Origin of the sequence: Larsenimonas rhizosphaerae, assembly GCF_023700005.1 — a bacterium.
GTDB classification, from domain to species: domain Bacteria; phylum Pseudomonadota; class Gammaproteobacteria; order Pseudomonadales; family Halomonadaceae; genus Larsenimonas; species Larsenimonas rhizosphaerae.
On sequence record NZ_JAMLJK010000005.1, the window covers coordinates 57672 to 115342 of the forward strand.

The 57671-nt window shown below is 56.9% G+C and carries 53 protein-coding genes and 6 tRNA genes (1 of these 59 only partly in view); 27 read left to right on the forward strand and 32 right to left on the reverse strand.

Going from position 1 to position 57671, the window contains the following annotated elements:
- Positions 1 to 109 precede the first annotated feature (109 nt).
- The 6 genes from NAT21_RS14305 to NAT21_RS14330 all read right to left on the reverse strand — a co-directional run bounded on the left by NAT21_RS14305 (position 110) and on the right by NAT21_RS14330 (position 637).
- Positions 110 to 184 (reverse strand) — tRNA-Gly (locus tag NAT21_RS14305).
- A gap of 20 nt (positions 185 to 204) precedes the next feature.
- Positions 205 to 280, reverse strand: a tRNA-Glu gene (locus tag NAT21_RS14310).
- 5 nt (positions 281 to 285) lie between these two features.
- Positions 286 to 360: transfer RNA gene (locus tag NAT21_RS14315), tRNA-Gly, on the reverse strand.
- Between the two features lie 21 nt (positions 361 to 381).
- Positions 382 to 457 (reverse strand) — tRNA-Glu (locus NAT21_RS14320).
- Between the two features lie 5 nt (positions 458 to 462).
- Positions 463 to 537, reverse strand: a tRNA-Gly gene (locus NAT21_RS14325).
- A 24-nt stretch (positions 538 to 561) separates the two neighbouring features.
- A tRNA-Glu gene (locus NAT21_RS14330) sits at positions 562 to 637 on the reverse strand.
- Positions 638 to 811: 174 nt separating this feature from the next.
- Here NAT21_RS14330 and msrB point away from each other — a divergent pair.
- The 4 genes from msrB (at position 812) to htpX (ending at position 4573) form a co-directional block, all read left to right on the forward strand.
- Positions 812 to 1210, forward strand: coding sequence for a peptide-methionine (R)-S-oxide reductase MsrB (gene msrB, locus NAT21_RS14335; protein WP_250939466.1), 399 nt, complete (start codon positions 812 to 814; stop codon positions 1208 to 1210).
- Positions 1211 to 1323: 113 nt separating this feature from the next.
- Positions 1324 to 2235: a ribosome biogenesis GTPase YlqF gene (gene ylqF / locus NAT21_RS14340; RefSeq protein ID WP_250939468.1), complete on the forward strand. Its 912-nt coding sequence runs from the start codon at positions 1324 to 1326 to the stop codon at positions 2233 to 2235.
- A gap of 85 nt (positions 2236 to 2320) precedes the next feature.
- Positions 2321 to 3535: a pyridoxal phosphate-dependent aminotransferase gene (locus NAT21_RS14345; protein ID WP_250939470.1), complete on the forward strand. Its 1215-nt coding sequence runs from the start codon at positions 2321 to 2323 to the stop codon at positions 3533 to 3535.
- A 135-nt stretch (positions 3536 to 3670) separates the two neighbouring features.
- Positions 3671 to 4573, forward strand: coding sequence for a protease HtpX (gene htpX, locus NAT21_RS14350; RefSeq protein ID WP_250939472.1), 903 nt, complete (start codon positions 3671 to 3673; stop codon positions 4571 to 4573).
- Positions 4574 to 4635: 62 nt separating this feature from the next.
- Here the strand turns inward: htpX and pdxB are convergent, their stop codons facing one another.
- Positions 4636 to 5781, reverse strand: a complete 1146-nt coding sequence (gene pdxB / locus NAT21_RS14355; protein WP_250939474.1) for a 4-phosphoerythronate dehydrogenase PdxB — start codon at positions 5779 to 5781, stop codon at positions 4636 to 4638.
- Positions 5782 to 5930: 149 nt separating this feature from the next.
- On the opposite strand from pdxB, the gene NAT21_RS14360 reads away from it, so the two are divergent.
- Entirely contained in the window at positions 5931 to 6209 is a 279-nt protein-coding gene (locus NAT21_RS14360) for a hypothetical protein (protein WP_250939477.1), read from the forward strand.
- Here NAT21_RS14360 and rlmKL read toward each other — a convergent pair.
- Complete coding sequence (gene rlmKL, locus NAT21_RS14365) at positions 6203 to 8398, reverse strand: bifunctional 23S rRNA (guanine(2069)-N(7))-methyltransferase RlmK/23S rRNA (guanine(2445)-N(2))-methyltransferase RlmL (RefSeq protein ID WP_250939479.1); 2196 nt, start codon at positions 8396 to 8398, stop codon at positions 6203 to 6205. The two genes, NAT21_RS14360 and rlmKL, sit on opposite strands and share 7 nt — an antisense overlap.
- Before the next feature lie 214 nt (positions 8399 to 8612).
- Here rlmKL and rmf point away from each other — a divergent pair, with 214 nt between their 5' ends.
- The gene (rmf, locus tag NAT21_RS14370) at positions 8613 to 8819 is read left to right on the forward strand and encodes a ribosome modulation factor (protein WP_250939481.1); all 207 of its coding nucleotides are present in this window, start codon (positions 8613 to 8615) and stop codon (positions 8817 to 8819) included.
- Between the two features lie 87 nt (positions 8820 to 8906).
- Here rmf and NAT21_RS14375 read toward each other — a convergent pair whose 3' ends face one another.
- From NAT21_RS14375 to murI, 6 genes are all read right to left on the reverse strand, one after another.
- Positions 8907 to 9926: a quinone-dependent dihydroorotate dehydrogenase gene (locus NAT21_RS14375; protein WP_250939598.1), complete on the reverse strand. Its 1020-nt coding sequence runs from the start codon at positions 9924 to 9926 to the stop codon at positions 8907 to 8909.
- A 93-nt stretch (positions 9927 to 10019) separates the two neighbouring features.
- The gene (locus NAT21_RS14380) at positions 10020 to 11039 is read right to left on the reverse strand and encodes a hypothetical protein (protein WP_250939483.1); all 1020 of its coding nucleotides are present in this window, start codon (positions 11037 to 11039) and stop codon (positions 10020 to 10022) included.
- A gap of 108 nt (positions 11040 to 11147) precedes the next feature.
- Complete coding sequence (locus NAT21_RS14385) at positions 11148 to 11987, reverse strand: MOSC domain-containing protein (RefSeq protein WP_250939485.1); 840 nt, start codon at positions 11985 to 11987, stop codon at positions 11148 to 11150.
- Positions 11988 to 12166: 179 nt separating this feature from the next.
- Positions 12167 to 17008: an NAD-glutamate dehydrogenase gene (locus tag NAT21_RS14390; RefSeq protein ID WP_250939488.1), complete on the reverse strand. Its 4842-nt coding sequence runs from the start codon at positions 17006 to 17008 to the stop codon at positions 12167 to 12169.
- A 132-nt stretch (positions 17009 to 17140) separates the two neighbouring features.
- Entirely contained in the window at positions 17141 to 18268 is a 1128-nt protein-coding gene (trmA, locus tag NAT21_RS14395) for a tRNA (uridine(54)-C5)-methyltransferase TrmA (protein ID WP_250939489.1), read from the reverse strand.
- Positions 18269 to 18299: 31 nt separating this feature from the next.
- Positions 18300 to 19100 carry a glutamate racemase gene (gene murI, locus NAT21_RS14400; protein ID WP_250939490.1) on the reverse strand — a complete coding sequence of 267 codons (801 nt, stop codon included), beginning with the start codon at positions 19098 to 19100 and terminating at the stop codon, positions 18300 to 18302.
- Positions 19101 to 19334: 234 nt separating this feature from the next.
- Here murI and NAT21_RS14405 point away from each other — a divergent pair, with 234 nt between their 5' ends.
- Positions 19335 to 19919, forward strand: a complete 585-nt coding sequence (locus NAT21_RS14405) for a DsrE family protein (RefSeq protein ID WP_250939491.1) — start codon at positions 19335 to 19337, stop codon at positions 19917 to 19919.
- Between the two features lie 87 nt (positions 19920 to 20006).
- Here the strand turns inward: NAT21_RS14405 and NAT21_RS14410 are convergent, their stop codons facing one another.
- The 4 genes from NAT21_RS14410 to NAT21_RS14425 form a co-directional block, all read right to left on the reverse strand.
- Positions 20007 to 20552, reverse strand: coding sequence for a hemerythrin domain-containing protein (locus NAT21_RS14410; RefSeq protein ID WP_250939492.1), 546 nt, complete (start codon positions 20550 to 20552; stop codon positions 20007 to 20009).
- Between the two features lie 103 nt (positions 20553 to 20655).
- The gene (locus tag NAT21_RS14415; protein WP_250939493.1) at positions 20656 to 21990 is read right to left on the reverse strand and encodes a replication-associated recombination protein A; all 1335 of its coding nucleotides are present in this window, start codon (positions 21988 to 21990) and stop codon (positions 20656 to 20658) included.
- The gene (gene lolA / locus NAT21_RS14420) at positions 21987 to 22619 is read right to left on the reverse strand and encodes an outer membrane lipoprotein periplasmic chaperone LolA (protein WP_250939494.1); all 633 of its coding nucleotides are present in this window, start codon (positions 22617 to 22619) and stop codon (positions 21987 to 21989) included. The genes NAT21_RS14415 and lolA overlap by 4 nt, the downstream gene beginning before the upstream one ends.
- A gap of 18 nt (positions 22620 to 22637) precedes the next feature.
- Entirely contained in the window at positions 22638 to 26114 is a 3477-nt protein-coding gene (locus NAT21_RS14425; RefSeq protein WP_284732823.1) for a DNA translocase FtsK, read from the reverse strand.
- A 231-nt stretch (positions 26115 to 26345) separates the two neighbouring features.
- Between NAT21_RS14425 and aat the strand changes: the two genes are divergently transcribed.
- The 3 genes from aat (at position 26346) to infA (ending at position 28152) form a co-directional block, all read left to right on the forward strand.
- Positions 26346 to 27044: a leucyl/phenylalanyl-tRNA--protein transferase gene (gene aat / locus NAT21_RS14435; RefSeq protein WP_250939495.1), complete on the forward strand. Its 699-nt coding sequence runs from the start codon at positions 26346 to 26348 to the stop codon at positions 27042 to 27044.
- Between the two features lie 38 nt (positions 27045 to 27082).
- Complete coding sequence (locus tag NAT21_RS14440) at positions 27083 to 27820, forward strand: arginyltransferase (protein WP_250939496.1); 738 nt, start codon at positions 27083 to 27085, stop codon at positions 27818 to 27820.
- 113 nt (positions 27821 to 27933) lie between these two features.
- The gene (infA, locus tag NAT21_RS14445) at positions 27934 to 28152 is read left to right on the forward strand and encodes a translation initiation factor IF-1 (RefSeq protein ID WP_250939497.1); all 219 of its coding nucleotides are present in this window, start codon (positions 27934 to 27936) and stop codon (positions 28150 to 28152) included.
- 148 nt (positions 28153 to 28300) lie between these two features.
- On the opposite strand, the gene clpA is transcribed toward infA, so the two are convergent.
- Together clpA and clpS are read right to left on the reverse strand one after the other, a co-directional pair.
- Entirely contained in the window at positions 28301 to 30568 is a 2268-nt protein-coding gene (gene clpA, locus NAT21_RS14450) for an ATP-dependent Clp protease ATP-binding subunit ClpA (protein WP_250939498.1), read from the reverse strand.
- A 30-nt stretch (positions 30569 to 30598) separates the two neighbouring features.
- On the reverse strand, positions 30599 to 30988 hold the full coding sequence (gene clpS / locus NAT21_RS14455) for an ATP-dependent Clp protease adapter ClpS (protein ID WP_434084403.1): 390 nt from the start codon (positions 30986 to 30988) through the stop codon (positions 30599 to 30601).
- 267 nt (positions 30989 to 31255) lie between these two features.
- Here clpS and NAT21_RS14460 point away from each other — a divergent pair, with 267 nt between their 5' ends.
- The 13 genes from NAT21_RS14460 (at position 31256) to brnQ (ending at position 42783) form a co-directional block, all read left to right on the forward strand.
- Complete coding sequence (locus tag NAT21_RS14460) at positions 31256 to 31858, forward strand: pseudouridine synthase (protein ID WP_250939499.1); 603 nt, start codon at positions 31256 to 31258, stop codon at positions 31856 to 31858.
- Positions 31855 to 32304, forward strand: a complete 450-nt coding sequence (locus NAT21_RS14465; protein WP_250939500.1) for an NUDIX domain-containing protein — start codon at positions 31855 to 31857, stop codon at positions 32302 to 32304. The genes NAT21_RS14460 and NAT21_RS14465 overlap by 4 nt, the downstream gene beginning before the upstream one ends.
- Before the next feature lie 84 nt (positions 32305 to 32388).
- Positions 32389 to 33522: a tRNA 2-thiouridine(34) synthase MnmA gene (mnmA, locus tag NAT21_RS14470; RefSeq protein WP_250939501.1), complete on the forward strand. Its 1134-nt coding sequence runs from the start codon at positions 32389 to 32391 to the stop codon at positions 33520 to 33522.
- Positions 33519 to 34133 (forward strand): high frequency lysogenization protein HflD, encoded by a 615-nt coding sequence (gene hflD, locus NAT21_RS14475; RefSeq protein WP_250939502.1) that lies wholly within the window; start codon positions 33519 to 33521, stop codon positions 34131 to 34133. Before mnmA ends, hflD begins: the two co-directional genes overlap by 4 nt.
- A gap of 59 nt (positions 34134 to 34192) precedes the next feature.
- Positions 34193 to 35560 carry an adenylosuccinate lyase gene (gene purB / locus NAT21_RS14480; protein ID WP_250939503.1) on the forward strand — a complete coding sequence of 456 codons (1368 nt, stop codon included), beginning with the start codon at positions 34193 to 34195 and terminating at the stop codon, positions 35558 to 35560.
- A gap of 55 nt (positions 35561 to 35615) precedes the next feature.
- Positions 35616 to 36806: a cupin domain-containing protein gene (locus NAT21_RS14485; protein ID WP_250939504.1), complete on the forward strand. Its 1191-nt coding sequence runs from the start codon at positions 35616 to 35618 to the stop codon at positions 36804 to 36806.
- On the forward strand, positions 36799 to 37230 hold the full coding sequence (locus tag NAT21_RS14490; protein WP_250939505.1) for a GNAT family N-acetyltransferase: 432 nt from the start codon (positions 36799 to 36801) through the stop codon (positions 37228 to 37230). Before NAT21_RS14485 ends, NAT21_RS14490 begins: the two co-directional genes overlap by 8 nt.
- Before the next feature lie 109 nt (positions 37231 to 37339).
- A complete protein-coding gene (locus NAT21_RS14495) occupies positions 37340 to 37816 on the forward strand; it encodes an outer membrane lipoprotein (protein WP_250939506.1) in 477 nt (158 codons plus the stop codon).
- Positions 37817 to 37925: 109 nt separating this feature from the next.
- The gene (locus NAT21_RS14500; protein ID WP_250939507.1) at positions 37926 to 38897 is read left to right on the forward strand and encodes a lipid A deacylase LpxR family protein; all 972 of its coding nucleotides are present in this window, start codon (positions 37926 to 37928) and stop codon (positions 38895 to 38897) included.
- A gap of 117 nt (positions 38898 to 39014) precedes the next feature.
- Complete coding sequence (locus tag NAT21_RS14505) at positions 39015 to 39758, forward strand: lipopolysaccharide kinase InaA family protein (protein WP_250939508.1); 744 nt, start codon at positions 39015 to 39017, stop codon at positions 39756 to 39758.
- Between the two features lie 157 nt (positions 39759 to 39915).
- Positions 39916 to 40485: an OmpW/AlkL family protein gene (locus NAT21_RS14510; RefSeq protein ID WP_250939509.1), complete on the forward strand. Its 570-nt coding sequence runs from the start codon at positions 39916 to 39918 to the stop codon at positions 40483 to 40485.
- Positions 40486 to 40699: 214 nt separating this feature from the next.
- Positions 40700 to 41320: an OmpW/AlkL family protein gene (locus tag NAT21_RS14515; protein ID WP_250939510.1), complete on the forward strand. Its 621-nt coding sequence runs from the start codon at positions 40700 to 40702 to the stop codon at positions 41318 to 41320.
- A 125-nt stretch (positions 41321 to 41445) separates the two neighbouring features.
- Positions 41446 to 42783, forward strand: coding sequence for a branched-chain amino acid transport system II carrier protein (brnQ, locus tag NAT21_RS14520; protein ID WP_250939511.1), 1338 nt, complete (start codon positions 41446 to 41448; stop codon positions 42781 to 42783).
- On the opposite strand, the gene NAT21_RS14525 is transcribed toward brnQ, so the two are convergent.
- Positions 42780 to 43106 (reverse strand): YqcC family protein, encoded by a 327-nt coding sequence (locus NAT21_RS14525; RefSeq protein WP_250939512.1) that lies wholly within the window; start codon positions 43104 to 43106, stop codon positions 42780 to 42782. The two genes, brnQ and NAT21_RS14525, sit on opposite strands and share 4 nt — an antisense overlap.
- Before the next feature lie 194 nt (positions 43107 to 43300).
- Between NAT21_RS14525 and NAT21_RS14530 the strand changes: the two genes are divergently transcribed.
- The 4 genes from NAT21_RS14530 (at position 43301) to NAT21_RS14545 (ending at position 46289) form a co-directional block, all read left to right on the forward strand.
- Entirely contained in the window at positions 43301 to 44326 is a 1026-nt protein-coding gene (locus tag NAT21_RS14530) for a DUF3549 family protein (RefSeq protein WP_250939513.1), read from the forward strand.
- Positions 44327 to 44329: 3 nt separating this feature from the next.
- Positions 44330 to 44767 carry an ATP-dependent zinc protease family protein gene (locus NAT21_RS14535; protein WP_250939514.1) on the forward strand — a complete coding sequence of 146 codons (438 nt, stop codon included), beginning with the start codon at positions 44330 to 44332 and terminating at the stop codon, positions 44765 to 44767.
- Positions 44768 to 44805: 38 nt separating this feature from the next.
- Complete coding sequence (rimK, locus tag NAT21_RS14540; RefSeq protein ID WP_250939515.1) at positions 44806 to 45714, forward strand: 30S ribosomal protein S6--L-glutamate ligase; 909 nt, start codon at positions 44806 to 44808, stop codon at positions 45712 to 45714.
- A 74-nt stretch (positions 45715 to 45788) separates the two neighbouring features.
- A complete protein-coding gene (locus NAT21_RS14545; RefSeq protein WP_250939516.1) occupies positions 45789 to 46289 on the forward strand; it encodes a hypothetical protein in 501 nt (166 codons plus the stop codon).
- Positions 46290 to 46301: 12 nt separating this feature from the next.
- Here NAT21_RS14545 and NAT21_RS14550 read toward each other — a convergent pair whose 3' ends face one another.
- The 11 genes from NAT21_RS14550 to hflK all read right to left on the reverse strand — a co-directional run.
- Positions 46302 to 46955, reverse strand: a complete 654-nt coding sequence (locus NAT21_RS14550; protein ID WP_250939517.1) for a SanA/YdcF family protein — start codon at positions 46953 to 46955, stop codon at positions 46302 to 46304.
- A gap of 33 nt (positions 46956 to 46988) precedes the next feature.
- Entirely contained in the window at positions 46989 to 47555 is a 567-nt protein-coding gene (sufT, locus tag NAT21_RS14555) for a putative Fe-S cluster assembly protein SufT (protein ID WP_407658250.1), read from the reverse strand.
- Positions 47556 to 47565: 10 nt separating this feature from the next.
- Positions 47566 to 48810 carry an aminotransferase class V-fold PLP-dependent enzyme gene (locus NAT21_RS14560; protein WP_407658251.1) on the reverse strand — a complete coding sequence of 415 codons (1245 nt, stop codon included), beginning with the start codon at positions 48808 to 48810 and terminating at the stop codon, positions 47566 to 47568.
- A complete protein-coding gene (sufD, locus tag NAT21_RS14565; RefSeq protein WP_250939519.1) occupies positions 48807 to 50138 on the reverse strand; it encodes a Fe-S cluster assembly protein SufD in 1332 nt (443 codons plus the stop codon). The genes NAT21_RS14560 and sufD overlap by 4 nt, the downstream gene beginning before the upstream one ends.
- Positions 50135 to 50887, reverse strand: a complete 753-nt coding sequence (sufC, locus tag NAT21_RS14570) for a Fe-S cluster assembly ATPase SufC (RefSeq protein WP_250939521.1) — start codon at positions 50885 to 50887, stop codon at positions 50135 to 50137. The genes sufD and sufC overlap by 4 nt, the downstream gene beginning before the upstream one ends.
- Before the next feature lie 68 nt (positions 50888 to 50955).
- Positions 50956 to 52398 carry a Fe-S cluster assembly protein SufB gene (gene sufB, locus NAT21_RS14575; RefSeq protein WP_250939523.1) on the reverse strand — a complete coding sequence of 481 codons (1443 nt, stop codon included), beginning with the start codon at positions 52396 to 52398 and terminating at the stop codon, positions 50956 to 50958.
- A gap of 56 nt (positions 52399 to 52454) precedes the next feature.
- Positions 52455 to 52922, reverse strand: a complete 468-nt coding sequence (locus NAT21_RS14580) for an SUF system Fe-S cluster assembly regulator (RefSeq protein ID WP_250939525.1) — start codon at positions 52920 to 52922, stop codon at positions 52455 to 52457.
- A 222-nt stretch (positions 52923 to 53144) separates the two neighbouring features.
- A complete protein-coding gene (locus tag NAT21_RS14585; protein ID WP_250939527.1) occupies positions 53145 to 54443 on the reverse strand; it encodes an adenylosuccinate synthase in 1299 nt (432 codons plus the stop codon).
- 53 nt (positions 54444 to 54496) lie between these two features.
- A complete protein-coding gene (locus NAT21_RS14590; RefSeq protein ID WP_250939529.1) occupies positions 54497 to 55684 on the reverse strand; it encodes an ATP phosphoribosyltransferase regulatory subunit in 1188 nt (395 codons plus the stop codon).
- A 197-nt stretch (positions 55685 to 55881) separates the two neighbouring features.
- On the reverse strand, positions 55882 to 56835 hold the full coding sequence (gene hflC, locus NAT21_RS14595; protein ID WP_250939531.1) for a protease modulator HflC: 954 nt from the start codon (positions 56833 to 56835) through the stop codon (positions 55882 to 55884).
- On the reverse strand, positions 56835 to 57671 hold the 3' portion of the coding sequence (gene hflK / locus NAT21_RS14600) for an FtsH protease activity modulator HflK (RefSeq protein WP_250939533.1). It continues 393 nt past the right edge of the window; the window shows 837 of its 1230 coding nt (coding positions 394-1230); the start codon falls outside the window, past its right edge; its stop codon occupies positions 56835 to 56837. Before hflK ends, hflC begins: the two co-directional genes overlap by 1 nt.

Below are 57671 nucleotides of genomic sequence, written 5' to 3' on the forward strand. Positions count from 1 at the left end.
CAAACCAAATGAAGGCGGAGTTCCCCTGAAAGGCACAACGGCATCGTGCCGTGTCATAGAGAAACAAACGCAGATATCAAGACAGGAAATAATAAACAAGACGGTGCACTGGAGCGGGAAAGGAGATTCGAACTCCCGACCCTCGCCTTGGCAAGGCGATGCTCTACCACTGAGCTATTCCCGCATGCACAACAACTGCAGAAGTGGCGTCCCATAGGGGGTTCGAACCCCTGTTACCGCCGTGAAAGGGCGGTGTCCTGGACCACTAGACGAATGGGACACATTTGGAGCGGGAAAGGAGATTCGAACTCCCGACCCTCGCCTTGGCAAGGCGATGCTCTACCACTGAGCTATTCCCGCTTTATATGGTATGGATCAAAGTGGCGTCCCATAGGGGGTTCGAACCCCTGTTACCGCCGTGAAAGGGCGGTGTCCTGGACCACTAGACGAATGGGACACATTTGGAGCGGGAAAGGAGATTCGAACTCCCGACCCTCGCCTTGGCAAGGCGATGCTCTACCACTGAGCTATTCCCGCAGATCCAAACTCTTCAAGACAAAATGGCGTCCCATAGGGGGTTCGAACCCCTGTTACCGCCGTGAAAGGGCGGTGTCCTGGACCACTAGACGAATGGGACGCTGCTCTCGTCTTAACGAGTGGCGCGCATATTACAAAGGTCGCCCAAAAGAGTCAACCCTTTCATCGCGTTAAGATGCAATTTACAGCGGCTGCCCATATCGTCTGCTTCTAACAGCTTCTACACTGAATCATGAGCCCCCCGCAGGCACTGTCATTACTCAAGGAGATTAATGTGAGCAAGATCACCAAAACCGATGCAGAATGGCGTGAACAACTGACCCCGGAACAGTACCGTGTGACCCGTGAACAGGGCACCGAGCGGCCATTCACCGGTGATTACCAGGTCAGTGAAGGCCAGGGCATCTACCACTGCATCTGTTGTGGGGCACCGCTGTTTGAAAACGAGCACAAGTTCGAGGCGCACTGCGGCTGGCCCAGCTTTGACCGCCCTCTTGCCGAGGCGTCAGTGGAAGAACATACCGACACTTCACATGGCATGCGCCGGATAGAAGTGACCTGCAAGCGCTGTGATGCCCACCTGGGCCATGTCTTTCCGGATGGCCCGAGCGACACCACCGGCCAGCGCTACTGCATCAACTCCGTCTCACTGGATTACCATCCCAACGAGTGATCTGTACGGGCCTGCCTGTCATCGGGCAGGCCCGACTGCAAATAGTGGCTTGGTCCCCCGCCTGGTTTGATATCATGCCGTCAGACACATGATTGATGCACGAGGATGTAGTTATGCTTGGCTGGTTCCCAGGACACATGAACAAGGCACGCCGCCAGATCAAGGAGGCGCTGCCTGAAATTGACGTCGTCATCGAGGTGCTGGATGCCCGCCTGCCCTACTCCAGCGCCAATCCGATGCTCGCTGAGCTCAATCATCACAAGCCGGTACTGAAAATACTGTCTCGCGCAGACCTGGCCGATCCGGAACGTACTCGTCAATGGACCGATTACTTCAACAGCCAGCCCGATACCCGCGCCCTCGCCGTCACGACCACCCAGTCGCGCGAACTCAAGCCCATCGCTGCCCTGTGCCATGAACTGGCCGGCCATATTCGGGCAGATCGGGACGTACGCGTCATGGTCATGGGCATTCCCAATGTCGGTAAATCCACCCTGATCAACGGACTGGCCGGCAAGAAAATTGCCAAGGTTGGTAATGAACCTGCCGTCACCAAACGGCAACAGCGTATTCGCATCGGCCACGGCATCGCCCTGACCGACACACCCGGCGTGCTCTGGCCCAAGATCGAAGACCAGGCCAGCGCTTTTCGACTGGCCGCCAGCGGCGCCATTCGCGACACCGCTCTGGATTATGTGGAAGTGGCAACGGTCGCCGCAAGCGAGCTGCTGGCGCGCTATCCGGAGGCCCTCAGGTCCCGCTACGGGCTGAGCGAAGAAGACATGGCAACCGGCGATACGGCACTGGCCGCCATCGCCCGAAAGCGTGGCGGGCTCAGGAGCGGTGGCGAGCTTGACCTCCATCGCGGCGGCGAGGTGCTGCTGCATGAACTGCGCCAGGGCACTCTGGGCCGGTTGACGCTCGAAGGGCCGGAAGATATCCGGCTGGTTGAAGAGCTTCGAGCCGAACGTGAAGCGCGAAAGGCCGCAGAGCAGCAGGGAGCGCCATCGGCGTCCGGTGAGTGACCCCCTCTTGTGTACATCACTGATCGCGGTATGCTGCTGTATCGCGTGTAGCGCCCTTTAAGCCATCAACCTGTGAATGCCACCCATGCCAAACCCGATTCGCAAGTCTCATAAGCTCGACAACGTCTGCTATGACATTCGGGGGCCCGTACTTGAACACGCCAAACGGCTAGAGGACGAAGGTCACCGCATCCTGAAACTCAATATCGGTAATCCGGCGCCGTTCGGCTTCGAAGCACCGGAAGAAATCCTTCAGGACGTGATGCGCAACCTGCCGACCGCACAGGGCTACAGCGATTCAAAGGGGCTTTATTCGGCGCGCAAGGCCGTCATGCAGGAATGTCAGCGTAAAAACATCAAGGGCGTCGGGGTCGAGGACATCTTCATCGGCAACGGGGTTTCGGAGCTGATCACGATCTCGCTGCAGGCACTGCTCGATGACGGCGACGAAGTGCTGGTGCCCATGCCGGACTACCCGCTGTGGACCGCCGCTACCAATATGGCAAGCGGCCATGCCGTGCACTACGCCTGCCGGGAAGAAAACGACTGGGAACCCGATATCGAGGATATTCGCGCTAAAATCACCGCGCGCACCAAGGCCCTTGTCGTGATCAACCCCAATAATCCGACCGGCGCAGTCTATAGCGACAACGTGCTCAAGAAGATTCTGGCGGTCGCCCGTGAGTTTGGCCTGATCGTGTTTTCCGACGAGATCTACGACAAGATTCTTTACGATGGCACCGAACACACCTCCACGGCCGCGCTGGCCGATGACGTGTTCGTGATCACCATGAACGGACTTTCCAAGAGCTATCGCTGTGCCGGCTTTCGCTCCGCCTGGATGATTCTTTCCGGCGAGCGGCGTCATGCAGAGGATTTCATTGAAGGCCTCAACATGCTGGCCTCGATGCGCCTGTGCGCCAACGTACCGGCTCAAAACGCCATCCAGACCGCACTGGGGGGCTATCAGTCGATCAATGATCTGGTGCTGCCCGGCGGGCGACTGCTCGCTCAACGTGATATGGCATGGGAAAAGCTGACTGCCATTCCAGGCGTTACCTGCGTCAAGCCCAAGGGGGCACTCTACATGTTCCCGAGGCTCGACCCCGAGGTCTACGCGATAGAAGACGATCAGAAACTGGTGCTCGACCTGCTGCTCGAAGAAAAAATGCTTCTGGTGCAGGGCACTGCCTTCAACTGGCCTTCACCGGATCACCTTCGGATCGTGACCCTGCCCTGGGTGGATCAGCTTGAGGAAGCCATCGACCGGCTGGGACGCTTCCTTGCTCGCCGGCGCTGAGCCACACTAAGCCGAGGCTTAACAGCCTCTTGAAACCTTTTGTGTCGCACCGTATCTAATAGACCATTGGATAAGGTGCGCCCTGTTGCATCACGTCTCTGTCCTGATTATTCGATAACCAAGGAGCCCCTCACCATGATGAGGATCTTGCTGTTTCTGGGTACCAACCTGGCCGTCGTTCTGGTCGCCAGTGTAACCCTGCAACTGCTGGGGGTTGGCAGCTACCTTCAAGGCAGCGGCATCAACATGACCAGCCTTTTGATTTTCTGCTTCGTTTTCGGGATGGCCGGGTCTCTGGTATCGCTGTTCATGTCCAAGAAAATGGCCAAAATGAGCACGCGGGCCCATATCATTACCCAGCCACGCAATGCCACCGAGCAATGGCTGGTCGAGACCGTGACCGAGCTTGCGGCCAGCGCCGGCATAAAAACGCCGGAGGTTGGTATATTTCCCGCACAGCAATCCAACGCCTTTGCCACCGGCTGGAACAAAAACGATGCCCTCGTCTGCGTGTCCGAGGGGCTTTTGAACAACATGCGCCAGGAAGAGGTACGTGCGGTCATCGGCCACGAAATCGGTCACGTTGCCAACGGCGATATGGTTACCCTTTCTCTCATTCAGGGGGTATTGAACACCTTTGTCATGTTCTTTGCCCGTATTGCAGCGCAAGTGATCGACAGCTTCCTGCGCCGTGATGATGAAGGAGGCGGTCTGGGCTTTTTCGGCTATATGGCCGTCGTTTTCGTACTGGAAATTGTCTTCGGCATTGCTGCTTCGATCATCGTGGCCTGGTTCTCACGCTGGCGTGAATATCGTGCCGATGCCGCCGGTGCCCGGCTGGCCGGTTCAGGTGCCATGATCAACGCCCTGTCGCGTCTCAAGCGTGAACACGAGGTGCCCGACCAGATGCCTGAAAGCCTGACCGCATTCGCCATTACCACGGGGCAAACCCGCAAGCTCATGGAGCAGCTGTTCGCCAGCCATCCTCCGCTGGACCAGCGCATCAAGGCGTTGAAGGAAGCAGCGTACCGTCAGTAGGCGTTTCCATTCAGCCATTGCCTTTCATTGAAACGCCCCTTTCGGGGCGTTTTTTCATGAAGTCATCCGTTGGTCCGGGCGTGACACACAAAGCCAAGAGCCTCAATGGCAGACCGCCAGCCGGCAGGCGCTATCACATTGACGGAAGAAAACTCGCGACGTGCCGGATATTCGCGCCGATAGCGGTCAAATCCGGCTGAAATGCCATATTGCTGCCAGTAGCGCGACACAAGGTCCATATCACGTCGCACATCGTAATGGCACAAAACCAGTGCTTCCCATAACTGTTGCTGCCCCTCTACTGCATCAAGCGTGATTCCCGACACAACAGGGGCCGATATCACATCACTCCAGCGACGAGACGGCACGTTCCCTGCCGCATGACACCAGGCCTCATACAGCATGGCGGTACCTCGCAGGCGCCCTTCCTGGCTATACCCGGCAATATGGGGCGTGGCAATGTCTACAAGGCGCGCGAGTTCAGGATCAATGTCAGGCTCCTGTTCCCAGACATCCAGCATTACCACAAGATCATTGTGAGCCAGCAGGCGCGCCTTCAGGGCCGCCGTGTCGATGCAGTCGCCCCGCCCGGCATTCAAAAGCCAGGTGCCCGGTGCCAGAGATCCGATAAGGTCCTGATCCAGTAAATGATGCGTCGGGTAACGCCCTTCTCTTACCAACGGTGTATGACAGCAAATGACATCTGCCTGCTCGATCAGAGCCGCCAGTGAAATAAAGTCGCCCGCAGATTCACGCTCGGCCCGGGGCGGGTCACAGACCAGACACGTCACCCCCATGGCGCGAAGGCGAGTCACCAGTCGGCTGCCTACCTGACCGGCCCCCATGACCCCAACAGTCCTGTCTGTCAGCGTCTCGCCCGAACGCTGGCAGGCAAGCATCAGACACGACAGAACATAATCCACCACACTCTCCGCATTGCAGCCAGGTGCGCTGGCCACGGGAATGCCGGCCTGCTCCAGCCAGGAAAGATCAAGATGATCCGTTCCGATGGTTGCCGTACCGACAAACCGTACCGGCGTGTCCTGCAGCAGCGCACTGTCAACACGTGTCACGGAACGTACCAGTAATACATCTGCATCCGTCAGTTGCTCACGGCTCAGGCGGCGACCATCAACACGGGTCACTCGTCCGTGATCACCGAAAAATGCCTCTACCTGTGGCATGTTGCGATCTGCCACAATATGCATGATTACACTCCTTGATTGAATGCGGTCATCGTCGCTACGCTGCGGCGCCTGACCTCTTGTCACGGCGCCCGGTACCATTAAAATCCGGGCATTATTACACTGAAAAAAAAGCGGCCTGACCGCACCACCACAGCCAGGGAGTTACCCGGGTGATTATTCGCTGGGAAAGTGAGCACGATTACGTCCTGGTGCACGTGCACCAGGACATGTTCGGTGACTGGATCGTCAGCCGTGCCTGGGGGCAGATCGGCACCCAGTTCGGCGGTTTGAAACACATGCTGGCCGATAGCCGGACCCAGGCCATGATGTGGGTTGACGACATCAATCATATCCAGCTGTCACGCCACTTCCGCAAGGTCCTGGAAACCCAGGACCATACACCGGAAGCGCGCGATGCCATGCGCCAGTTATCGCTGCTGGATCAATGATTCAGCCGGTGCCGAATCATGAACACGTGATGAATGTTGGGCCGACGCTTGAAGTCCGGGTCCAGCATGTCATCACCACAGGCAGTGACGGCGAACCGTTCCGCCACGTCCGGATCCAGCTTGAACCGCCGCAGATTATTTGAAAACAGAAGTGTGCCCATTGGCGACAGGCGTTTCATGGCCTTGTCGATCAGGCTGACGTGATCACGCTGAATATCCAGTACGCCGCGCATTTTTTTCGAATTGGAAAAGGTCGGCGGGTCCATGAAAATGAGGTCGTACTCGCCTCTTGCGGTGGCCAGCCAGTCCATGCAATCAGCCCGCTCCAGTGTATGGCGACGCAGATCCAGGCGGTTAAGGCGGTAGTTTTCCTCGGCCCACTCCAGATACGTATTGGACATGTCCACGCTGACACTTTCCCGTGCACCGCCAAGGGCAGCATGAACGGTAGCCGTGGCGGTATAACAGAACAGGTTCAATACCCGCTTTCCGGACGCGTGCTCCCCCACCCAGCGCCGGGCCGGACGGTGGTCAAGAAAGACGCCGGTATCGAGAAAATCCCGAAGATTGACCTTGAACCTGGCCTCGCCCTCGGTCACGGTCAGCGCATGGCGGCTGCGGCTCTGGCGTTCGTACTGTGAGGTGCCGCTCTGACGCTGACGGGTCTTGAGATGCACCCGCTCAGGCGACACCTCCATGACCTGCGTCACCGCGGCCACAGCGTCCATCAGTCGACGCTCGGCCTGACGCGGGTCAATGTTCCTGGGCGGCGCGTACTCCTGAATATGTACATCCTGATCATATACATCGACTGCCACCGCAAACTCCGGCATGTCGGCATCGTATAATCGGTAGCAGGTGACACCACTTTTTCTAAGCCACTTCGACAGCTGACGACGGTTCTTGACCAGGCGATTGATCAGCATCTGAGCCTGCTCGCCAGGTACCGGCGCGGCAGCCTGTGCATCTTCCTGCGGTGCTGATGTCTCACCGGCTGGCTGTACCTGTGCCTCTTCGATCGGACAGATCAGCAACTTGCACTCCAGTGCGCCATTACGGAAGTTGTAACGCTTGTGCGCCCTGAGCCCCAGACGATGCCCCAGTTCCGGGTTACCGGTAAAGACAGCAAGCTTCCATCCGACCCCAAGCTGACGCGTTTTGTGGCCCAGCGCTGCATACAGTGGAATCAGTTCCGGGATATCCCCCAGTCGCTCGCCATAGGGTGGGTTTGTCATCACAAGACCCGGCGTTCCTGACGTGGCCTCCGGTGTCCATGCCTCTACCGGCTGAAGCGAAAACTCGACCAGTGAAGATACTCCTGCACGCTTGGCATTGTTTCTCGCTGCATCAATGGCCGCTGCATCGCGATCAAAGCCAAGCAGCTTCAGCGAGGAGTGCTTGATATTACGCCGCGTTTCCGTGCGCGCGTCCGTCACGCACTTCTCCCATAGAGCCTCATCGTGCGCCGCCCAGTTCTCGCAGCCAAAGAATTCACGATACGCGTTGGGTGCAGCCCCTACTGCCATCATGGCCGCCTCGATGACCAGCGTGCCGGACCCGCACAGGGGGTCAATCAATGGAGCCTGGTGCTCGGCCATCGCCGGCCAGCCGGCACGAAACAGCAAGGCAGCCGCCAGGTTCTCCTTGAGTGGCGCCTGCGCTCCATCAAGCCGATAGCCCCGCATATGCAGACTATCACCGGACAAGTCCAGCCCCAGCGTCAGACGCCCACGGTGCAGGTGCGCATAAATTCGACTATCTGCGTGCTTTGGATCGATCTCCGGACGGGTATCAAAGTGGCGCATCCAGCGGTCCACGATACCATCCTTGATGCACTGGGCACCGAACATCGTATGGCGCACCTGATCAGTGCGTCCGTGGAAATCAACCCTCAACCGCTTTCCAGGCAGCAAAATGGTTTCCCAGGGGATCTCTGCACTCGCCTCGGTCAGGCCTTCACCGCCATCGGCCTCAAACTGGCCCAGCACGACGATTACCCGATTGGCCAGACGTGAGCGCAGCAGGATGCCATACACGATTTCAAGCGGTGCACGGACGAAAACACTTGCAGGAGCCTGGCGAACCACCTCGGCACCAAGCTCGCCGAGTTCGACCTCAAGTAGCCCTTCCAGCCCCCATGGACAGGTCACACAATAGTCGTACTGTATCGGAGGGACGTCTGATTTCATCTTGTTAATTCACCGCTGAACAAGGAATTGGAAGAATGAGCATTGATATATGACAAAAAGATGTAAACGATAAACCTGTTATGACAATTTGATGCTCGACACTGGTTCTCATTATCGCTATAGATGGAGGTGGTAGCTACCCGAACATAACGCCGGCTCTACGCGATCGCTTTTTCAAAGCGGTCACTTTCTTCGAGATATAAGAGGTTATCCGATGAAAAGTCAGAAACGAGATCGTCTTCAGCGTGCTTACGTCCAGGGTTACAAGGTAGGTGTTACCGGACGCTCAAAGGATTATTGTCCGACGCAGGAACTGAATTTCCGTGAACAGTGGATGAGCGGCTGGAGAGAGGGCCGAGGCGATCAGTGGTCAGGAATGACCGGCGTGTCCGGTATTCACAAGTCGCCCATGGCGGGCTGATCCGCTGTCTGACACACCGGCAGTAGTGCTGCAGCGCAACTGTCGGTCAGGGCCCGATAATACCACCGGGCCCTGATTGATGCTTGATCACATCGGGTGCGCTAGCGCCCGAATACATTCCTCTACCAGTGCCGGACCACGGTAGATAAGCCCTGAATAGAGCTGAATCAGGTCCGCCCCTGCACGCCGCTTTTCAAGGGCATCCGCTGCAGACAATATACCGCCCACACCAATGATCGGCATTTCCGGCAGCCTTTCACGAAAGGCACGGATGATTCGCGTTGAGGCTTCACGTACCGGAGCGCCTGACAACCCGCCCTGTTCATCACCGTGAGCAAGGGATGACACGCTCGACTTGTCGATGGTGGTATTGGTGGCGATCAACCCGTCGATGCGATGACGGTCAAGACAATCAGCGACCAGCTGAACCTCTTCATCACTCATGTCCGGTGCAATCTTGACCACCAGCGGCACCTTTCTTCCCGCCTTGTCATCCAGCCGGTCCGTTTCACCGCGCAGCTCACCCAGCAACTGATCCAGATGATCTCCGAACTGCAGGTTTCGAAGCCCGGGCGTATTGGGCGAGGAAATATTGATGGTGACGTAGTCGGCACTGCCATGCACCGCACGTAACGCATGAAGGTAGTCCAGCGCGGCCTCATCAACAGCCGTGGTCAGGTTCTTGCCGATATTGATGCCGACAATCCCCCGATAGCGACTGGCATCCACCTGCCGCACCAGGTGGTCTACCCCGGCGTTATTGAACCCCATTCGATTGATGATGGCCTGCCGCGCCGGCAAGCGGAACAGGCGCGGCTTCGGATTACCCGGCTGAGGCCTCGGCGTCACCGTACCTACCTCTACAAACCCGAAGCCCAGCGCCCCCAGCCCATCCAGATGATCCGCGTTCTTGTCCAGCCCGGCTGCCAGGCCCACCCGATTGGGAAAGCTCAATCCCATCAGGGTGACCGGCTCGGCGACTTCCATGGTCTGGGCAGAACGCTGCCCCAGGCCCAGTCGGTGGGCCTGATCCATGATCGATAGCGTCAGGCCATGGGCCTGTTCGGGGTCTAGACGAAACAGCAGGGGGCGCACCAGCGAATACATGGCAATCAGGCTCTTGATAGCAATCGAAAACGGGACGGAAGTATATGGGCCCTGCCACCCGAGGTCATCAGGCGACAAGGCAAGACAGCACCCTCAGGATGCATCAAGCTGGCGAATACGCAGCGTAAAGCTGTTGGTACCCGAGCGGGCCGAGCCAAATTTCTGCCCCTCGATATGTACCGTATACGTGCCGGGCTCAAGACGCTGCTCAATGTGGAAATCTCCATCGGCACCCTGTCCGGAATTTTCGGCCACGATATTTCCCTGAGCATCCTTGAGCTGCGCCTTGATGCGGTAGGTGCCGCGATAGCCACCAAAAGTGGCGCTTTCAAGCGACACACGCCCGGGCTGTACTACCTCGAATTTCAACACATCGTCATTGGTGCGAATCGGTACCTCCCGCACGATAGTGGTCTGGCTGGCCACCTCGGAGGTGGTCGTCGCACCAGCCTGATTCGGTGCCTCAGCAGTCTGGCGCGGCGCACCGCCGTCTGCCTGGTTCGAAGCGCCGGATGGCTCGGCATGCCCGGCAGAAGACACTGCTGCCGAGGAGGCTGTCGTTGCAGTAGAAGATGCCGCGCTGCCTGCTTCGGGAGCAAGACGAGTCACCCTGTTACTATCAGCCAGACCGTTTTCCTGCCGGGTAACGGCGTCGGCATTACGGACCCAGATCGTGACACTCTGATTCCCGCCACTGGTGGGCCCACGGCTTTGACCGGTCACGGTCACCGTGTATTCCCCTGCTGTCAGGTGCTTGCGAATATTGAAACCGTTAGAGCGCTCATTGCCCTGATCTTCCGCCAGCACCTGTCCGCTCTGGTCCTTGAGCGAGGCCGAGACACGATAGTCGCCGCTCTCCCCCGGGAAACTCTGGCTGCTGATCAGGTAATCACCTTCCTCCTTGACCTGGAAAGTGTGATCGACCGGGCGATTGCCTAAAAAGATGGTCTGACTGACACCATCGGAAGCCGACGTAATGTAGCTTGAAACATCGTTCTGACTCGCAGCAGCCTCGGCACGCTCAAGTGCAGCGCTTTTGGCCAGCACAGGCTGTGCGGACAACATGGCACAAACACCAGCACCCAGAATCCATGGAAAATAACGTGCGTTCATGTACGTCTCACTATTGTTGTACCCGGCATGCCCCACCAGGGCCCGGATGATATTGAATGATACCTGTCCCGGCTCGATGGCCGGACGTGCTGACTGGCTGTCGCTACCTTACTGGCGTGCGTCATCAAGCTCAATACTGTCACCTACCGCAATCGTGGCCTTGTCACCACGTATCAGTACAGCATTTTCACCAAAATAGGCGCCGGGCGTCGCAACGTGCTTCATGGCGGCCAGGCTTTTCAGCGGCTCCTTTCCAGTCGGCGTCCCCGTCTGCTGGTCAACGGTGGTGACCTTGCAGCGCTGGCACGGCTTGCAAAGCCTTAACTGCCAGCCCGTCGAGGATATCATGGCACAGGTATGCTCCTGCCAGGCGCTCAGATCGGACCCGGCAATCACGATATTGGGCCTAAATCGGTTCATGGGTACCTGCGCCTCTCCCAGCGTCTGGTTCAACGCATCAAGTGATGACTCAAGTGCCACCAGAAACGGAAAACCATCGGCAAATCCGGTCATTACCTCTTCATCGTCCTGCAGCCAGTCAGGATCCACATGGCGCGCATTGTCTTCCGGCACCCGATAAAGGCGCAATGGAAGCCCCTTGTGCGGCCCCAGCTGATGCGTCAGCCATTCACTGGCGGCGTCCCCCTGATCGATACCTTCCAGCGTTTCGGAAAAGACCGTCACCGGCGCCCGTGGCCCGGTCTGATCAATCGGCACCTGAAGCGCCTCACCACTGTCGCCCCTGATGATCAGATGACTGTCGGTGAGCGCGACCTGCAAGCGCGCCATCGCAGGGCATACACGCTGAGTCAGAAAGCGCCCATCATCGGTGGCAACCATCCAGCGCCGATCCATGGCCAGTCCTTCCGGGGTCAGGGTTGCCTCGCTCAGAGCAATCGCGGCCATTGATTTAACCGGATAGATATAAAGACCGGTGACTGATGCCATGCTCAGGGCTCCTTGTTAAGTGTGGAAAACGGGCAGTAGTGACGGCAGTTACAGACCAGGCCGGGCAACCACTCTGCTGATATAACGCTATCACAGATTGCATGCAGGACCTTGATTCGCTTGAATACCGGACATGAAAAAGGCACGCCTTTCGGCGTGCCTTCACGTTACTGCAGGGTTTACTGTCGGTCAGGAAGTGCCATCAGGGCTTTTACAGCGACCGCAAACAGGGCAAAGCTTGGCGAGCTGCTGGAATGCACCTCTTCAAGCAGCCGACGCCAGCGCTCGATGTACTGACGATTGTTCTCGAGCCACTGCTCGATACGCTCATCAACATCGTCCGAAGCCCCCTCGAGACGCAGAACGCTGCTGGTCAGAATCAACTGCTGACGGTCCATGTCATCGCGCAGGGCTTCACGGGCCATGGCTTCCCAGCCATCACTGGCATCAAGCTGCTGGATCTGCTCGATCATCCAGGGCAGCTCAAGGTGCTCACCGACCAGGTAATAGGTACGGGCCACACGGTCGAGCGCATCATCTTCCTCTCGTGAAGACTCGATAATGCCAAGCCCCGCGTACAGGTGATCCACCGCGCCGAGTGTGGAGGCCAGGTCTTCAGGCACACCGCTTTCCACATAGTGATCCCGCGTTTTCAGGAACTGGTCGTGTGCTTCACCGCGCAAATGCCCATCAACACTTTCACGCAGTGTCTTGAGCCGTGGTCCGAAATGCTCAACCATCTTCTCGACCTGAAGGCCGGAAGCCCCCTGATGCAGGAACCAGCGTGTAGCACGACGCACAAGGCTCATCAGCTTAAGCATGGCGTCATACTGCAGATCGCTGTCGATGGTGTAGTCCAGAGACTCGATGGATTGCCACAGTGTCGGCAGCTGGAAGCTGTCACGAGCAATGACATAAGCCTTGACCACATCAGCCGCGCCACAATTCGAGCTATCCATCATGCGGCGCACAAAGGGAATCCCCATGTGGTCCACTACATCGTTGGCGACCTGCGTTGCCACGATTTCCTTTTTCAGGCGATGGGCATACATCTGATCCTTGAAACGCTCCTTGAGCGTCGCCGGGAACGCGTTTTCAAGGTGCCGTTCAATGTAGGCATTGTCGGCAAGATCCGTCTTGTCCAGCGCTATCTTGAGGTCACTCTTGGCATAGGAGATCAGCACGGAAAGCTCCGGATGCGTCAGCCCCTCGCCCTGCTCGGCACGAGCTTCAAGCTCCTCGTCATCCGGCAGGCCTTCAAGCTCCCGATCAAGCACCCCTTCCTGCTCCAGGGCATGAATGAAACGACGGAAAGGCGCGATGGTTTCCTGACTCAGTCGGGAAGACAGGGACAATGCCTGGGTCTGACGATAATTGTCACGAATGACCAGATCACCGACTTCCTCGGTCATGTCGAGCAGCAGCTCGTTACGCTGCTTGTCCGTCATGTCGCCCTTGCGGACAATGTCGTCGAGCAGGATCTTGAGATTCACCTCGTGATCCGAGCAGTTGACGCCACCGGCGTTGTCGATGAAATCCGTATTCACGCGCACGCCATGACGTGCGGCCTCACGACGACCACGCTGGGTTACCCCCAGATTGCCTCCCTCACCGATCACCTTGCAGTGCAGTTCGTCCCCATCAACACGCAGGGTGTCGTTGGACTTGTCGCCGACATCGGCATGCGTTTCATCGCTGGCCTTGATGTAGGTACCAATTCCGCCATTCCAGATCAGGTCGATATGGGACTTGAGCAACGCCTGAATCAGCTCCGTCGGCGACATGCGATCAACATCAAACCCGAAACGCTCCTTCATTTCTGCCGTGATCTCCACGGACTTGGCATCTCTGGAGAATATGCCACCGCCCTGGGAGATCAAGTCCTTGTTGTAATCATCCCAGCTGGAGCGGTCCAGCTCGAACAGGCGCTTGCGCTCCTTGAAGGACTCAGCGATATCCGGGTTCGGATCGATAAATATATTGCGGTGGTTGAACGCCGCGACCAGTTCTATCTGCTCGGAAAGCAGCATGCCGTTACCGAACACATCGCCAGCCATGTCACCGATGCCGAGGACACTGAACGGGCTGGACTGCGTATCGTGGCCCAGTTCCCGGAAGTGACGCTTGACCGACTCCCAGGCACCACGAGCAGTAATGGCCATCTTCTTGTGGTCATAACCATGCTCGCCACCGGAGGCAAACGCATCGCCAAGCCAGAAGCCATATTCCTCGGACAGCGCATTGGCGATATCCGAGAAGGTGGCCGTACCCTTGTCAGCCGCAACCACCAGGTACGGATCATCTTCATCATGGCGTACCACATCCTTCGGCGGCACCACACTCTGATCCTTCAGGTTATCGGTGATATCCAGCATGCCGCGGATCAGCGTCTGATAGCAGGCAATACCTTCCTTCTGGATGGCATCACGATCACCGCCTTCCGGCAGACGCTTGCAGACAAAGCCGCCCTTGGCGCCTACCGGCACGATAACTGCATTCTTGACCTGCTGCGCCTTCACCAGACCCAGGATTTCCGTGCGGAAGTCCTCGAAGCGATCCGACCAGCGCATACCGCCGCGCGCCACCTTGCCACCGCGAAGGTGCACCCCTTCCATCCGGGGCGAATACACGAAGATCTCGAACAGGGGCCGCGGTTTCGGCACATCCTTAAGCTTGCGTGGTTCCAGCTTGAAGGAAATGTAATCCTTAGGCTGCCCATCGCTGCCGGACTGGTAGAAGTTCGTTCTGAGCGTGGCCTGAATCAATTCGATATAGCGGCGGAACAGCCGATCGTCATTGAGGCTTGAGACGTCATCCAGCATTTTTTCGATGTCGCTGACCTGACTCTGCTCATCGCGACTGTCGACTGCAGGATCAAACCGGGTATGAAACAACGCCACCAGCTTGCGGGCAATACCCGGATAATTGGTCAGGGTATTGGCAATATACAGCTGGGACAGGCCAAACCGGATCTGCTTCAGGTAACGCGCATAACCTCTCAACAGCGCCACCTCGCGCCAGTCAAGCTCGGCGGCAATGATCAACCGGTTGAACGGGTCGCTTTCAGCGTTGCCGGTCCAGATGCGGGTAAAGGCATCCTTGAAGGTGTCCCGCATCTTGTGCAGGTCCACCGGCGCATCACTGGGATGTTCCAGATCAAAGTCATGGATCCAGTAAGGCTGGTCGCTCCGCTCGATCCCGTAAGGCCGTTCGCCCAGAACGCGCAACCCCATGTTTTCAAGCAGCGGCAACACGTCAGACAGCGGGATGGGGCGTCCGGCATGGTAGATTTTCAGATTGACGCCCTGACGCTCTTCCTCCGCCAGCCGGTAAAGGCTCATGGCGATGGGCGCACCCTGCTCCACTTCACTGATGTAGTTGATATCCAGTACTGCGGCACGCGGGCTGTAATCATCACGATAACCTGCCGGGAAGGCTTCGCTGTACAGCGTCATCATCCGGTTGGCCTTTTCCTCGCCCATGCTTTCCACCAGGGCGTTATGCAGCTCGTCACGCCAGCTTCGCGCAAGATCGATGACCTTGTTTTCGAGTTGACGCAAATCAAAGGCTGCCGGCTCATCGCCATTGAAGCGCAGGATCAACTGCACACGTGCCAGCACTGACTCGGACAGATAGGTATTGAAGTCACCGAAGGTCGCATCCAGGTGGTGACACAAAAGGTCCTGCACCTTGATACGCAGGTCGGTGGTAAAGACGTCACGCGGGATAAAGACCAGACAGGAGTAAAACTTGCCATAGCGGTCTTCCCGGATGAAGAGCCGAACCCGGCGGCGTTCGCGAATGCTGAGGATGCCCATTGCGGTATCACACAGCTCACTGACAGACATCTGGAAGAGATCATCCCGCGGGAAGACTTCAAGAATCTGCATCAACTGCTTGCCGTTGTGCCCACGCGGGTCCACGCCGGCTTCGGCCATGACGGTTTCGATCTTGCGGCGCAGTACCGGAATATTGCGCGGCGATTCGTTATAGACCGACAGGGTATAAAGGCCCAGGAAACGATACTGCCCAATCACGCGGCCCTGGTCATCGAACCGCTCAATGGTGATGTAATCCGGGTAGGTCGGGCGATGCACGCGTGCGTGGTATGCGCTCTTGGCAAAGGACACCAGCTCGGGGATCAATACATACTCCCCCCCATGGTGATCGATGTCCGGGTCCTTGTTCAGCACCTCGTTGTAGTGCGGCCGATCGAGCTTGAGTACACCCAGCTCGGACCCCTCGACACGTTCAAGCCTGGGCGCATCATCGTTGCCCTGAATCACGTCATAGGCTTCATATCCCAGGAACGTGAACCGGTCATCCATCAACCATTCCAGAAAGGCGCAGGCCTCTTCGGCATCACTTTGATCGATGTCATCAGGGCGATGTTCGCGGGTTTCACGGATGGCCTGCTGAGCCTGAGTACGCATCGCATCGAAATCGCTGACTGCGCAGTGCACTTCACCCAGGGCGCTTTCGATACTATCGGCCAGATCGTCCAGCGTGTCTTCATTGCTGTGACGATCAATTTCGATATAGATCACTGATTCCCGCGAGGTGCCTTCGGAATGCTCGCGCTGAACGGCACGTTTGAGCGAGACCACCTGATAGTGATCGTCACGTTCGACATCCAGTACGGCATTGTGAATCGCGTGGACGGTAATATTGCGATAATTAAGCTCGATACGTACCGAATCGACCAGAAACGGCATATCGCTTTGCAGCACTTCAATTACCGTATGCGTGGACTGCCAGCCGTGACTTTCAAAGCCCGGGTTGTACACCCGAACCTTGGGCGCCTTGGGGTCATTGGAATTAATGAAGTGCCAGAGCGATAACGTGGCACCATAGATATCATCCATGTGCCGCTCATACAGATCATCCAGCGGCATGGTGGCGTAATAGGCACGGGCGAAGTCGCTGACAGCGCGAGCCTGGGGATCATCAAGCCGCTCATGAAAGCGGTCTTCAAGATCCTTTAAAAACTCTTCCTTGTCCTGGCTCAAGACATGTTGCATCCGATCACCTCGATCGAGTTGACTAGTGTGCGGTGCGCAGAGCGCATTGTGATATCAGACTAATACAGTTTCAGCATCAGCAGGCAATGAATGCCGATTTTTGACATGGCCCATAACAGGCCGGCATGACCGTTATCGACCGACAAGCACCACACCGCACTCGCAATGATGGGTATAGGGAAACTGATCGAACAGCGCCATGCGCTCAATGGTATGCGTACGACAAAGCTGTTTGAGGTTATCGGCCAGGGTGTCCGGGTTGCAGGAAATGTAAACAATGCGCTGGTAACGAGCTATTTCCTCACAGCTCTTTTCATCAAGACCGGCACGAGGTGGATCAACCAGTACCGTGGAAAAGTCGTAGCCATCCAGCGCCATGTCACTGACACGCCGACCGGTTTTCTCTCCGGCCAGTGCCTGTGAAAACTCCTCGCTCGACATCCGGGCGATAACGGCATTGTCGACATGATTCGCCGCCAGATTGACCTGTGCCGAGGCCACCGAAGTGCGGGAAATTTCCGTACCCAGCACACGCCTGAAGTTCGAGGCCAGAGCAATGGTAAAGTTGCCGTTGCCGCAGTAAAGCTCAACCAGATCCCCCCCGGCGTCTACCGAGGCGACGCCTCTGGCCGATGGCGTGGTTGCATCACGCGCCCAGGCAAGCATGTCAGCACAAATACTGGCGTTGGGTTGGGTAAAGCTGTTTTCTACCTGCTGATAATGAAGGGTATGCCCATCTACCTGAAGATGTTCGGTGACAAAGTCACGGGTCAATACCCAGCGCTGTTTGCGAGCGCGACCGATGATGGCCACGTCCAGCCGAGCTTCCAGCGCTCGAGCTTCCTCCGCCCAGGCCTCATCAACCTTGCGGTGATAAATAAGCGTCACCAGTGCTTCACCGGACAGGGTGGTCAGAAACTCGACCTGAAAGAGGCGGTGGCGCAGCACATCCGAGACCATCAATGCTTCCCGCAGCGACACCATCAGCTCGTTGATACGCCGGCTGGCCGCGGGATATTGATCCATCCGAACTATTTTCTTTTCGCCGGGATTGTCTGGATCAGCATCGTACATGGCGAAAAACAGGTCATCGCCGTCATGCCAGACACGAAACTCCGCTCGCATCCGATAGTATGTGGCAGGCGATGAAAAAACCTCCAGTGCCGGAGGCTCGAACTCAGCGAATCGACGCTCGATAAACGCCTTTTTTTCCGATAGCTGCTGTTCGTACTGCGTGGGGTCGATCCGTGGAAGACTCAAGAAAAACCTCATTCATACTGAAAATTGATGTTCAGGGCACAGGAAAGGGCACATTCAGGCCAGTCGGGCTGTCAAACCCATTGTAGCGACACTGGCGATGCAAACGGGAGTGCCGCGGCGCAGTCGCCCATACCCGGACAGGCCCTGCTTCGCCTCCAGTGGCTGCTGGCATGCCGGGCATCACGTCAAACAGGACGGTACCAAGCCGCCGGGCGATGGCGTCGGCACTGTCAAACCAGCGAACGGTGCGAGGTAACAAGGGTGTCAGTAATGGCAGTATCAGCGGAAAGTGAGTACACCCCAGAACAACTGCCGATAGCTCCATCACGTCGGAAAGCCGGGCCGCAACGGATCGGATGGCCGCATCGCTGACACGCTCCCCCGCCATACGCATCTCGGCGACCTCGACAAGGGCATCTCCATCGACACGGTATACGCAACTGTTGCCGGCAAAGGCCTTGATCAAATCAGCGGTATAGCAACGCCCGAGCGTTGCAGAGGTCGCCAGCAACGCCAGCGGCTGTCCGGCGGCATGATGCGCGGCCGGTTTGATGGCAGGCACGGTACCGATGACGGGGACCGTCAGCCTGGCTCTCAACGATGAGAGCGCCAGCGTGCTGGCCGTATTACAGGCCACTACCAGCGCCTGTGCATGGCACACTGACAAGGCCGCTGTAACAACTGCCTCGATGCGGGCAAGCAGCCAGTCATCGTCACGTACCCCATAGGGCAGAGCGGCATTATCACAGACATAGTGCCACTCACAGCCCGGTAACGTGCGTCGACACGCGTCAAGAACCGAGAGGCCGCCCGCACCGGAATCAAATACCATTACCCGTGGCCGTCCCATCACCTACCCTTGCCTGACTGTAAAAGCGGCATGATACCAGCATTCAGGCGCGGCAAAAGCAACCCTCTTTCCGACAGGGTGAGTGATTATGAGCACTCCGGACTACCCAAAATGCCAGGGCTCGTGCAAAAATAACCGTCCGCTTGATAAGGACATCAGTCCACAAGAATCCCCTACCGGTCAGGGCTGATAAAAACATCACAACAAGGATGAACCATGGCTTTTGCACGCAAGAATGCTCTGTTTATTGTCGCAGCCGTCTGCCTCATGGCAGTGTTGCTGGTGGCGTACAATGTTGCACACGACGGCGATAAGAAAGCAGCTCCGAAATTGAGCTACTCACTGATTGAAGGTTATGGCGGCACATTCCCTCGTCCTGATGCCGCTGAGCAGCCCAGCCTCGACAAGACCTACAAGGTTGTCTTTGACGTAACAAGTGCGATCAATGACACCACTGCCGTACATCCGGGCCTTGGCCGCGTTGCACGTGCGGTTAATATCTTTGGTGATTCCGGCGTCCCGCTGGACCATCTCAAGTTCGTTGCCGTTATCCACGGCCCGGCAACCCGCACCATTCTCGATGACAAGCAGTACGACAAGCGTGCCGGCGGTGACAACCCGAACCATGGACTGATTCAGGCGCTTACAGATGCCGGCGTCAAGGTCATTGTTTGCGGTCAGTCCCTGAATCATCTGGGCGTTGAAGACAGCGATATCGACAAGAACGTCATTATCGCACCTGCTGCCCTGTCGACACTGGCCATTTACGGCAACGACGGTTACGCCTACGAGCACCTGTAACCCCGGGCAGTACACATGAAAAAGGGCCGGCATGTTTGCCGGCCCTTTTTCATGTCATGACACCAACACTGCCTGCCTTGCCTGCAGCTACACCGCTACGGCGGGCTCCCCCTTGAATTCCCGATAAAGCTCCGGGTAATCATCCTGCAGCCGCTCAAGATGGATATGTGCATTTTCCGGAAGCGCGGCACACAGCTGCTGATAGTCTTCCTCATCGAGCTGCTCGGTGATCAGTGGGAACAGCTCCTGCCGCTCGCTTTTAAGATAAGCGCGGTGTTCCTGAAGGTAGGACTTGAGATTATCGGCAAACTGATCCATCGACATGACCGCATCCATCAGAATCATGTCTATGTCATCGCTCAAGCGTTTCAGATGTCCCTGCATACGCTTGTAATCAGCTGACAGCCGCTCAGCCAGCTCGTCAAGCTCCGGATTACGCTCCTTGAGCCGCTCGCCACAGAGGTTTTCCAGCGGGATGGTAAACTGATCCATATACTCGAGGATGTAATCCACGACCTCACGAATGAGGCGAAAATCAGGCCGTATCCCGTCCGAAAGCTTCTTTTGCTTCAGGGATAACACATGAAGCAGGCGGGCCATATTGGCGTGATCCTGGCGCAGTTGCATTAGCATGACAGCGTCTCCCGAATAATAGCATTGCAATTCATTCTAGTTCAGCTTGCATGAATATGTGATGACAGTCCCCGTCTATTGGTCGAGTAACTGTCGACACACCTTACCCCCGCTGCCTGCTGCTGGCTCGATCAAGCTCGGCAAGCCATGCCAGCTTCTCACTGATACGCTTTTCCAGCCCCCGATCAACAGGCATGTAATAACGGGCCCCCTCAAGCGGTTCCGGCAGGTAGCGCTCTCCGGCAGCATAGGCATGCGGTTCATCGTGAGCGTAACGGTAGCCATCACCGTGACCCAGTGAAGCCATCAGCGCCGTCGGCGCATTACGCAAGTGCGATGGCACATCATGCCCGGCAGTCGTCCTGACATGTTCACGTGCCTTGTTATAGGCGCTGTAAACCGCATTGCTCTTGGGTGCACTGGCCAGATAAAGAATAGCCTGGGCCACGGCAAGTTCACCCTCCGGGCTCCCCAGTCGCTCCTGAACATCCCAAGCCGACAGGGACAGACTCAAGGCTCGTGGGTCAGCATTGCCGATTTCCTCACTGGCCATTCTGACCACGCGCCGTGCGATGTACAGCGGGTCAGCTCCCCCGTCGAGCATTCGACAGAACCAGTAAAGTGCAGCATCCGGCGCGCTCCCACGCACCGATTTATGCAGCGCGGAGATTTGATCGTAAAAAAGATCTCCCCCTCGATCCAGGCGCCGCGTACTCTCGCTGAGCACCTCTTCCAGTACGGATTGATCGATTACGCCATCACCACCGTCACGGGCCGAAGACATGTCCACGCAGATTTCAAGCAGATTCAGTACGCGCCTCGCGTCACCATCAGCGGCCCGGGCAATGCTTTCACGGATATCACCAGGCACCTCAATGGCCAGCCCCTGCAACTGAACGTCCTCGGCAAGAGCACGGTCAATGACCGTTATCAGCTCCTGATCGGACAACGCCTTCAGTACATGAACGCGCGCTCTGGAAAGCAGGGCATTATTCAATTCAAATGACGGGTTTTCCGTGGTAGCGCCAACAAAGATGAAGACCCCTTCTTCTATCCATGGCAAGAATGCATCCTGCTGCGCCTTGTTGAAGCGGTGCACCTCATCCACGAACAACAGGGTTCGAGTGCCCTGGTGAAGGCGCTGCTGCGCCTGCTCGGCAGCAATGCGTATGTCCTTGACGCCGGATGACACCGCCGAGAGCGTGGCAAAATGTGCCTTTGTATACTGCGCCATCAGCCGCGCCAGCGTCGTTTTTCCTACACCGGGCGGCCCCCAGAAGATCATCGAATAAAGCTGATCATGCTCCAAGGCCCGCCGCAGCGGCTTGCCGTCACCCAGCAGATGCGTCTGGCCGATATAGCCATCAAGCCGCTCGGGACGCAACCTGGCCGCCAGTGGCTGGCCAGGCTGTAGGTCACTGGCAAACAGATCGCTCATTGCCCCTCGCGAATCACGTCAGCGCCATCAGGAATGGAAAACCTGAACTTGTCGGGAGCCACACGCGCATTGGGCGTGGCATTACTGAAGGAAATGTCGGTTTGTTGCCCGGTACTGTCCGACAGTTGCAGTCCCGCCAGTTGCTCACCGGTGAAGGTAAGCTGCATGGACTCAAACAGGGAGTCGTTGGACTTCGGGGTCAGCGAAAAGATCTCGGTAGCCCCCTGCTGACGGCTGGATACGCTGTAGTTTCTGGCCAGCTGATCTGTCTGACCGGACAACAGCAGTGCCGGCGTATGAGTCACCCGCTCATCAAGCTGCCGCACGGTAACCTGCTCCAGATCCGGGTCATACAGATAGACCTTCTGTCCGTCGGACACTACTGTCTGGCGATAAGGGGAATTGACTTCCCAACGAAAGCGCCCCGGGCGCGACAGCCACATGTGCCCACTGGAATCCTGCTGGCTCATGCCCTGCTGGTCTACCACTTCCTGCTTGAAGTCAGCCGAATAACTGTTCAATGGCTGAAGCAGCTTCGTCAGGCGTTCAACATCGTTATCGTCTGCCGATGCCAGCGGCGAAATCAGCAGGGCAGTCAGCCCTGCCGCCATCACATTTGGAAATTTCAATCGACCACTCCTTGTTGATTAATGACCTACGGGCGGTGGCGCCAGTACCTCACGGCTGCCATTGGTGCCCATCGAGGACACCACCCCGGCCATCTCCATGGCTTCGACCAGTCTAGCGGCGCGGTTGTAACCGATCTTGAAACGGCGCTGAACGGCTGAGATGGAGGCGCGACGTGACTCGGTAACATATCCGACAGCCTCGTCATACAAAGCGTCCTGCTCGGCATCATCGCCCTCGCCTTCCGCTTCAAGGCCGGTCAACGCATCGGCCGTCACCCCGCCGGACAGGATTTCTTCTATATATTCGGGCGTTCCACGGCGTTTCCAATCCTCGACCACACGATGGACTTCATCGTCATCGACAAACGCCCCGTGCACCCGCACCGGGATTCCCGCACCGGCCGGCAGGTACAGCATGTCACCATGGCCCAGCAGATGCTCTGCACCGCCCTGATCCAGAATCGTGCGCGAGTCGATACGCGATGACACCTGAAACGCAATACGCGTTGGAATATTGGCCTTGATCAAGCCGGTGACAACATCCACGGATGGACGCTGGGTGGCCAGAATCAGATGGATGCCTGCCGCACGCGCCTTTTGGGCCAACCGTGCAATCAGCTCTTCGACCTTTTTCCCGACGATCATGAACATGTCGGCAAACTCATCGATAACCACCACGATGTAGGGCAGTTTTTCAAGCGTGGGCGGTGCCTGGTGCATTTCCCAGGGCTGAGGTTCCCATAAGGGGTCCTGCACCTGAGCCCCCTGGCTCTCGGCCTCATCGAGTCTGGCGTTGAAGCCGGCAATATTACGCACGCCCATGGCCGCCATCAGCTTGTAGCGTCGCTCCATTTCGGCCACACACCAGCGCAGCGCGTTGGCGGCTTCCTTCATGTCCGTGACTACCGGCGCCAACAGGTGCGGAATGCCGTCATATACCGACAGTTCAAGCATTTTTGGATCGACCATGATCATGCGAACTTCATCAGGCGTCGCCTTCAAAAGCATCGAGATCAACATGGCATTAACGCCTACGGATTTACCCGATCCCGTCGTACCGGCCACCAGCACATGAGGCATCTTGTTCAGATCGGTCACGATGGCGGCCCCACCGATATCCTGACCCAGCGCCATGGTCACTGGAGACATGGCCTGCTGATATACATCGGAATCGATGACTTCACGCAAGCGAATCATGGCTCGATTGGGGTTGGGAATTTCGATGCCGACAGTAGGCCGGCCCGGGATCACCTCAACCACACGCACACTCTTGACCATCAGTGAGCGAGCCAGATCCTTGGCCAGATTACTGATCTTGGATACCTTGACCCCTGGAGCGGGCCGAATTTCAAATCGGGTAATGACAGGCCCGGGCCAGGTATCCACCACTTCTGCCTTGACGCCGTATTCACGCAAGCGCACTTCCAGCAACTCGGCCATGTCGTCGAGTTCTTCGGTCGTATAGGTCGGCTCATGCGCCGACGGCGTCGTCAGCAGTCGATAGGAAGGCATCTCCCCGGTAATTTCAGGCACGCCATCCGCAGCCGGTCGCTGCGTCTGTAAATGCTCCACGGTCCAGAGGATCGGGCTATCGGTATCTTCCCGTACGTCACGGTCCGTGGGCTCGCTCACACCCTCTACGTCTTGATCCGGTTGCGGTTGCGGTTGCGGTTGCGGTTGCGGTTGCGGTTGCGGTTGCGGTTGCGGTTGCGGTTCAAGCGTATCGTTCATGTGTGACGAAGCCACACTGATGTCATCATCGTAAGGCGAAAGAGGAGCGGCATTTGGCGCCTCTTGATCAGGGGCCTCATCGATGTCGGCCTGAAAGGCTGCCGTTTCAGAGGTGTCATCATCCCGAGCACTCATGGCAACAGGAGCAAACTCATCCTCTTCATCGGCAGTCTGAAGGTTGCTGGACCAGGTTGAAAGTTCTTCATCGCGCCTGTCCGCACGCAACTCGCCTGAGCCTGATATATCGGTAGCAGCCGTGGCAGGTGCCGCTTCACGCGGCGTTACGATGTCATCATCACCGGTGATCGGCTCAGGAACCGGCTCAGGCACACGACGACGAGTGACATCCGCCACCTCTTCACGCCGCGGCCTGACAATGGGGGCAGACTCGCGCCGGGGAGATGACGCCGAAGGTGCAGGCGTTTCCGGCATGACTGGCGAGAGAGCAACAGGCTCGGCCACCTCTTCCTGAGAAGAAACCGCTCGGAAAGGCACATCTTTTGACACCGAGGCAGAAGCAACTTCATCAGGCTCCTCATCGCGACGCGCCGATACCCGTGCAGCTCGCTCAACCACATCATCACGCCGTGCAGACAGGGAAGGACCACGCGACACACGGCCGTCAGGCTCATCGTCTTCGGGCATTAATCTGGCAGGAGCTTCAGCGGATAAAGGGCTGGGGGCTGCTGACGCGACGCTGCCTGATGCCGTGGAGCGCGTATCATCATGACGCATCGACGGCGTGGCAAGCGGCGCCTCCCAGGGGATATCACTGCTTTCCTCGGAGGCTGGTCGAGTAACGGTTGAGGGATGATCTACAGGCGCAGCAGGATCACTGCCATACAAATCCGGCACGACGTGACGTGACTTGAAGCGTTGCCACAGGGAAGGCCGTGACGAGGAGACAACAACCTCTTCAACGTCGTCGTCAGTATCCTCGGCGACCTGACTATAAGCCTCTTCAAGCTCTTCCTGAAAATCACGTTCGGCATAACGGGCATAGGTCAGCTCTTCCTCTTCTCGCCTGACCCGCCGCTGCTCTCGTCGTTCGGCCAGATGGTTTCGTGCCAGCCCCATATGCCCCATGCACCACCGCACCAGCGCGTAGCTTCGGCGGCCGGTTTCATCAATGATGGTCCACCAGGACAGACCGGTGAACAGCGGAAACCCGCACAGAAAGAATCCGATGGAAATCAAAGTCGCGCCATAATGACCTACAAGGTCATAAAGCCCGGCGGACAGGCCTGATCCAAGTATGCCGCCTGCACCGGCAGGCAGGTCTGCCTCTAGATTGTAAAAATGTACGGCACTGAGCGTGCAGGTTGCCATCAGCACCAGAAACAGGCCGGCGCACCGCACCGCAAGCACTGTCGGATCCCAGACGATCGTGGCCTCACGCGTGCGAAGCAGCCGCCAGGCGCCATAGCCCAGCATACCTGGCCACCACAGGGCGCCCAGGCCGAACAGGCTGTACAGCACATCGGACAGCCAGGCTCCGGTGTGCCCCATCCAGTTACTGACCTCCTGCTCGGTACCGCTGTAGGACCAGCCCGGATCCGTCTGCGAGTAGCTGAACAGTGAAAGCAGCATAAAGACGCAGGCAATCAGCAAAATGATGACTACGCCTTCCTTGGTAGCACCGTGCAGATGCGCTGTCAGACGTTCGGCCTGCTGACGTGCGCGGGTTGCCCGGGCGCGATTGTTTGCCGGCTTCTTTTTGCCGGTCGCAGCTTGCTGTCGTTTATTGGCACTCAACCTGGCCATCCCCCTTCACCACGTTGCCATGATTATGTCGTCATCATTAAGTACTGTGGACATGATACCGGCCCCTGCGAAGGTATCACAGGCCCATCAGGTATTGTCGCACAGTGGATTGCATGCTTTATTGCAATAAATACACACTGTTATCTGCCCTTTAAAGACAAATGCACCGAACACTGGCATGCGCCGTGGATGCATTGCCTGTCGGGGCTCGACACCCTACAGAGACTTGTCATGCTGCCATGGCTTCCGCCCTCCCCCGCTGCCTTCCCTCCTGTCAATACGGCTCTGGAAGAACCGGATGGCCTGCTGGCTGCTGGCGGAGATTTGACCCCCGACTGGCTGATCAGTGCCTACAGTAACGGAATTTTTCCATGGTTCAGCGACGACCAGCCGATCCTCTGGTGGTCACCCGACCCACGCATGGTTCTTTTCCCGCAGGAATTCAAACCGAGACGAAGCCTGGCCAAGCGCTTTCGCAATGCCGGCTTTACCTTCACATTCAATCAGTCATTCAAAGACGTCATGACAGCCTGCGCCCAGACCCGGGCCGATCAGGAAGGCACCTGGATCACTGATGACATGATGGCCGCATACCATGAGCTGCATCGGCAGGGATACGCTCACAGCGTAGAGGTGTGGCGCGAAAACACACTGGCAGGCGGACTATATGGTGTCGGACTGGGTGAGTGTTTTTTCGGCGAATCCATGTTTTCACGAGAAGCGGATGCTTCAAAGTGCGCGCTGACCTATCTTGTAGCACAGGGAATGCCTCGAGGACTGACATTGATAGACTGCCAGATGCACAGTAATCACCTGGCTTCCCTGGGCGCTCGTCTTATCGCACGTGACAATTTTTTACGTTACCTTGAACCCTGTCAGGCTACACGCCCCCGAGCAATATGGCTGCCGGACGCTACCGCCGTCCCATAAGGACAACAAAACAGGCTGGAGCAAAATAAGGTGACCCCTTGAGCAATCCGACAACAACCAGAACGCAGGATCTGCGCTTTTTCCTGACGGCACCACACAGCTGCAGCTACCTTGAAAACAAGGAAGCCATTACGCTGTTCATGGATCCGGAACAACCCATCAATCAGGATGTTTACAGTGCACTTTCCCTGATGGGATTTCGCCGAAGTGGTCAGCACCTTTACAGACCACATTGCAACAACTGCAAGGAATGCCTCTCGGTACGCATCCCGGTCGAAGACTTTACACCGAATAAAACACAGCGTCGGCTGTTTAAACGTAACCAGTATTTAACAGTCAATAACCTTCAGGCGTCGTTCGTTGAAGAGCACTATCTCCTTTATGAGCGTTATATCGCCGCACGGCATCAGGACGGTGACATGTATCCGCCGTCCAGGGAGCAGTACGCCAGCTTCCTGACTCATAACAACGATTTTTCACGGTTGATCGAATTCAGAAACGGCGCCGAGCTGGTGGCCGTGGCTGCCATGGATGAGCTATCGCATGGCCTTTCAGCAATCTACACTTTCTACTCACCTGCTCCTGAACATGCTCGGCTTTCTCTGGGTACGCATGCCGTTCTCTGGCAGATAGAGCAGGCAAAATCACTAGGGCTACCCTATGTCTATCTGGGCTACTGGATAGAGCGAAACCGTAAAATGGCCTACAAGACCCTGTTTCGTCCCATCGAATATCTTGAAGGACGCAGCTGGCAAAGGCTGATTGATTGCAGCTAGCTTTGCCTAACCGGCCGTCATCAGGCAAAATGCAGCACTATTGTTCCAGGGACCTGTTAACGAGGGCTTCCCTGCTACTCTACGTTTTAACGTAACCGGAGGAAATGCCGCATATGGCGCGTGAAGATCATATTGAAATGGAAGGTGTCGTTATAGACATGCTGCCAAACACCATGTTCCGTGTCGAACTGGAAAATGGACATGTTGTAACAGCACATATTTCCGGAAAGATGCGCAAGAACTACATCCGCATCCTTACAGGTGACAAGGTCAAGGTAGAGCTGACACCTTACGACCTGTCCAAGGGGCGTATTGTTTACCGGTCACGCTGAGCCCGCCTCAGGGACGGTCGTGGTACCGTTGCCCTGCTCTTTCCTGAAAAGCGCCCGTGACTGCAGGCTGATCATTTTCATGCCAGCCTGACAAAAAACGCCCCGTCTTTCGACAGGGCGCTTTATTTTGCGTGTGGATTTTTGCTATTCAGGCAAGCTCCACTTCCGACACCAGACTCAGATCGTCTCCGTCGACGGTGACACGCACCGTGCCTCCCTGATCCGCAAGATCCCCAAACAGAATCATCTCTGCCAGCGGTTTCTTCAGCTTGTCCTGAATCAGACGGGACATCGGCCGCGCTCCCATGTCTGGATCATAGCCATGCTCAGCAAGCCAGGACTTGGCCTCATCGGACACATCCAGCTGAACACGTTTCTCGTCCAGTTGCGCCTGAAGCTCGATCAGGAACTTGTCTACCACGTTGCGTACGACAGCCAGATCAAGCGCATGGAACTGAATGATGCCGTCGAGCCGATTCCGGAACTCCGGCGTAAACGTTTTCCGAATGGTTTCCATTGCATCGGTACGATGATCCTGATGCTGGAAACCAATGGAACGTCGAGAAGCTTCCTCTGCGCCGGCATTTGATGTCATGACCAGAATCACATTGCGGAAGTCCGCCTCGCGTCCGTTGTTGTCAGTCAGCTTGCCGTGATCCATGACCTGCAACAGCAGATTGAACACTTCAGGGTGCGCCTTCTCGATCTCATCAAGCAGCAGCACACAGTGCGGCGCCTTGGTGACTGCCTCTGTCAGCAGCCCCCCCTGGTCGTAACCGACATACCCCGGGGGCGCACCGATCAGACGTGATACAGCGTGCCGCTCCATGTATTCAGACATGTCGAACCTGACCAGCTCAATGCCCATCAGCATGGACAGCTGCCGTGCCACCTCGGTCTTGCCCACCCCGGTCGGGCCGGCAAACAGGAAGTTACCAACCGGCTTGTCCGGTGAACCAAGTCCGGCGCGGGAAAGCTTGATGGCCGAGGTCAGGCTGCCGATGGCTTCATCCTGCCCAAAGACCAGCATTTTAAGATCACGTTCCAGCGTCGACAGGAGTTTGCGATCCGAGCTGGTAACGCTTTTCGGCGGAATACGCGCGATGGAAGCAACGATTGACTCGATCTGCTCGACACCAATGGTATCGATCCGCGCTTCCGGTGGCAGCAGGCGCTGATGAGCACCGGCCTCGTCGATGACATCGATGGCCTTGTCCGGCAGATGCCGGTCATTGATGTATCGAGCAGCCAGCCTGACCGCCGTTTCGACAGCCTCATCGGTGTACTTGAGCTGATGATGCTCTTCAAAGCGGCTGCGCAGGCCCTTGAGGATGCGGATGGTGTCATCAACGGATGGCTCCATTACGTCCACCTTCTGGAAGCGACGCGCCAGCGCACGATCCTTTTCAAAGATTCCGCGGAATTCCTGAAAGGTCGTGGATCCCAGACAGCGTAACTCTCCGGAAGACAGCAACGGTTTGAGCAGGTTGGAAGCATCCATCACACCACCCGAAGCGGCACCAGCCCCGATAACGGTATGAATTTCATCAATGAACAGAATCGAGTTCGGCTCTTTCTTGAGTTCGCCCAGCAGTGCCTTGAGTCGTTTCTCGAAATCACCGCGGTACTTGGTGCCTGCCAGCAGGGCGCCAAGATCAAGTGAATACACGACAGCATCAGCGATCACCTCAGGCACGTCTTCCTCGACGATGCGCTTGGCAAGACCTTCGGCAATGGCGGTTTTACCCACTCCGGCTTCGCCCACCAGCAGAGGGTTGTTCTTGCGACGGCGTGCCAGAATCTGCACGACACGCTCAAGCTCATGATCACGGCCGATCAGCGGGTCAATCTTGCCCAGACGCGCCTGCTCATTGAGGTTGGTGGCATACCCCTTGAGAGGATGTGAGCCACTTTCTGCTCCTCCCTCTTCACCATCATCGCTGCTGTCGGAAGGCCCCGGGTGCGGCTGCTCCTGCCCGGATACCTTGGAAATACCATGCGCCAGATAATTGACGGCATCGACACGTGCCACGCTTTGATGCTTGAGGAAATAAACCGCCTGACTTTCCTGCTCGGAAAAGATCGCCACCAGCACATTGGCACCAGTCACTTCGGTCTTGCCGGATGACTGGACATGAAACACGGCGCGCTGGAGCACACGCTGAAACCCGAGCGTAGGCTGAGTCTCACGATCATCCTGCCCTTCTGGAATCAACGGCGTTGTCGAGTTGATGAAATCCTGCAGATCGGTACGCAGCTTGTCGATGTTGGCACCACAGGCCCGCAATACATCTGACGCAGAGGCATTGTCCAGCAACGCCAGCAGGAGATGCTCAACGGTCATGAACTCATGACGCTTGGAGCGCGCCACGGTAAACGCCGTGTTCAGGGTCAGTTCAAGTTCTTTGCTTAACATGGCAGTCCCCTTCTTGCCGCATTCGGCACTTCAGTCGACCTGTTCGACATCACATAACAGTGGATGTTGACACTCTCGAGCGTATTCATTGACCTGATGACATTTGGTTTCCGCGATATCGCGCGTGAAGATCCCGCAGGTCGCCTGGCCCTGAGTATGGACAGCCAGCATGATCTGCACTGCCCGTTCATTATCCATCGCAAAGAAAGTCTGCAGCACCTCAACGACGAACTCCATGGGAGTATAATCGTCATTGTGCAGCACAACTTTATACAGCGGAGGCTCCTTCAGTTCAGGGTCGCTGAGCTGCTCGGCGACATCGCTGTCCTCGTTTCCCTCCGGAGAGGACGGCGGATTCATACCGGCGAGCCAAACTCCTTTCACCTTGGTGTCGTGCATAGTTGAGTCTTCTTTGAACATAAGAGGCAGGGCATTCGAGCACAAGGGAGATTGCCGAAAAACGCCAATATCGCCATGACTCATCCCTGCATGCCTTGTTGAAAGATGGTGGCGAGAGGCAGAAGATGCAACTCGTAACCACTAAATGAGTGAATACGATTATTCCGCTTTACTCTATACCTGCTGATACAGGGTTGTACCATGGCGCCTGTAGTCTGCTCGGATGAAGCAGGCCACATTTATATCGCCATATCCGGCAATTGCCTTTTACCCCTCTACAGGATCGCCGTGAGTACCATTTATCTTGTGAACAAACCCTTTCATATGCTGCCCCAGTTCACTGATGACCAGGGGCGCAGAACGCTGGCAGATATCATTACAGTGCCAGGCATTTATCCGGTGGGGCGGCTTGATTATGACAGTGAAGGGTTGATGCTCTTGACCGATGACGGCGCGCTGAACCATCGTATCAGCCACCCACGCTACAAATTGACCAAGGTCTACTGGGTTCAGGTCGAGGGCCTGCCGAACGACCAGGCCCTCTGCCAGCTTCGCCAGGGCATCAGACTGAAGGATGGCCCCACCCGGCCGGCGCAGGTACGCCATATCGATGCGCCAGCGCTTCCGGAGCGTGATCCGCCGGTCAGATTCCGTGCCAACCAGCCCACCAGCTGGCTTGAAATCCGTATCAGTGAGGGACGAAACCGTCAGGTACGCCGAATGACAGCAGCCATCGGACACCCCACCCTGCGACTGGTACGTCAGGCCATCGGAAGCTGGCAGCTTGGCCAGCTCGCCCCGGGTGAGTGGCGAAGCGAACAACTGCACGCCCCTCGCCCCGACAGGCCACGGTCTGCACGCAGGCCTATCACCAGGAACCGTCGCTCATGAGGCGCTGGACGCCCCACACAACGGTTGCCACGGTGATTCAGCATGAACATGCCTTTCTACTGGTGGAAGAGCGGCAGGGACCCGGGCCAACCGTCTTCAATCAGCCCGCCGGTCACCTGGAACAGGGGGAGACACTGTTCGACGCTGCCCGCCGTGAGACACGTGAAGAAAGTGGCTGTACCGTCGCACTCAATGGCTATCTGGGCCTTTATGTACATACCAGCTCCTCCGGCGTTACCTATCATAGCCATAGTTTTCTGGCGCACGTTACAGGTCATGTTGATGCGCCCCTCGATACTCCGATTGTTGCCGCGCACTGGCTGACGCCTGATGCCATCAAGGCGCTATCCATCGATGGTCGACTGAGAAGCCCACTGGTGCTCAGGCGTGTGCAGGATGCACTGGCCGGCCGCCGCTTTCCGCTTGAGCTTGTTGTCGAGGGATAAGCACTGACAGGGGTTAAGCGCGCCTGATGCATCAGGTATACTCGACACAACTACAGTCACTTCTATTTGATCGCCGAGCGTGTCATGACCTCTTCCAACGCTTCGCCCGCCCCTTCGAGCCTCAAGGTCATCGCAGGCATGTCCGGGGGCGTCGATTCTTCCGTATCAGCCTGGCTATTGCTGCAACAGGGTTACCAGGTCGAAGGCCTGTTCATGAAGAACTGGGATGAAGACGACGGTACCGAATACTGTACCGCCAAGGATGACCTGGCAGATGCTCAGGCCGTCTGTGACAGTCTGGGCATCCGATTGCATACGGCCAACTTTGCTGCCGACTACTGGGATAACGTGTTCGAGCATTTCCTGGCCGAGTACAAGTCAGGCAGAACGCCCAACCCCGATATCCTTTGCAACAAGGAAATCAAGTTCAAGGTCTTCCTTGAATACGCTGAACTGCTGGGCGCTGACCTGATCGCCACCGGCCACTATGTCCGCCGCGGAGAGCGCGATGGTCAGGCCGTTCTGCTCAAGGGGCTTGATGCCAACAAGGATCAAAGTTATTTCCTGCATGCCGTGGGCAGTGATGCCATTGGCCGCACCCTGTTCCCGGTCGGCGAACTTGAAAAGCCTGAAGTACGACGGATTGCCGAAGAACAGGGCCTGGCCACGGCCCGAAAGAAGGATTCCACCGGAATATGCTTTATCGGAGAGCGACGCTTCAAGGATTTCCTGAGCCAGTATCTGCCGGCACAACCCGGGCTTGTTGAAACGGAAACAGGCGATGTGATCGGTGAGCACCAGGGGCTGATGTATTACACCCTGGGCCAGCGCCAGGGGCTGGGCATTGGCGGACTGGCCAGATACAGCGAAGACCCCTGGTATGTGGCTGCCAAGGATCTCGAGCGCAACGTACTGGTCGCGGTACAGGGCAAGCATCATGACCTGCTTTACACCCAGATAATTGACAGTGAAGTCGTTGACTGGGTGGCCGGACACGCACCAGCCACGCGCTTTCGGGCTACCGCAAAGGTGCGTTATCGCCAGCAGGATCAGCCCTGCCAGGTTGAATCACACTCGGATGGCACGGTGACGGTCGTATTCGATACGCCTCAGCGCGCTGTTACTCCAGGACAATCCCTGGTTCTGTACAAGGACGATGTTTGCCTGGGCGGAGGCGTTATCCGTACGGCCAGCAAGCGTCAGGACACCGCAGCATGACGACCATTGAAGAACAGGCATTGGCCCTTGCGGGTGTGTTTCAGGCAGCCGCGGTAGCCGATGAACTGGCACGCACGGGCCAGTGCAATGAACGTGACCTGCACACGTTGCTGTCTGCCACCCTTCAGACCGACCCTGATCGCTTCGAGGATATCTACGGAAATCACACGAACAATCTTCGCAAGGGCATGGACACCCTGACAGAGGCCTTTGATCGCACCCAGGCCTCCTCCGATGTGATGCGCTACGCCTTCTCCATGGTGCTGCTGATGAACAAGTTCAGAAAGAACCCCGACATGATGGATCATGTCGGCCAGCGGCTGGAGCGTATCAAGGCACAATCGGAGCACTTCGGGCTTGAACACGAAAACGTGGTGGCAAGCCTGGGAGAGCTTTACAAGGACACCCTGTCAACGCTGAAGTATCGCATTGTCGTTCAGGGTGACCCCAGCCTGCTGCAGAGCCGCATGATGCCCGAACGGATTCGTGCGGTATTGCTGGCAGGCATTCGTTTTGCCCTGTTGTGGCATCAGCGCGGTGGACGCCGCTGGTCGCTGCTGTTTCAACGCGGGAAACTCAAGGAAGCCCTGAAACACATGGATGGTCGCTGAATTGCAGCCTGTGTTTTCAACTCATTGTTACTCACTGCCAGAACACGCCGGAACTCGACATGCAACTTTCTTCACTGACAGCGTTATCCCCCATTGATGGCCGCTACGGCAGCAAGACCAGCGACCTGCGCGAGCATTTCAGCGAATTCGGCCTGATCAAGGCCCGCGTTATCGTCGAAGTCCGCTGGCTTGAGCGGCTGGCTGACCATCCCGGCATCGAGGAACTCGGTGCCCTGTCCGACGATGCCCGTGCGTTTCTGAACCGGCTGATCGCTGACTTCGGTGAACAGGACGCAGCACGCATCAAGGACATCGAGCGAACCACCAATCATGATGTCAAGGCCATTGAATACTACCTGAAGGAAAGGCTTTCACATCATGACGAACTGAACGCCATCAGCGAGTTTGTCCATTTCGCCTGCACCAGTGAAGACATCAACAACCTCTCTCATGGCCTGATGCTGCGTAGCGGCCTGAACGATGTGCTGCTGCCGGCCATGCGGGATGTTGTCGAACAAGTCGTGGCACTGGCGCATCAGCATGCCGACCAGCCGATGCTGTCCAGAACTCACGGCCAGACCGCCAGCCCCACCACCCTTGGCAAGGAAATGGCCAACGTTGCCGCGCGCCTGCGCCGTCAACTGCGCCAGATCGAGTCCACCGAAATACTGGGCAAGATCAACGGCGCCGTGGGCAATTACAATGCCCACCTGGCCACCTATCCGAACGTTGACTGGGCCGACAATGCCCAGACATTTGTCGAATCCCTGGGGCTGACCTTCAACCCCTATACCACCCAGATCGAACCGCACGATTATATTGCCGAGCTGTTTGACAGTGTATGTCGCTTCAATACGATCCTGATCGACTTTGATCGGGACGTATGGGGATACATCTCGCTGGGCTACTTCAAGCAGCGCACGGTCGAAGGCGAGATTGGTTCATCGACCATGCCCCACAAGGTCAACCCGATTGACTTTGAAAACTCCGAAGGCAACCTCGGCCTGGCCAATGCCATTCTGGGCCACCTGGCTCAGAAACTGCCGATTTCCCGCTGGCAGCGTGATCTGACCGATTCCACGGTCCTGCGTAACCTGGGTGTCGGGCTGGCTCATGGGTTGATCGCCTATCAGGCATCAATCAAGGGCATCAGCAAGCTTGAAGCCAACCCTACACGCCTGATGGATGATCTGGATAACAGCTGGGAAGTACTGGCAGAGCCGATCCAGACCGTCATGCGCCGCTACGGAATCGAGAAACCGTACGAGAAGCTCAAGGAACTGACCCGCGGCAAGCGTATTGACCAGGTGGGCTTTGCGGCCTTCATCGATACCCTCGCGCTGCCTGATGCAGTCAAGGCCGACCTCAAGGCCATGTCACCGGCCAGCTATATCGGCAATGCCTCTGCTCAGGCTCGCGCCCTGTAACTTTCGTGCCGGGGCCGTGCCCCGGCCCCGCTCCTCTTTGCAAGACCTCCAAACCATGCCCCATGAACCGAATACTCCGCTGTCCCTGCTGGGCGGTCTGTCTACCGCTGACTTCCTGCGCGATTACTGGCAGAAAAAACCCCTGCTGATCCGGGGAGCCTATCCGGATTTTGACAATCCGCTCAGCGCGGAAGAGCTGGCCGGACTGGCCTGTGAGGAAGGTGTCGAGGCGCGCCTCGTTGAGGAACACGGGCCGGACAAGGTGTGGCAGGTATCGCACGGGCCCTTCGATGAGACGACCTTTGCCAGACTCGGTGAGCAGGACTGGACACTGCTGGTACAGGCCGTTGATCACTATGTGCCTGATGTCGCTGCATTGATGGAGCATTTCAGCTTCATCCCCCGCTGGCGGCTCGATGACATCATGATCAGTTATGCGCCGCCAGGTGGCAACGTGGGGCCCCACGTTGATAACTACGATGTATTCCTGCTTCAGGCCAGCGGACAGCGCCGCTGGCAACTGGGCGGCCTGCAGGACGAAGATGCTCCCCTGATAGAAGGCATAGACCTTCGAATACTCAGGCGCTTTGAAGTAACTCCCGATCAGGACTGGGTACTCGAACCCGGCGACATGCTGTACCTGCCACCCCGGCTGGCTCATCACGGGGTCAGCATGAGCAGCGACTGCATGACCATATCCGTCGGGTTTCGTGCACCGTCTGCCGATGAAATGGTGACCTCGTTTGCCGATTTCCGGGGTGAACAACTTCGGGATGATCAACGCTACAAGGATCCGGACCTGACTCCTCAGCCTCACGAAGGCGAGATCGGGCCGGAAGCCCTGGCGCGCGCCCGAGAGCTGATCCTATCGACGCTGGATAATCCGGCAGCACTGGCCGCCTGGTTTGGCCGCTACATGACCCAGCCTCGCTACCCGGGCCAGCTCGCCGAAGCGGATACTCCCCTCGGCGCTGAAGCGCTGACGGCCTGGCTTGAGGAAGGTGGGGAGCTTGTCAGGGCACTCGGATCACGGTTTGCCTATCACACCGACAGGGGCATCAGCACCCTGTTCATTGATGGTGATGGCCTCTCCTGCACAGAGGAGCTTGCTCGTGCGCTGGCCTCCAGTACACCGATCGATCAAACCCTTCTGACTCTCGACCCTCAGGCAGCAGCGCTGCTGGCCGGTCTTGTCACTCGTGGCTCCCTGCTACTGGAAGATGAATCGGAGGAAGACGATGACTGAGTCTGCCATCACCATTCGTGCAGGTGAGTGGGACACCCTGTCCCAATGGTGCCGCCCCCTGCGTGAACTGGTCTTCATCAATGAGCAGGGCATTACACGCGAAGAAGAGTGGGATGGTCTGGACCGACGTGCCCTGCACTTTGTCCTGTTTGCTGATAATCAGGCCGTCGGCACGGCCAGACTCCTGCCGGATGGCCATGTAGGTCGAGTGGCCATCCATCCCGAATGGCGAGGCAAGGGGCTGGGCCAGGACCTGCTTCGTCAGGTATTGCTGGAGGCCCATCATCAGGGCCATACTCATCTGATGCTTTCTGCCCAGCTGCACGCCCTGTCGTTTTATGAACAACTGGGGTTTACCGCACAGGGTGAACCCTATACGGAAGCGGGTATTCCCCATCGCGACATGAGTTGTGCGCTGGACTGACCGAATCCATCATCCGGAACCTTTTGAAACATTCAAACTCAAAGCTCCAGGTTTTAGAACAGTGTTTCAATCAAATAATGCCGGTTGATGGCATGATGCAGGAGTCACCATGAAACAGATTTCCTATACCGCTCTCGCGCTGGCCGGTGTTCTGTCACTGGCGGGCTGTGCCAACAGTGACATCTATTCGGGCGACGTCTACAGCGGCAATCAGGCCAAGACAGCCCGCAATGTCAGCTACGGCAACGTTACCGGTGTGCGCCCGGTAACCATTCAGTCAGGCAACGAAAATGATACCGGCATCGGTGGCATCGGTGGTGCACTGATCGGTGGTCTGCTGGGCAGCCAGTTCGGAGGTGGCAGCGGCCGTCTTCTAACCTCTGCAGCAGGCGCAGTAGGAGGTGCGGTCGCCGGCTCCAGGGTGGAACAGTCGGTCAACAGGGTCAGCGCCTACGAAATTCAGGTGCAGCGTGATGATGGCCAACAGGTTGTGGTAGTACAAAAGGCCGATCACCCCTATAACGTGGGTGATCGTGTGAGATTGATCGGAGCCGGCAATGATCTTGCCGTGACGCCGGCCAATTAAGCTGTTACACCGGCAGAACGCGGGTGAGACGTAGCGAAGTCCAGAGTATGATCTATAGTTCTGCTTAGCTGGCTAATCAAACACCACTTGCAGATATCAAGGACATCTCATGCGCTTACCCGCACTTGCTCTGGCCCTGACGGCCTTCTCACCCGCAGCCCTTGCGAGCGGCACCGTGAGCCTGAAGCTGGACAACGATATTTTTACTGGTGATGGCGATGGCCATTATACCAATGGTCTGGAAGCACAGTGGACCTTTTCACCGGGCCAGGATCACTGGACCAGAGACCTTTCCAGCGCGCTTCCCCTATGGTCCAGAGGCACCCTGGCAGCCGTCAGCTACCATCTGGGCCAGCAGATCTACACACCTGAAAATACGGATGCTCATGATCCGGTCAAAGATGATCGACCCTATGCAGGTTATCTGTATGGCGGAGTGTCACTGTTCCAGGATGCGCAGCAGCATAAGCTAAGAATTGCGGATACCCTTTATATCGAGGCCGGCATTGTAGGTCCGGCCGCCGGTGGCAAGACCGTGCAGAACAATTTTCACCATCTGATCGACAGTGACAGGGCAAATGGCTGGCATAACCAGCTTCATAATGAACCCACACTGACCGTTGGCTGGAACCGGGCCTGGTGGGTACAGGATACCCTTGGCAGCCTTGCTCTGGAGTACGGCCCGAATGCCGGTTTCGCGCTGGGCAATCTCCATGATTACGCTGAAACCGGGATGATGGTTCGCATCGGCCAGCACCTGAACGATTTCCACGGCATACCTGCAGTAGCCCCCGGCCGCAGTACTCGCACCCTCTTCACTCCCTCCCGGGCAAATGGATGGTATGTCTTTACGGGCATTACCGGTCGCTACATGGCCCATAATCTACTGCTGGACGGCAATACCTTTGAAAACAGTCCGGAAGTGGATCGACGTCCCTGGGTAGGTGATCTCGTGGCTGGTGTGGCATTCAGCGTCAGTCGCTGGAATCTGGCTTTTACCAGTGTCTGGCGAACACATGAATTCGAACAGCAGCATCGAAGCGACCGCTTTGGTTCTGTCATATTGTCTACCAGTCTTTAATCGCCCTCTTCAACGTATGAAAAGTACAACCATGGCCTGAACAATCAACCACCAGACTGATTACATCAGGTTTCAATAATCGTACTATCGACACCAAATCCTGACTGATTTCTTTACATGAAAAATTTTACTGCGCCTTCATGGGCGCCACTGTTACAACGCCACCACATCAATACCTTCGACGCCCTGTGGAATCTTGATCTCGAGCCCGTTGACGTGCCCAACCTGGAGCGTGGTGGCCATTCTGAAGTCAGCCTGTTGACACTTGAAGATCAACGATTTTTTGTCAAACGGCAGACCAATCACCTCGGACGTAGCCTGCAACGTCCCTTTGGTGAACCTACCTTTGCGCGTGAATTTCGAAATATTCAACGCTTTGAAGCACTGAATATCCCCGCCCTTGAAGCGGCCTGGTTTGGAGAACGTCGATCACAGGGGACATGGTGCTCGATTCTGGTAACGCCTGCCCTGGAAGGGTACAGCGACCTGATTGCCTGGCATGCCCGCTGGAATCAACTGTCTGAACATGAACAAGTGAGTGTTATCGAAGCCAGTGCACGCCTGCTGGCAACACTTCACGACACCGGCTGGATGCACGGCAGCCTGTATGCCAAGCACGTTTTCCTCAAGTCACAACCAGGCCACTGGGAAGCACGACTGATAGATCTTGAAAAATCACGTCCGCTGCTCCGCAGGACAGCCGAGCGGCTGAGGGACCTGGATGTGTTCACGCGCCGCCTGACCACCTGGCAGCCCGAAGACTGGACGACCTTTTTTACCGCTTATGCCGGCACCGTAGAGTCAGGCAGATTCTGGCAGGAGAAGCTGAATAAGCGATTGAAGCGAAAAGGAAAATCATAGCACTTCCGTCTGATAGTCTTTAGCAATCGCCATAATAGTCAAAAGTAAAAAAAAATAGAGTGACAAATCGAACAGTGTTTCTTATAGTGTCTTCATCGTTTAGAAACACCGTTCGCAAATAGACGAACACTGACAGGCTTTCAAGGGAGTACACATCATGAAACTCGCTAAACTGATTTCCGCTACCGTTATTGTCGGCGCTTCTGCAATGGCCGCTCAGTCTGCACTGGCTTATGGCGCAGGTGATGTCTTTGTTCGCGGTGATGTTTCCAAGACCGACTCCGCAGCCAGCGGCAAGTACGATGATGATACCGGCTGGACTGGCGGTATCGGCTACATGGCTACTGACAAGCTGGGTGTCGAGCTGAATACCAGCGATCGCACCAAGTTTGAAAATGAAAATACCGGTGCCAGCTTCAAGGCGCGTCCCTACAGCCTGCTGGCTCAGTACTACCCGCTGGGTGGCACGGATGCCAAGGTACAGCCTTATGTAGGCGGTGGCATGACCTACGTTCGCTTCAATGGCGAAAACAGCAACCAGCAAAGCATCGACAGCTCTGCATGGGGCTGGACTGGCCAGGCCGGTGTTGACCTGAACGTCACCAACAACTGGGCACTCAATGGATTCGCTCAGTACACGGATGTAAGCGCTCAGCAGAGCGGCGACAGCGGTCACCTCGACCTGAATCCGCTGACTGTCGGCGGTGGTGTGACTTACCGCTTCTGATCGTCGATTGCCATGTCGACTCAAGGCCGCCCTCGGGCGGCCTTTTCAATGCCTGTAATTCCTGGTAAAAAACTCAGGTATTTAAATCTAATCTAATTAAGATTAATGTGTGACAACTTGTCTCACGACAGACGTTTATCCCGCCGTTAAGGTGTCGCTACGAACAGTGTTCGCAAAAAAACCAAAGCGATACATCCTACAAGGGACAAACGTCATGAAAACCGGTCATCTCCTCCCGGCACTGATCATTGCAGCTGGCACCCTCCCCCTTTCCCAATCGGCACTGGCGTCCTATGGCCAGGGCGATTTCTTCACCCGAATCGGCGTGGCCAAGGTATCTCCCAAAAGTGACAACGCCAATGTAGGCGGTGCTGACCTCGACGTTGACGACTCCTCCGGTTTCGCCATGACCCTGGGGTATCGTTTTCTGGACAACTGGGGCGTCGAACTGTTGGCCGCACAGCGCTTCAAACACGATATCAACCTGGACGGTGACAAGGCAGGATCAACCAAACATCTCCCGCCGACGCTGACACTGCAATACTATCCGCTGGGTGGCACTGATGCGCGAGTCCAGCCTTACGTAGGTGGCGGCGTCAACTACACTCGCTTCAGCAGCGAAAAGCTGGACAGCGGTGCCAGTCTCGACATGGATGACTCCTGGGGATGGGCGGCCCAGGCCGGGGTAGATCTGCTGATAAACGACCACTGGGCAGTTAACGCAGCAGCCTGGTATCTTGACATTGACTCCGACGCGACAATCGGCGGAGCCACCAAAACGACAGTACATATCGATCCCATTGTCGTCATGGGCGGTATCAGCTACCGCTTCTGAGTCTTTTCTGCAAAATAAAGGGCAGGCACATCGGTGCCTGCTTTTTTGTCAGCGCAGCAGTGATCTGGGATAATCCGCGTCCCCCGTGTTTGACACGCCTTCGCTGATTACCAGTACAGATACTCATGCCTTCTACTCCCCGATTAACCCTGACCAACGCCCTCGCCCTGGGCCTCATGACCTTTGCGCTGTTTCTGGGCGCCGGCAATCTTGTCTTCCCCCCTCAGGTCGGTCAGCAGGCCGGTACCGATGTCTGGCCGGCTGCCCTGGGCTTTTTAACCACCGGAGTAGGTCTGCCGGTACTCGGCATCGTGGCTGTCGCCGTGTCAGGTGGTGGGCTTGACCGCATTCTTTCACCGCTGCCACGCTGGGCAGCCACGCTGTTCGGACTGGCCATCTATCTGAGCATCGGGCCCATGTTTGCTATGCCGCGTACAGCTACCGTGTCATGGAGCATGGGTGCAGAACCCTTTTTCGGTCAGGCATCGTCGCTGGATCAGACCCTGTACATCATCGGCTTTTTCAGTATTGCCGTTACGCTGTCCCTGATGCCCGGCAGGCTGGTCGATGTAGTTGGCAAGTGGATTACACCACTGCTGATCATTCTGCTGGTGATTCTGGCCGGTGCCACCGTTCTCTTTCCTCAGGGCCCTTTGGGTAGCGTATCTCCGCAGTGGCAGGATGCCCCTTTTGCTCAGGGTTTTCAGCACGGCTACATGACCATGGACATGCTGGCGTCAATGGTCTTTGGCATCCTGATTGTCAATGCCATACGCAGCAAGGGCGTGACCGATACGGCCAGCCTGACACGCTACACCCTGCTGGCCGGACTGGTCGCAGGCATCTGCCTGTCGGGCGTATACCTGCCACTGACGTACATGGGAGCAACAAGCCACCTCGTCGCGCCCGGCGCCGGCAGTGGCGAACTGATCCCTGCTTACGTCAATGCCCTGTTCGGCCCAACGGGCAATGTATTACTGGCCGCCGTCATTACACTGGCCTGCCTGACGACGGCCATCGGCCTTCTGACCGCCTGTGGCGAATACTTTCACGGCCTGATGGAACGTGTGTCCTATCGCACCATCGTCATCATCCTTGGTGTACTGGGTGTGGTGGTAGCATTACAGGGGCTTTCCACGCTGATACAGGTTTCTGTACCCGTTCTGAGTGCCCTTTACCCTCTGGCCATCGTAGTGATCCTGCTCAGCCTCGTGCGTCCGTTCCTGCCCCACCCTGGAAGAATGTTCAATGCAGCCTTGCTACTGACCCTGCCCGCCGGGCTGCTGGACGGACTGGCTGCCGCCCATCTTCTGGATGCCTGGCCAGCCCTGAGCACCTTCAAGGAAGCACTGCCGCTGGCCAGGGAACAGGCCGACTGGCTGATGCCGGCACTGGCAGGCATTGGTCTGGGGGCCATTCTTCAGTTTATTCCGTCCCCCGACCGGCGTACTGAAACGGCCTAGGCATCATTCATGATGCCGTCGATACGCTCCAGAGCCTGAATCAGAGGTAGCCGTTTACCTGTCGGATATTCCTTCAGGTAAAGCTCCGCGGCCGGTGCGATGCTTGAAGGTGACGGGAAAGCCGTACCGGCATCAATCAGAGCCTGTAATCGAGCCAGCAGGACGTAACGAAGCCATTGCGGCAAGGACATGGTATCAACGCAAAAAGGCTCACGACTCATGAAGGCCTGGGGCTGGGGCACCTCCTGCTTCCAGACATCAGCGGCCTTCATGGCCGCTTCGAGTTCACGCATCGCCTGCTGCATTGCTTCACTTTGCGACATGAATTACCTCACATTGGGATTTGACTGTGCTGTCCCCGATATCATGCACAATTACCCTGAATGAGCATGTGGATAACACGGGGACAACTTCGTGTAGCCTTGAGCGCATGCCGCTCGCGGCAAACTGATTACTTTTTAACCATCTCGATTGAACATCGAATGTACATTCATGATTTCAGGAGCAGGGACACACCATGTCAGCACCGCCCTTGACGCTATCAGGCATTTTCGAACAGGCCGGTATTTCCCCCCGGCTATATCATCTGGGACGAGAAATAGCACCCTGCTCCCCAGAAGCCTTTCAGGCATTTGAAGACCAGCGATTGCCCTGGCCACTGCCCTGGCAGCAGCGAGCACGGGTCGCTATAACCTTCGCGCCTCCTGGCGACAGTACATCAACCCCTCTGGTCTGGTTTCTGGCCTTTCCACTGGATGAACAGGGCCTTCTGGAGCCCGCCATGCGGGACGGTTTTATCCACCGCCTGCTGGCAACACTTGGTCAACAGCCACTGGATGCACTGGCTCCCGTGGAAGGAGTGGATCCACTCATGAAGGACAATCCGCTGGCCTTTGATCCGCCGCCACTGACCATGGCACTGTTTCATGCCCTGGCTGCACGTGATGCAGGTCAACCGGCCAGTCGTTTTTCCGAAATGGCAGAGAGCTATTTTAACGGGTTGTCGGCGCGTGAGCACGGATCATCGCTTGGCTGGCAGGGCGTGGCTGACATTGTGGCGAGAAAGGATGAGACCCGTGAACGCCAGTGGGCAATGTGTCTTGATGCACTTGATGATCAGGCACTGCAGGCGCTTTGTGCCTGCCTTGAATTCTTCCCGCCAACAACGCCTGAACTGCTTGAAGCCCTGGCCGAACAAAATAGCGTGCGTACCGGAGAAGTAGCGTATAGTTGCGCACGCGCGGGACTGGCGAGCCGGGAAGGCCGTGCATCCCAATGGGCCGATACCCTGCTTGGTCGTGATGCCCTGGCCGATGAAGACCTCGCGATTCTGGCAGTGCGGGGCTGGCATCATCTGGAACATGAAACCAGACTTGCCTCCTTTCTGGAGCACCTCGCGCGCTCGTCTACACTGGATATGTCCAGATGGCTAAAAGAGCTGGCACTGCTGCCAAGACTTCGACTGCCCCTGATCATGATGCTGCGCGACGCCCCGGAAGATTCGGCGCTGGCCCTACGACTATCACCTGTGACCCGACACTGACTCATGACATCACTGCCCTATGAACCTCGTGCCATTATCGGTCGGCGTGAAATAGTCACGCTTCCCGAGCTTGAGCTGACACTGCCATGCAAGGTGGATACCGGTGCACGCACCTCCGCCCTGCATGCCGAGCATATTCATTCCTTTGAGCGTGAAGGCCACTGGTATGTGCGCTTTACCAGCTGGGGCGGTAATGACAACAATATATCGCGCCAGTTCGAGCTGCCGCTGTATGACAGACGCCAGGTCAAAAGCTCGAATGGACACAGCGAAAATCGCTGTGTCATCCGTACCCTGATGAAACTGGGCGAGCTTTCCTATGATATCGAGCTGACACTGGTCAATCGCCAGGAAATGCGTCATCCCATGCTGCTTGGGCGTCGCGCCATGCGCCGGCTACTGGTTGCTCCGGGCGCTTCATTTTTGCACGACACACCCTAGATCACGGACTGGTCGTTACAATTACAAGGACATCTGCCATGCATATCGCTATTTTGTCACGCAACCGTTCACTGTATTCAACACGTCGCCTTGAAGAAGCGGCCAGAGAACGTGGTCACACTGTCAGGGTTATTGATACGCTGCGGTGTTACATGAATATCGCCTCTCACCGCCCCACTATTCATTACAAGGGTGAGGAACTCGAAAAGTTCGATGCCGTTATCCCGCGGATAGGGTCATCGGTCACCTTTTACGGCTGCGCCGTATTGCGCCAGTTTGAAATGATGGGCACCTATGTGCTCAACGACTCCGTATCCATTACCCGCTCGCGCGACAAGCTCCGGTCATTGCAGTTGCTCTCGCGCAAGGGCCTTGGCCTGCCGGTTACCGGGTTTGCACACTCTCCGGATGATATTCCGGACCTGATCAAGATGGTCAAGGGCGCACCGCTGGTTATCAAGTTGCTGGAAGGCACCCAGGGGATTGGCGTGGTACTGGCTGAAACCAATCAGGCAGCAGAAAGCGTCATTCAGGCCTTCATGGGCATGAAAGCCAATATCATGGTTCAGGAATATATCAAGGAAGCCAAGGGCGCGGACCTGCGCTGCTTTGTTGTCGGAGACAAGGTAGTGGCCGCCATGAAACGTCAGGCGGCTGATGGCGAATTTCGTTCCAATCTTCATCGGGGCGGCACGGCAAGCGCCATTCGCATTACCCCCGAGGAGCGCTCGACTGCCATCCGAGCGGCCAAGGCCATGGGCCTGCGTGTAGCCGGTGTGGACCTGCTGCGCGCCAATCATGGCCCGGTCATCATGGAGGTCAACTCGTCACCCGGCCTTCAGGGAATCGAATCCACCACCCAGGCGGATATTGCAGGTTTGATTATTAGCCATATTGAAAAAAACGCGACCGAAAAGCCACGCGTTCCGCCAAAGCCACGTGGCTGAGGTTTGATCCGGGGTCGGGCTCTGGCACACTGACCACAGCATTTCTACTTTAGCGTCACCGGAGGTGACTGCGCATGTTTCTCGATAATCGCCAGGTGGCGATGGACAGCCTGCTCGAAGCGCTGGCTGACAGTCTGGATTACTACCAGGACAATGTTGAACGCCTGCGTGATTCGGTACGCGATGCACTGACGCCCTGGTTCAACCAGCGTACGGCAGACCTCAAGACGCTGCAGACCCAGTGCAAGACTCATCTTGACCTGCTGCCGCGGGATGCCGATGTCGAGCGTGATGATTACATGTGGCTCTGGAGTCGGCTGAAAAGCTTCGTGGGTGATGACAGTCAGGTACTGATCAATGAGCTGCTCGAGCAGGAACGTGTTCTGATGCAGTCCCTATCCACGGCATTTACCCACGATCTGCCGGAAGATATCGATAAAACACTGGAACGCCTCTGGTCTGACTGCAGGTCCCTGATTCGGGAACTGTACCGTCAGCAGAAAAAGGAGAGGGGCCACCGCCCTCCCAAACAACGTCGCGCCGGTAAACGCCAGCGCACGTCTTCAGGAAAGTAACGCGGCCACGCCCTATCCGGCCGTCAATGGCACCGTGGGCCCGAGAAAATGCGGGCGTCGGTGCCAAAGATAGAGATCCCCTACCGTTGCAGCCCGCGCCAGCCATTCCCTGGCGCGCATCTCGACATCCAGCCGTGGGGCGTCGGCATGAGCCACGCAGCCCTGTACATTCATACCCAGCTGGTCGGCAATGAACAGTGCGCGCGGCAAGTGCCAGCTCTGAGTTACCAGCAGTGCCTGATCGACCTTGAACACCTGCTGCGCACGCACCAGGGTGTCGAAGGTACTGAAACCGGCAAAATCCAGCGTCATGGCACTGTCAGGCACTTTCTGCCGATGCAGGTCACGCCACATGTAACGTGGTTCATTGTAATAGCGAGTACGGTTATCACCGGAAAGCAGTAGATGATCAACCAGCCCCAGCCGGTAGAGCTGAGCGGCAGTATTCATGCGAGCATGAAAGTGCGGGTTCGCTCCTCCCCCACGCAGGCCGTAGGATGTTCCGAATACGATGCCTACAGGCACGGGAGGGCAATCAAGAATGTCGGTATGTATCTGGTCGCGTGTGGACAGGATGACCCATGCATTCAGGGCTGCAAGAATGGCCAGCCCTGTCATTAGAGACCAGGCCGTAGCCCGGATAGCCACTGCGGCCAGTTTTTTCATGCCTGCCCCGTTACCGCGAAAATAGGTCCGCTGCTAGAACATGCCCAGTTCAAGCTGAGCAGTTTCGCTCATCATGTCACGAGACCAGGGCGGATCAAAGACCAGCTCGATATTGACCTTGCTGATCTGAGGCGCCCCCAGAATCTTGTGGCGCGCATCCTCGGCAATCACATCTCCCATGCCGCACCCGGGTGCGGTCAGGGTCATCCGAATATTGACCACACGCTCACCGGAAATCAGCGTATCGAGCCGGCACCCATAGACCAGACCAAGCTCCACGATATCCACCGGTATTTCCGGGTCAAAGCAGGTACGAAGCTGCTCCCATATAAAGGCCTCGATCTCGTCATCGGAAGCGTGTTCATCCAGCGTCGGCCGGGGAACGGAGGACAGTCCAAGCGCATCCAGCTGATGCCCTTCGACAAGATACAGGCGACCTTCAAGAGCCACACTGACCGAGCTGCCCATCGCCTGCATGACCTGAACGACAGCATCTTCATTCAGCGTAACCGATTTGCCGAACGGGATCGAAATGGCCTCTACATCACGCTGAAGGGGCATTTGCTGCCCCTTCGTTACTCCTTGAAGCTTGTTCGCCATCATCGACTCCTCAGCGCACCATGGCCAGAACGCGCTCAAGCGCGTCTACAAAGGCATCGACTTCTTCCAGCGTGTTGTACACCCCGAAAGAGGCGCGGCAGGTAGCGTCCAGCCCAAAGCTTCGTAACAGCGGCTGTGCACAGTGGTGGCCGGTACGAATGGCGACACCGAACTGATCAATCAGAAGACCGATATCCTGAGAGTGGGCACCTTCAACAACAAAGGAAATCACTCCGCATTTTTCAGGCGCCTGGCCAATGATGCTCAGCCCGTCAATGGACTGCATGCGCTCTGTTGCATGCGTGAGCAGACGCTGCTCCCAGTCACTGACCAGGTCAAAGTGCAGACTGGTCAACCAGCGAATGGCCCTGTCCAGTGCCACGGCCTCGGCAATGGCCGGCGTTCCCGCCTCGAACTTGTGAGGCGGCGCCGCAAAGGTCGTACCATCATCGAAGCTTACGCGGGAAATCATTTCTCCACCGCCCTGCCAGGGCGGCATGGCATCAAGCAGCTCGTAACGCCCGTAAAGTGCACCAATACCGGTAGGACCATAAATCTTGTGGCCGGAGAACGCGTAAAAATCAACGTCCATTTCGGTCACGTCAACCCGGGCATGTGCCACGGCCTGCGCACCATCCACCAGAATCAATGCACCGTGATCATGCGCGATGTCGGCCATCTCACGGATCGGATTGATCGTACCCAGTGCGTTGGATACATGAGTAACGGCAACGAGGCGTGTGCGCTCGGTAAACAGGGCCTGATAGGCCTGCATATCGAGCACACCGCGCTGGTCAACGGGAATCACCTTTACCGTAATGCCAAGCGAGGTGGCCAGCATCTGCCAGGGCACGATGTTGGAATGATGCTCCATGGCGGAAATCATCACCTCGTCCCCTTCCCGCAGATTGGCACGCCCCCAGGTATTGGCAACCAGGTTAATGGCCTCGGTGGTTCCTCGGGTGAAGATGATTTCCTCAACCCGAGCGGCATTGAGGAACTCACGCACTGTGTCTCGCGCCTGCTCGAATGCCGCAGTCGCCTCGTCAGCCAGGGTATGCAACCCGCGGTGAATATTGGCGTTGTAACGCCGAAAGTAGTCATTCCATGCCTCAAGCACTGGCTCCGGCGTCTGCGTGGTGGCCGCATTGTCCAGATACACCAGGGGTTTGCCGTCATGGAGCTCACGCCCCAGGATCGGAAACTGGGCACGAATCGCATCTACATCCAGCATCAGTGCTGAGTCCATCATCATGCGTCAGCGGCCTCTACAAGATCCTGAAGATTGAAACGGTCCGGCAGCTTCCCGGCAACCGCTCGCTCGATCCGAGTGGCAATGGACGGCAATGTGACACTTTCCATGACCTCGCCGGCAAAGGCCAGCGTCAGCAGACCGCGCGCCATTGCTTCATCAATGCCGCGGGCGCGAAGGGCAAAAATCGCCTTTTCGTCCAGCTGCCCCGTGGTCGTGCCGTGGGAGCACTGCACATCGTCGGCGTAGATCAACAGTTCAGGCTTGGTATCAATCTCGGCCCGGTCGGACAGCAACAGGTTGGCATTGCTTTGATAGCCACGAACCTGCTGTGCATCACGTTTGATATGCACCAGACCATTGAACACACCTCGAGCACGGTCGTCCAGGATGCCCTTGTAGTTCTCGTTGGAGAACGTACGCGGGGCGTTATGGTGGACCTTGGTGTGGTTATCCATATGCTGGCGCCCACGGCCGAAAAAGAGGCCGTAATAATCGCATACGGCATTTTCGTCATTCAGCTCGGCAACAATGTCATTACGGGCAATTGCAGCGCCAAGATTGAGGTTGAACGAACGAAAATGGCTGTCACGGGTCTGCTCGATGTGCAGGCTGCTGATGTGGAATTCGCTGGTCGCTGCTTCCTGCAGGCGGTAATGCACTACCTGTGCGCCCTTGCCAGTAAAGACTTCACTGACCACATTGGTCAGATTGGCTGCCTCACTGTCACCGGTGTAATGCTCGATCACCGTGACCTGGCTCTGACTGGCAGCATCGATCAGTATTCGGGGGTGGCTCATCACCGGCGTTTCGTGGTGACGCGAGACGAACAGCAGATAAACCGGCTTGTCCAGCACCACCCTTCGGCCGATGCGAATCACTGCCCCTTCGCCCATGAACGCTGTATTCAGTGCGGAGAACGGTGAAAAATCCACGTTATTGAGACGGCCCAGCTGCCCCCCCACGGCTTCGTGATTATCAGCCAGCGCCCGAGACAACGGCTCGACCGTGACATCACTGCCCAACGCATCTACATCAGACAATGACGAGTTGAAGATGCCATCCACGAACACAAGACGATACGCGTCGATGCCTATAGAAAACGCGTCGCACTGCTCGGCACTCAGCTCGTTGCTGTCAGCCAGCGTAAAGCTCTGACGCGCAATGGCGGACACATCCGTATATTTCCACTCTTCATCCTTGCGGCCGGGAAACCCCACGGCCTCGAAACGGGCAGCGCCTGCCTGACGCCGCGCGGCTATCCAGCTTGGTTCGGCATCCAGGGGCTGCCGCGCACCGAGCTGGTCCAGAAAGCCCTGCACTTGACTCATGCCACACTCCCTTCGGTCAGCCAGTCGTAGCCGCGCTCTTCAACATCCAGTGCCAGACTCTTGTCACCGCTTTTCACCACGCGGCCGTCCACGAGAACGTGAACTACATCGGGAACGATATGGTCAAGGAGGCGCTGATAGTGAGTCACCATCAGGATGCCACGGTCGGCACCGCGCAATGAGTTGACCCCCTCCGCCACTACTTTCATGGCATCGACGTCCAGCCCGGAGTCGATCTCGTCCAGCAGTGCCAGACGGGGTTGCAGGACCAGCATCTGAAGAATTTCGTTGCGTTTTTTCTCACCGCCGGAAAAGCCTTCATTGACAGCACGCTGCAGAAAGCTGTTATCCATTTTCATGTAGGCCAGCTTTTCACGGATCAGCTTCATGAACTCGGGCGCAGGAATTTCCTCTTCACCACGTGCTTCACGCTGGGCATTGAGTGCTGCTTTCAGCAGATATACATTCTTGACGCCCGGAATCTCGACCGGATACTGAAAGCCCATCAACAGGCCGGCACGGGCCCGTTCCTCGACTTCCATTTCCAGAAGGTCCTTTCCTTCAAATGTAATGCTGCCCTGCGTCACCTCGTAACCGTCATTACCGGCCAGTACCGCAGACAGCGTGGACTTGCCCGCCCCGTTCGGCCCCATGATCGCGTGCACTTCACCCGGATTGATCGTCAGGTTGATGCCTTTCAGGATTATCTTGCCATCTACGCTGGCGTGCAGGTCTTTAATCTCAAGCATGGTCAAACCTCAAAAAATGTACCGTGGCGCCGCCCCGGGCGACGCCTCGCAATAGGGGTAGCGCGCAATCAGCCTACCGAGCCTTCAAGCGTGACGCTCAACAGTGCTTCGGCTTCAACCGCAAACTCCATCGGCAGCTCCTGGAAGACATCCTTGCAGAAGCCATTGACGATCATGCTGACCGCATCTTCTTCATCAATGCCGCGGCTCTTGCAGTAAAACAGCTGGTCTTCACCGATCTTGGAGGTTGTTGCCTCGTGCTCGACCATCGCCTTGCTGTTGCTGATTTCCTGATAGGGGAAGGTATGAGCACCGCACTTGTCCCCGATCAGCAGCGAATCACACTGGGTAAAGTTGCGCGCATTTTCGGCCCGCGGTGAAATCTTGACCAGCCCGCGGTAGGACTGATCACTGCGACCTGCGGCAATACCCTTGGAAACGATGGTGGAGCTGGTGTTCTTGCCGATGTGAATCATCTTGGTGCCGGTATCTGCCTGCTGGCGACCGTTGGTGACCGCTACCGAATAGAACTCACCCTTGCTGCCATCGCCACGCAGCAGACAGGAGGGATATTTCCAGGTAATGGCAGAACCGGTTTCAACCTGCGTCCAGCTGATGCGCGAGCGATCGCCGCGGCAATCACCTCTTTTGGTCACGAAGTTGTAGATACCGCCCTTGCCGTTTTCATCACCCGGATACCAGTTCTGTACCGTGGAGTACTTGATGTAGGCATCTTCCATCGCCACCAGCTCGACAACTGCCGCATGAAGCTGGTTTTCGTCACGCATCGGCGCCGTGCAGCCTTCAAGGTAGGAGACCTGCGCCTGTTTTTCGCAAATGATCAGCGTTCGCTCGAACTGACCGGTATTGGCGGCATTGATACGGAAATAGGTGGAAAGCTCCATCGGGCAGGTAACGCCTTCCGGAATGTAAACGAAGGAGCCATCGGTAAAGACCGCAGCATTCAAGGCCGCAAAATAGTTATCGCCCCGCGGTACGACCGTACCCAGATATTTCTTGATCAGTTCCGGATGTTCGCGGATGGCTTCGGAGATGGAGCAGAAGATCACGCCAGCATCAGCCAGCTTGTCCTTGAAGGTCGTCGCCACGGAGACGGAATCAAAAACGGCATCTACTGCCACGCCGGCCAGGGCTGCGCGCTCGTGCAGGGGAATACCAAGCTTTTCGTAGGTTTCCAGAAGCTTCGGATCCACCTCGTCCAGGCTCTGAGGACGATCCTCGGGACGCTTGGGCGCACTGAAATAGGAAATGGCCTGATAATCAATCGGCGGGTAATCAAGGTGGGCCCAGCTCGGGCTTTCCATCTTCAGCCACTGATGATAAGCCTCAAGCCGCCACTGAAGCATCCAGTCAGGCTCGTTTTTCTTCTGGGAGATGAAGGCAATGGTGTCTTCAGTCAGTCCCGGAGGCGCTGTATCACTTTCGATGTCCGTCACGAACCCTTGGGTATATTCGCGACGAACGAGCTGTTCCATCTCTTCACTAGCCATGGTGCTCTCCCTGGTCGGGCTCTTTTTTATGTCGGCCCGAAGCATGAATCTGTTGCCTAGGCGTCGCTGATGCTCGCCACGGAAACACTTTGAATAGGCAGCATGAGAGGCAGCTTGATTGGCGCAGTCTGCGCCAGATCTGCCAGTGTCACGCTATCGAGAAACTGCCGTATGGCCATCGAGACACGCTGCCAGTTGTCGGCCACGCCACAGGTTGCTGCCAGTTCACAGACACTGCCGTCCTGACTGCACTCCGTCATGGCCACTGGCCCTTCAATGGCACCGATAATCTCGCTGACCGAAATCTGATGGGGCGAGCGCGCCAGACGATAACCGCCCTGGGCACCCCGCCGGGACGTCAGAAGCCCCGCCTGCATCAACATTTTCAGTGTTTTGCTGACGGTAGGCCTCGGTACGCCAACGGCGTCAGACAATTCCGCGGCGGCGTGCGCGCTGTCCGGATAGCGCGCTATCTGCGCCATCACGACCGCTGCGTAATCGCTCATCCTGGATAGTCTCAACATGTACCGTGTTACCTCCCGCCGTATTGAGGACCATTCTAGTCCTCATTGGTTTTGATGTGAAGGTTGAGTGCGTTATCAGCCTGATAGGGTCACGTTAATGGCGTTTCATGGCTTTTAATGAAAATGACAACCATTACCAAACATTTGCAACCGACCCCTTCCCCTGGCCGAAACATAAAAAAAGCGCCCCCTGTCGGGAGCGCTTTAGCCAATCACGATCACTCAGTCATCGAGGAACGGGTTGCGCAGTACGATCGTTTCATTACGATCCGGACCGGTGGAAATGATATCGATGGGCGTCCCCACCTGCTCTTCCAGGAAGGCGATGTAACGGCGTGCATTCTCCGGCAGCTCATCAAGCTTGATGATACCCACCGTCGACTCACTCCAGCCCGGCAGCTCATGATAGACGGGCTCAATGGCGCTATAGCCCTCACTATCTACCAGGTTGTCGATCAGATCGCCATCCTTGGTGCGGTAACCGGTACAGACACGGATGTTTTCAAGACCATCGAGCACGTCCAGTTTGGTCAGGCAGATCCCGGAGACCGAGTTGATCTGGACGGCATGACGCAGCGCCACGGCATCAAACCACCCACAGCGACGCGCACGGCCGGTCGTTGCGCCGAACTCATGCCCCTTCTCTGCCAGGTGACGACCAAATTCGTCAAACAGCTCGGTCGGGAACGGCCCCGAACCTACTCGCGTGGTATAGGCCTTGGTAATACCCAGCACATAATCAAGGTACAACGGACCGACACCGGACCCTGTCGCAGTACCACCTGCGGTGGTATTGGAGCTGGTTACGTACGGATAGGTACCGTGATCGATATCCAGCAATGATCCCTGGGCTCCCTCGAACATGATATTTTCGCCGGCCTTGCGGAAATCATGCACCAGACTTACGGTATCGCAGACCATCGGGCGAAGTTCATCGGCCATGGCCATGGCATGATCCAGCACCTGCTGGAAGTCTACCGGCTCTTCGCCGTGATAATGCTGAAGCACAAAATTGTGGTAATCCAGCACTTCACCCAGCTTGCTGGCGAACCGTTCGCGGTGAAGCATATCGCCAAGGCGCAGGCCACGACGAGCGACCTTGTCCTCGTAGGCGGGACCAATACCACGCCCTGTTGTACCGATCTTGGCAATGCCACGGGCCTTTTCGCGTGCCTGATCAAGCCGCACATGATACGGCAGAATCAGCGGACAGGCCGGAGACAGACGCAGGCGCTCACGTACCGGCACGTCATTGTCTTCCAGCTCCTTGATTTCATCGATCAGTGCTTCAGGTGACAGAACGACACCGTTGCCGATGATACAGGTAACATCCGGACGCAGGATGCCTGAAGGAATCAGGTGAAGGACCGTTTTCTTTCCATCGAGCACCAGGGTATGGCCTGCGTTGTGACCGCCCTGAAAGCGAACCACCGCAGATGCTGATTCGGTCAGCAGATCCACGACCTTGCCCTTGCCTTCGTCACCCCATTGAGTGCCGAGTACTACAACGTTCTTGCCCATGACGTTCATCTCTACCATATCGACTGGTTAAAAAAAAAACGTGCGGCTGACGCCTATCCGTTATTGGCCATAGGACGGACCTGCCACTGTCCGCCATCCACTACCAGCTCGCGATGACACCGGTGTCCGGTCCAGGCATCCTGACCCGGCAGCGCCTGTACAACGCGCTCCCCTTCTGCACGCAGAGCCTGAACGGCCTGCTGAAGGGTCGGGTCATCAAGCGATGGCGCCAGAATGCCATCCACGGGTGGCTCGGAATTTTCGAGCGAAGCCAGAAGCTTGAGATCCATGGAGCATCCGGTCGCGGGCCGTGGCCGACCGAAGGCACCGCCGGTACCGTCATAGCGCCCCCCCTTGGCCAGTGCCTGGCCATATCCCTGCACATAGGCGGCAAACACCATGCTGGTGTGGTACTGGTACCCACGAAGCTCGGCAAGATCAAAGTAAAGCGCCACATTACCGTGACTGGCGACCAGCCGGGAATGAAGTTGCGCCAGGTAATCAAGCGCAGCCATCACCGGCGCCGGGGCACCGGTAAAGAGCTCGCGCGCCTGATCGATGACTTCCGCCCCACCATGCAGCCGCGGCAACGCCTTGAGCATGCCAGCAAGAGATGCGTCATCAACGCCTGCATCAACAAGGCCATCGATATCCTCAAGCGCCTTGCGCTCGATGGCTTCGAACAGCTGATGACGCAGGGAAGCGTCCAGGCCGGCAGCTTCCATCAGAGCGCGATAAATACCGATATGGCCAATGGCCAGATGTATATTGTTCGCCCCGGCGACACTCAGGCTGGTCAGCACCAGTTGAATGATTTCGACATCGGCATCAATGCCTGCATGGCCGAAAAGCTCAAGTCCTACCTGCACCGGGCTGCGACCGCCCTGATGCTCATCAGCCTGAGCACGCAGCACATGGGCGCAGTAACAAAGCCGCACCGGGCCTTCGCGGCGCAGCGAATGGGCGTCCATCCGGGCGACCTGAGGGGTAACGTCAGCGCTGATCCCCATCATGCGACCGGTCATCTGATCGGTCAGCTTGAAGGTCTGCAGGTCCAGATCGGTACCGGTGCCCGTCAACAGGGAATCAAGAAATTCTACCGGCGGGGGGACAACCATGTCGTAGCCCCAGCGGTAATAGGTATCAAGCAGCGTGCGACGGAGCGATTCCATGCGCAGTGCCTGAGGAGGCAGTACTTCATCCATGCCATCAGGAAGAAGCCAGCGGTCAGAGATGGTCATATACCGTGTCCTGCGTAAATCCAGTGCTGCAGCGAAGGTGGTGGCCGGTGGGCCAGTAGCCTGACCCAACGACATCTCCGGGATGTCATCGACGGGTTGTGCACCATCAGGCGCACAAAAAAACCGGGCTGAAAGCCCGGTTTCGTCAAGAGTCTAACATGTTTTACGTCTGGATAAAGACCCCGATTGGTCCTTTATCACGGCGCTGTCGACTCGCCTGTCGGTGACCTGAAGTACTTGAAAAAGTCACTTTTCGGATCAAGCACCATCATGTTTTTGCTGCTGCTGTCGAAGCTGTCACGATAGGCTTCAAGCGACCGATAGAAGCGGAAGAAATCCTCGTTCTGGCGGTAGGCACCGGCATAGATGGTGGATGCCTTCGCATCCCCCTGACCACGAATGGTCTCGGAGGTTTCGCGTGCATCGGCCAACAGGGCCTTGCTTTGCTGATCGGCCTTGGCCTTGATTTCCTCGGACTCCTGACGCCCTTCGGCACGATAGCGCTGCGCCTCACGCTGACGCTCACTGCGCATGCGCTCGTAAACGGCCTGAGACACTTCATTGGGCAGATCGATACGCTTCACGCGAATGTCCAGAATAGCCACACCGAGCTCGCTACGCATGGCCGCATCAAGGTCATTGGTGGGCTTGTCCATCGTCTCTTCCTTCAGCGCCTTGCTATCCTGCTTTTCGGGCTCGGGCTTCTCCTTTTGCTGAGCAGCCGCCACGGACCGATCTGCCACGATATCGCTGAGTTCAAGTCGACCAAACTCATTACGCAGACGCTCGTCAACGCGAGGAGCAATCAGGCGCTCTGCCATCTGCTCGTCACCACTGGTGGCTTCGTAGTAGCTTTGCGGATTGATGATCTTCCACTTGACGTAGGAGTCAACAATAACGGCCTTCTTGTCCTTGGTGAGATAGCGACTTGCCGACGCATCCAGTGACATGACACGACCATCAAAGGTCTTGACCGTATTCAGAAGCGGCCATTTGAAATGAAGGCCGGGCTGAATATCCTTTTCGACGATCTCGCCAAAGCGCAGCTTGATGGCTCGCTGAGTCTCATTGACGATGTACATGCTGCTGTTGCCGATCCAGGCCACAACGGCCAGCACCGCGATGATGGCCAGGGCGCGATTATTAAGCATTAGCGTCCCTCCCGGGTAGTGGAATACTGCTGACGAACAGGCTCAACGACCTTGCGGGAGATATCCCGGAGTTCATCAAGATTGACGCCCTTCGAGGAGGAGGCCTGGCTCGAGGATGCACTACCTGTTCCGCTTTCAAGGCCATCCAGCGGCAGAATCAGCGCGTTACCCTGCGTCAGATCCACCAGTGCCTTGCCGGTATGCGAGAAAATATCGCTCATGGTATCCAGATAGAGCCGGTCACGTGTGATATCCGGAGCCTGAACATAGGCGGAATTAAGACTCAGGAAGCGGTTGGCCTCACCCTGGGCACGGGATACGGCATTCTTGCTGTAAATGTCCGCTTCACGTTCGATCCGGTAAGCCTGACCACGTGCCTGTGGAAGAACCGAGTTGGCATAGCCGCGGGCATCGTTGATGGCACGCTCACGATCTTCACGAGCACGGATGACATCATCAAAGGCATCCTGTACCTGATCAGGTGCAGATGTACTTTCGACGTTGACCGCCTTGAGCTGAAGCCCCACGCCATAGGCGTTGAGGTAGGACTGAAGACGCGTGGTGACGTTGGACGCCAGCAGTTCACGACCGGATGTCAGAATATCATTCATCACGGTCTGGCCAGCGACATAACGCAGCGCGGAGTCCGTGGCATTTTCAAGACTGAGTTCCGGTGCACGAACGTTCAGGATGTAGTCACGCGGGTTGGATACCACGTACTGAACCGACATCTTGACCTTAACGATGTTCTCGTCCTGGGTCAGCATCGAAGCCGTCTGGGACAGCGAGCGTACCTTGGTCACGTTGACTTCACGCACTTCGTCCACGAAGGGCGC

Excerpts from the sequence above, each read along its gene's own strand:
- ylqF (WP_250939468.1), top strand. The coding sequence starts at position 1,324 with ATGCTTGGCTGGTTCCCAGGACACATGAACAAGGCACGCCGCCAGATC.
- NAT21_RS14345 (WP_250939470.1), top strand. The coding sequence starts at position 2,321 with ATGCCAAACCCGATTCGCAAGTCTCATAAGCTCGACAACGTCTGCTAT.
- htpX (WP_250939472.1), top strand. The coding sequence starts at position 3,671 with ATGATGAGGATCTTGCTGTTTCTGGGTACCAACCTGGCCGTCGTTCTG.
- pdxB (WP_250939474.1), bottom strand. The coding sequence starts at position 5,781 with ATGCATATTGTGGCAGATCGCAACATGCCACAGGTAGAGGCATTTTTC.
- rlmKL (WP_250939479.1), bottom strand. The coding sequence starts at position 8,398 with ATGAAATCAGACGTCCCTCCGATACAGTACGACTATTGTGTGACCTGT.
- rmf (WP_250939481.1), top strand. The coding sequence starts at position 8,613 with ATGAAAAGTCAGAAACGAGATCGTCTTCAGCGTGCTTACGTCCAGGGT.
- NAT21_RS14375 (WP_250939598.1), bottom strand. The coding sequence starts at position 9,926 with ATGTATTCGCTGGTGCGCCCCCTGCTGTTTCGTCTAGACCCCGAACAG.
- NAT21_RS14380 (WP_250939483.1), bottom strand. The coding sequence starts at position 11,039 with ATGAACGCACGTTATTTTCCATGGATTCTGGGTGCTGGTGTTTGTGCC.
- NAT21_RS14385 (WP_250939485.1), bottom strand. The coding sequence starts at position 11,987 with ATGGCATCAGTCACCGGTCTTTATATCTATCCGGTTAAATCAATGGCC.
- NAT21_RS14390 (WP_250939488.1), bottom strand. The coding sequence starts at position 17,008 with ATGCAACATGTCTTGAGCCAGGACAAGGAAGAGTTTTTAAAGGATCTT.
- murI (WP_250939490.1), bottom strand. The coding sequence starts at position 19,100 with ATGGTATTTGATTCCGGTGCGGGCGGCCTCTCGGTTCTTGACGCGTGT.
- NAT21_RS14405 (WP_250939491.1), top strand. The coding sequence starts at position 19,335 with ATGGCTTTTGCACGCAAGAATGCTCTGTTTATTGTCGCAGCCGTCTGC.
- NAT21_RS14410 (WP_250939492.1), bottom strand. The coding sequence starts at position 20,552 with ATGCTAATGCAACTGCGCCAGGATCACGCCAATATGGCCCGCCTGCTT.
- NAT21_RS14415 (WP_250939493.1), bottom strand. The coding sequence starts at position 21,990 with ATGAGCGATCTGTTTGCCAGTGACCTACAGCCTGGCCAGCCACTGGCG.
- NAT21_RS14425 (WP_284732823.1), bottom strand. The coding sequence starts at position 26,114 with ATGGCCAGGTTGAGTGCCAATAAACGACAGCAAGCTGCGACCGGCAAA.
- aat (WP_250939495.1), top strand. The coding sequence starts at position 26,346 with ATGCTGCCATGGCTTCCGCCCTCCCCCGCTGCCTTCCCTCCTGTCAAT.
- infA (WP_250939497.1), top strand. The coding sequence starts at position 27,934 with ATGGCGCGTGAAGATCATATTGAAATGGAAGGTGTCGTTATAGACATG.
- clpA (WP_250939498.1), bottom strand. The coding sequence starts at position 30,568 with ATGTTAAGCAAAGAACTTGAACTGACCCTGAACACGGCGTTTACCGTG.
- clpS (WP_434084403.1), bottom strand. The coding sequence starts at position 30,988 with ATGTTCAAAGAAGACTCAACTATGCACGACACCAAGGTGAAAGGAGTT.
- NAT21_RS14465 (WP_250939500.1), top strand. The coding sequence starts at position 31,855 with ATGAGGCGCTGGACGCCCCACACAACGGTTGCCACGGTGATTCAGCAT.
- mnmA (WP_250939501.1), top strand. The coding sequence starts at position 32,389 with ATGACCTCTTCCAACGCTTCGCCCGCCCCTTCGAGCCTCAAGGTCATC.
- hflD (WP_250939502.1), top strand. The coding sequence starts at position 33,519 with ATGACGACCATTGAAGAACAGGCATTGGCCCTTGCGGGTGTGTTTCAG.
- purB (WP_250939503.1), top strand. The coding sequence starts at position 34,193 with ATGCAACTTTCTTCACTGACAGCGTTATCCCCCATTGATGGCCGCTAC.
- NAT21_RS14485 (WP_250939504.1), top strand. The coding sequence starts at position 35,616 with ATGCCCCATGAACCGAATACTCCGCTGTCCCTGCTGGGCGGTCTGTCT.
- NAT21_RS14490 (WP_250939505.1), top strand. The coding sequence starts at position 36,799 with ATGACTGAGTCTGCCATCACCATTCGTGCAGGTGAGTGGGACACCCTG.
- NAT21_RS14495 (WP_250939506.1), top strand. The coding sequence starts at position 37,340 with ATGAAACAGATTTCCTATACCGCTCTCGCGCTGGCCGGTGTTCTGTCA.
- NAT21_RS14500 (WP_250939507.1), top strand. The coding sequence starts at position 37,926 with ATGCGCTTACCCGCACTTGCTCTGGCCCTGACGGCCTTCTCACCCGCA.
- NAT21_RS14505 (WP_250939508.1), top strand. The coding sequence starts at position 39,015 with ATGAAAAATTTTACTGCGCCTTCATGGGCGCCACTGTTACAACGCCAC.
- NAT21_RS14510 (WP_250939509.1), top strand. The coding sequence starts at position 39,916 with ATGAAACTCGCTAAACTGATTTCCGCTACCGTTATTGTCGGCGCTTCT.
- NAT21_RS14515 (WP_250939510.1), top strand. The coding sequence starts at position 40,700 with ATGAAAACCGGTCATCTCCTCCCGGCACTGATCATTGCAGCTGGCACC.
- brnQ (WP_250939511.1), top strand. The coding sequence starts at position 41,446 with ATGCCTTCTACTCCCCGATTAACCCTGACCAACGCCCTCGCCCTGGGC.
- NAT21_RS14525 (WP_250939512.1), bottom strand. The coding sequence starts at position 43,106 with ATGTCGCAAAGTGAAGCAATGCAGCAGGCGATGCGTGAACTCGAAGCG.
- NAT21_RS14530 (WP_250939513.1), top strand. The coding sequence starts at position 43,301 with ATGTCAGCACCGCCCTTGACGCTATCAGGCATTTTCGAACAGGCCGGT.
- NAT21_RS14535 (WP_250939514.1), top strand. The coding sequence starts at position 44,330 with ATGACATCACTGCCCTATGAACCTCGTGCCATTATCGGTCGGCGTGAA.
- rimK (WP_250939515.1), top strand. The coding sequence starts at position 44,806 with ATGCATATCGCTATTTTGTCACGCAACCGTTCACTGTATTCAACACGT.
- NAT21_RS14545 (WP_250939516.1), top strand. The coding sequence starts at position 45,789 with ATGTTTCTCGATAATCGCCAGGTGGCGATGGACAGCCTGCTCGAAGCG.
- NAT21_RS14550 (WP_250939517.1), bottom strand. The coding sequence starts at position 46,955 with ATGAAAAAACTGGCCGCAGTGGCTATCCGGGCTACGGCCTGGTCTCTA.
- sufT (WP_407658250.1), bottom strand. The coding sequence starts at position 47,555 with ATGGCGAACAAGCTTCAAGGAGTAACGAAGGGGCAGCAAATGCCCCTT.
- NAT21_RS14560 (WP_407658251.1), bottom strand. The coding sequence starts at position 48,810 with ATGATGATGGACTCAGCACTGATGCTGGATGTAGATGCGATTCGTGCC.
- sufD (WP_250939519.1), bottom strand. The coding sequence starts at position 50,138 with ATGAGTCAAGTGCAGGGCTTTCTGGACCAGCTCGGTGCGCGGCAGCCC.
- sufC (WP_250939521.1), bottom strand. The coding sequence starts at position 50,887 with ATGCTTGAGATTAAAGACCTGCACGCCAGCGTAGATGGCAAGATAATC.
- sufB (WP_250939523.1), bottom strand. The coding sequence starts at position 52,398 with ATGGCTAGTGAAGAGATGGAACAGCTCGTTCGTCGCGAATATACCCAA.
- NAT21_RS14580 (WP_250939525.1), bottom strand. The coding sequence starts at position 52,922 with ATGTTGAGACTATCCAGGATGAGCGATTACGCAGCGGTCGTGATGGCG.
- NAT21_RS14585 (WP_250939527.1), bottom strand. The coding sequence starts at position 54,443 with ATGGGCAAGAACGTTGTAGTACTCGGCACTCAATGGGGTGACGAAGGC.
- NAT21_RS14590 (WP_250939529.1), bottom strand. The coding sequence starts at position 55,684 with ATGACCATCTCTGACCGCTGGCTTCTTCCTGATGGCATGGATGAAGTA.
- hflC (WP_250939531.1), bottom strand. The coding sequence starts at position 56,835 with ATGCTTAATAATCGCGCCCTGGCCATCATCGCGGTGCTGGCCGTTGTG.